This window comes from Streptomyces sp. NPDC058373 (genome assembly GCF_042723275.1).
GTDB lineage: Bacteria > Actinomycetota > Actinomycetes > Streptomycetales > Streptomycetaceae > Streptomyces.
Genome location: NZ_JBHXJE010000036.1, coordinates 1 through 57189 on the forward strand (window position 1 = coordinate 1; position 57189 = coordinate 57189).

Here is a 57189-nt window from a genome sequence, read left to right on the forward strand (position 1 = left end):
CCGGCCGGGCTGGGGTGTCGGCCTGAGCCCCCGCCGAAACTCCAGCCCGGCCGGCGTTTGAGGCCACCTTTCAGCCCGGCCGGCGTTTGAGGCCATCGGTGACCGGCGCTTGAGGCCGATCCCGAGGCGGGCGTCAGGCCGCGAGGGTTCCCGGGACCACGACCCTCGGCCCGAACCGGGCGCGAGCCCGGTCCGCGGCGGCCTCCAGGCGGCGGAGTTTGTCGTCGGTGGGGTCGAAGGTCAGCTGGTGGGCGGCGTGCTCGGCCGCGGTGAGCCCTTCGGCGCGCAGCGCGACGGCGCGGACCCGGGCCCGCTGGAGGCCGAGCGCGTCGTGCAGGGCGTAGGCGGCGCCGGTGAGGGCGGCGGTGTGCGCGGTCGGCTCCGCGAGGGTCCGGCTGCGGGTCGTCGTGGACCGGTCGGCGTACCGGACGGTCAGGGCGAGAACCCGCCCCACCTGGCCCGCGTCGCGCATCCGGAGGCCGAGCTCGGTGGTGAGGGAGAGCAGCGCGCGGCGCTGGGTGTCCCGGTCCAGCTCGTCGCGGCCGAAGACCCGTTCGGCGGCGAGCGACTGGGCGGCGGCGTTGCGGACGACCGGCGTCCGGTCGATGCCGCGCGCCTTCTCGTACAGCTCGCGCCCGGTGCGGGCGGTGGTGAGCCGCTGGAGGGTGCCGAGCGGGGCGGTGGCGAGGCGGCCGACGGTGTCCAGGCCGTACGCGCAGAGGGCGCGCGCGGTGCCGGGGCCCACGCCGGGCAGGGCGACGACCGGGCGCGGGTGGAGGAACTCCACCACGGCCTCCGGGGTGTCGGGGACCAGCAGGGTCGTGCCGGACTCCGCCTGCCGGGCGGCCATCCTGGCGAGCAGCGGGTTGGCGGCCACGCCGATGGTGCAGGCGGTGCCGGTGTGGGCGAGGGCGCGGACCCTGAGGACGGCGGCGAGGCGGGCCGCGTCCTGTCCGAAGTAGCGCAGCGCGCCGCCCACGTCGACCAGGAGGGTGTCGGGCGGGGCGGCCTGCACGACGGGGCTGATGTCCTCGGCGAGCCGGGCCAGCTCCGGCAGTGCCGCTTCGCGCTCCGCGCCGAGGCGGAACCGTATACAGAGGATCATCCGGCACTCCCCTGGCTCCGGTGCCACAGCCGCCCGTTCCCGGCGGTCTCGGCACGGGTGATCCCGGCGGGCGGCCGGGCGGGGTTCTCGGCGTCCGGGGTCGCCTGACCCTCGGGGGCGTCCACCCGTTCCCCGGCGGGCGCGGGCAGCGCCCCGGTGGTGGTGGCGCCGGGACCGGCCGGGCGGAGGTCGGCCCAGGCGTTCATCTCGTACCCGGTGCTCATCCGGATGCGGCGGCCCGGCGCGCCCGCCGGGGCGTGGTCCGCGCCCGGGGCGAGGTGGGCGGCGACCGCCTCCAGGCCCTGGTCGCGGCGGAGTTCGATGAGGTCGGCGAGGTTCCAGGCGGCGGTGCCGACCACGCTGAGGCTGCGCGCGCCCCGGCGCTGCACGGTGCCGCGGACCAGTAGCAGCCAGGAGTGGAAGACGGTGTGGGCGCACGCCTCGTGGCTGTCGTCGAAGAAGGCGAGGTCGACCAGGCCGGTGGAGTCGTCGAGGGTGGTGAAGACGACGCGGCGCCCGGAGCGGACCGGCGGGGTCTGGGTGGCGACCTTGGCCCCGGCGACCAGCACGGTGCTGCCGTGCGAGGCGCCGCGCAGCGCCCGGGCGGAGGTGACCCGCAGCTCTTCGAGGAAGTCCCGGTGGTCGTCCATGAGGTTGCGGGAGGCGTCCATGCCGAGGACGCCCAGCTCGGCGCTGAGCCGTTCGGTCTCGTCCAGGTCGGGCAGGCCGGCGGAGGGGACGCGGCGGGCGCCGGGGGCGGAGTCGGCGCCGAGCAGGGTGGGCTGGGCGGCGGCGCCCCGCGGGCGGCCCCGGTGGAGTTCGGTGAGGTGGAGCAGGAGGTCGCGGCGGTTGGCGCCGAACGCGTCGAGCGCGCCGACCTGGGCGAGCCGTTCGGCGACGGGGCGGCCGGGCCGGGCGCGCTGCCAGAAGTCGAGGAGCGAGGCGTACGGGGCGTGCTCCTCGATCCGGGCGGCCTCGGCCTCGCTGATGCCGTGGACGTCGCTGAGGGCGAGGCGTACGCCCCACCGCCCGGGCCGCTCCCCGTCACCGGACACCAGTTCGATCCGATGGGTGGCGCCGGACCGGTTCACGTCGAGCGGCAGCACCGGCACCCCGCGCCTGCGAGCGTCGGCGAGCAGCAGCCGCTTGGGGTACATGCCGGGGTCGTGGGTGAGCAGCCCGGCGTAGAAGGCGGCGGGGTGGTGGGCCTTGAGCCAGGCCGACTGGTAGGTGGGGACGGCGAAGGCGACGGCGTGCGCCTTGCAGAAGCCGTAGCTGCCGAAGGCCTCGACGATCTCCCAGGTACGGGCGATCACCTCGGCGGTGTAGCCGCGGGCGGCGGCGTGCTGGGCGAACCAGACCCGCAGCCGGCCCTGGGCCTCGGGGTCGGAGAGGGCGCGCCGCACCTGGTCGGCGCGGTCGCGACCGCAGCCGGTGAGGACGGAGACGATCTCGATGATCTGCTCGTGGAAGACGACGACGCCGTAGGTCTCGCGGAGGGCGCCCTCCAGGTCGGGGTGGGGGTGGCGGACGGGGGCGCGGCCGTGCCGGGCCTCGATGAAGGGGCGGACCATGTCGGCGGCGACCGGCCCGGGGCGGAACAGCGAGATGTCCACGACCAGGTCGTGGAAGCTGTCCGGCTGGAGCCGTCCGACCAGGTCGCGCTGGCCGGGCGACTCGATCTGGAAGCAGCCGAGGGTCTCGGCGGAGCGGATCAGTTCGTAGGTCCCGGGGTCGGCGCGGCCCGGGTCGGCCTCACGGTCGAGGTCGAGCGGCTCGCCGGTGGCGCGTTCGACCTCGGCGGTGGCGTGGGCCATCGCGGACTGCATGCGGACGCCGAGGACGTCGAGTTTGAGCAGGCCGAGGTCCTCCACGTCCTCCTTGTCGAACTGGGACATCGGCAGTTGCTCGCCGCTGGTGGGGACGACGGGGGTGCGGGCGGTGAGGGAGGCGTCGGAGAGGAGGACGCCGCACGGGTGCATGGCGACGCCGCGCGGCAGCGCGTCCAGCTCCTCGACCAGTTGCCAGAGCCGGTCGCGGCCGCCGAACTCCTCGTTGATCTGCTTCAGTTCGGGCAGTTCGGCGAGGGCCGCGCGGGCGTCGCGGGCCCGGATGTGCGGGAACGCCTTGGCGATCCGGTCGATGTCGGCGGGGTCCATGGACAGGGCGGCGCCCACGTCGCGGACGGCGTGCCGGACCCGGTAGGTCTCGGGCATGGCGACGGTGGCGACGCGCTCGGCGCCGAAACGCCCGAGGATCGCCCGGTACACCTCCAGGCGGCGGGCGGACTCCACGTCGATGTCGATGTCGGGCAGGACGGCCCGGCGCTTGGAGAGGAACCGCTCCATGAGCAGCCCGTGCTCGACGGGGTCGGCGTGGGCGATGCCCAGCAGGTGGTTGACGAGGGACCCGGCGCCGGAGCCCCGGGCGGCGACCCGGACGCCGAGGTCGCGGACGTCGTCCACGACCTGGGCGACGGTGAGGAAGTACGTGGCGAAGCCGTGGTGGGCGATGATGTCCAGCTCGTGATGGAGGCGGTCCCAGTACGCGGCCTTCCGCTCGTGGCCGAGGCGGACCATGCCCGCCGCGGCCCGGGAGGCGAGCACCCGCTGCGCGGTGCGGCGCCCGGCGCCGACCAGGGCGGCCTCGGGGAAGCGGACCGCGCCGATACCGAGGTCGTCCTCGGGGTCGACGAGGCAGGCGTCGGCGGTGCGGCGGGTCTCGGCGAGGAGCCGGGCGGCGCCCTCGGGGCCGAGCCCGGCGGCCTCGGCGATCCGCTCGGCGGTACGGGCCATGGCGTCGGCGTCCTTCAGCCACCGCTCACCGCTGTCCAGGCCCCGGCGCGGGTCGACCGGGACCAGCCTGCGGGCGGCGTCCAGGACGTCGGCGGCCGGGCCCGAGCCGGGGTCGGCGTAGCGGACGGCGTTGGTGAGGACGGCGGGGACGCCCTGGTCGGCGGCGAAGCCGGCGGTGCGGGCGGCGAGGCGGAGCGAGCCGGGGCCGGTGCCGCTCAGCCCGTGGTGGACGGCTTCCAGGCGCAGCGCGTCGCCGTACACCTCGCGCCAGGGGGCGAGGAGCCGCGCGGCCCGGTCGGGGCGGCCCGCGGCGAGGGCGCGGCCGACGTCGGAGGCGGGGCCGAGCAGGACGGTGACGCCCTCACCGTGGTTCTCCCGCCAGGGCAGCAGGGGCTGGTCGGCGCCGGCGGCATGGGCGGCGGTGACCAGGCGGCAGAGGGTGGCCCAGCCGGTGGCGCCGTCCCGGGCGAGGTAGGTGACGCGGGCGGCGGACTCGTCGATGAAGGCGCCGCCGCGCACCGGGACCCGGCCCTGCGGGCGGGGGCGCTCGCCGACGGCGAGTTCGACGCCGAAGAGGGGTCGCACCCCGGCCGTGGCGCACGCCTTGGCGAAGCGGACGGCTCCGGCGAGGGTGTCCCGGTCGGTGAGGGCGACGGCGTCCATGCCGCGCTCGGAGGCGCGCTCGGCGAGCCGCTCGGGGTGCGAGGCGCCGTACCGCAGGGAGTAGCCCGAGACGGTGTGCAGATGTGTGAACCCCACCGCGCACACCTCCGGAATCTCGGCTTCCACTCACCCCCCGCTCTCCACCATAGACCAGGTTTCGAACACTCGTACGATAACCGTACGCGGCCTGCCCCGCCCCGCACGCGGCCCCTCGTGACCTGCGCTTCTTCTCACACCCGGACAGGGGCCCGCCCGGTCAGCCATTCGGACCGGTCCCGACTGCGGGTCCGGACGGGCGGCGACAGCGTGGGGGAATGTCGCACTCCGCCGGACCCGCCACGCCCCGTGGCCTCGGTGCCGAGCTGCGGGACGCGGTCACCCCGCGGACCACGCTGCTCGTCATCGGCGCCCTCGCCCTCCAGCTCCTGTTCATCGCCAGCTACGTGGGCGCGCTGCACGACCCGAAGCCGAGCCACGTCCCCTTCGGGGTGGCCGTGCCGGGCTCCGCCGGGCAGAGCGAGGAGCTGGTCTCCCGGCTGGGCGGGCTCCCCGGGGAGCCGCTGGACGCGCGGACGGTCGCCGACGAGGCGGAGGCCCGCCACCAGATCATGGAGCGGGAGATCGACGGGGCCCTGGTGGTGGACCCGCGGGGCACCACCGACCGGCTGCTGGTCGCCTCGGGCGGCGGCACCGTACTGGCCGAGGCGCTGGAGCGGATCGTCTCCGAGGCCGACGCCACCGAGGACCGCCAGGTCCGGACGGTGGACGTCGCCCCCGCCTCCGGCGACGACTTCAACGGCCTCTCCTCCTTCTACCTGGTCGTCGGCTGGTGCGTGGGCGGCTACCTGACCGCCTCGCTGCTGGCGATCAGCGCGGGCACCCGCCCGGCCAACGGGCGGCGCGCCGTGATCCGGCTCGCCACCATGGCGCTGTACGCGATCGCGGGCGGCCTCGGCGGCGCGGTGGTGGTCGGGCCGGTCCTCGGCGCCCTGCCCGGCAGCCTGTGGGGCCTGTGGGGGCTGGGCGCCCTGGTGGTCTTCTCGGTCGGCTCGCTGACGCTGGCCCTGGAGGCGGCGACCGGCGTCGTCGGCATCGGCCTGGCCGTGCTGATTGTGGTGGTCGGCGGCAACCCGAGCGCGGGCGGCGCCTTCCCGCTGCCGATGCTGCCGCCGTTCTGGGAGGCGATCGGCCCGGCCCTCCAGCCCGGGGCCGGGACCTGGGCGGCGCGTTCGATCGCGTATTTCGACGGGCGGGCGCTCACCGGTTCGCTGCTGGTGCTGGCGGCCTGGGCGGCGGGCGGCATCCTGGTGACCGTGGCGGCCTCCCTGTACCGCGGGGACCGGGAGCGCTCGCGGGGCCTGCCGGAGTGAGCCGGAGCCGGGGAGCACGCCCCGGCGGGCGGCGCCCCCACCCGCGGGGGACGGCCGCCCGGACGCGCGAAACCCCGGCCGGGCTGGGACTCCGGCCGGGGTTCGGTTCAGCGGGGCGTCAGCCGATCTCGACGCCGTACGCGGAGAGCGCTTCCGGCACCGGCTGGAAGAAGGTCTCGCCGCCCGAGGAGCAGTCGCCGCTGCCGCCGGAGGTGAGGCCCAGCGCCGTGGAACCGGCGAAGAGCGAGCCGCCGCTGTCGCCGGGCTCGGCGCAGACGGTGGTCTGGATCAGGCCCTCGACGATGTCGCCGCCGCCGTAGTTCACGGTGGCGTCGAGCGCCGTCACCTCTCCGGTGGAGACCTGCGTGGTGGAGCCGGAGCGGGTCACCGACTGGCCGACGGTGGCGTCGCCGGCGCCGGTGATGGCCTGGGTGCTGCCGTCGTACAGGTTCACCTCGCTGGGGTGCGCGGTGGAGCCGGTGTACTTGACCAGGCCGTAGTCGTCGCCGGGGAAGTTCGACTCGACCGTGGTGCCGATCTCGGCGCCGCCGGAGGTCTCGGACCAGCTGGAGATGCCCTCGGTGCAGTGTCCGGCGGTGAGGAAGTACGGCTCGCCGCCCTTCACCACGTTGAAGCCGAGCGAGCAGCGGCCGCCGTTGCCGTGGATGGCGTCGCCACCCGCGATGAACCGCTTGAACTCTCCGTTGGTGCGCTTGAGTTCGGCCTTGGAGCCGAGTCCGTCGACCACCTTGGTGAGCTGCGCGAGCTTCTTGCCCTCGACGGTGCGGTCGGCGGTGACGACGACCTTGTTGCTGGTCGGGTCGATCGCCCACGAGGTGCCCGCGATGCTGGCACGGTCCTTGAGGGTGGCGCGGGCGTCGTTCAGCGCGGTGAGCGAGTGCTGGACGATTCTGGCCTTGGCACCGGACGCCTCGACCTCGGTGGCGGCGGCCTTGTCGAGGACGTTCACCACCAGGTTCTTCGCCTTGGCGTCGTAGTACGTCCCGGCGGCCGCCTTGCCGAGGTCGTCGGCGAGGGTGGTGGCGAGCTTGTCCGCGGAGGCGACCGAGAGGGTGCGCGGCTCGGCGGTCTGCGGTTCGCTGGCGTTGGCCGTCTGGAAGCTCAGCCCGGCGGCGACGAGTGCGGCGATGCCCGCACCGGTCACGGCGACCCGCCGCTTGGGTATGCGTCGGTGGTTCACGTAACGTCCTCCTGTGGGGGGTTCGGCCGCCGGACCGCGTGTGGGGGTCGGTCGGGCAGCCGGAAGGAACGGGCTCGGAGGAAAAGGGCCGGCGGTGACCGGCCCCGTCGCTTCCGGGCCCTGCGTGGCAGCAACTATTGCGAGGCCGTGAGTCAGCACACAAGGTCGACTTCCGGCCTCCCGTACGGCCCGTGTACGCCGCACCGCACCCCCGCCCGCACCCCGTCACCCCAGCTCGCACATGCGAGGTCCCACCCTCCGCAGTCGTCTCGCCGCCCGGGGTGAGGACTAGTCCAGTCTGGTTTCCGCCCCACCGGAATCAGGCGTTCCCAGTCTGCCCGCATCCTGCTCACGCCCCGGCCGCACCCCGGTCACGGAACCTCCCCAACTCCCCTCGCCCATACGGCGCCTGAGACGGACGGCACGGGTCCGCCGTTCCCTCCGCCCGGCCCCCGCGGCTCCGCACACACGAGGGACCGGCCGGGAGATCCCGGCCGGTCCTCACTTGTCGGCCTCCTCGTCCGCCCTTTCCGGGCGGCCCCTCAGCCGTGCGAACGGTTTCAGCCCCGCGACGCGCCACCCTCACCCGGGGGCTCCCCGGGCTCACCGAACTCCCCTGCGGCGCCCTCCGTACCGGTACCGGTGCCGGCGTCGGCATCCGGGTCGGCGAGGACGTCCGGCATGTCAGCAGCGCCAGGCTCCGTCGCCGACACCGCCCGCTCCCCCACCAGCCCTGGCACGCCCTTCTCCCCCAGCCCTTCCAGCAGTTGCCGCACCACTCCCCCGGGCATCCCCGGCGGGAACTCCCCGGACAGTTCCTGGGCCTGGGCGGCGACGGCCTCCGGGTCGGTCTCCTCCCCGGCGGCCACGGAGGAGGCCGCGGCGGCCCCCTGCCCGTCCGGCGCCGGGGAGCCGCCGGCGACCTGGGCGCCCGGGAGCGGCGCGGCCCGCTCCAGGAACCGCAGCAGCTCGACCGGGAACGGCAGGACGAGGGTGGAGTTCTTCTCGGCGGCGACCGCGACCACGGTCTGGAGCAGCCGCAGCTGGAGCGCGGCCGGCTGCTCGGACATCACCTTGGCGGCGCCCGCGAGCTTCTTCGACGCCTGGAGCTCGGCGTCGGCGTTGATGACCCGGGCCCGGCGCTCACGGTCGGCCTCGGCCTGCCGGGCCATGGACCGCTTCATCGTCTCTGGCAGGGAGACGTCCTTGATCTCGACCCGGTCGATGGTGACACCCCACTCGACGGCGGGGTTGTCGATCATCAGCTCCAGGCCCTGGTTGAGCTTCTCCCGGTTGGAGAGGAGGTCGTCCAGCTCGCTCTTGCCGATGATGGAGCGGAGCGAGGTCTGCGCCATCTGCGAGACGGCGAAGCGGTAGTCCTCTACGCGGACCAGCGCGTCGGCGGGGCTGACGACCTTGAAGTAGACGACGGCGTCGACGCGGACGGTGACGTTGTCGCGGGTGATGCCCTCCTGTGCCGGGATGGGCAGCGTGATGATCTGGAGGCTCACCTTGTGCAGCCGGTCGACGATCGGCACCACCAGGGTGAAGCCCGGCCTGCGCACTTCCGGCAGCAGCCGCCCGAGGCGGAAGACCACACCCCGTTCGTACTGCTTCACCACCCGGGCCGCGGCCATCACGTACAGCGCTCCGGCGGACGCCGTGGCCGCGCCCGCGGTCACCAGCTCCTCGATCATGACGGCCCCCAGGGTCCCGTAGGAAAGTGATGCGCGTCACTTCCGACGGTAACGCGTTCGACGGCCCGGCGGGGAGGGCCGGTCGTGAACGGGGGCCGCCCCCGGGGAACCGTTCGCGACCGGTTCGCCCGGGGGCCGTCCCGTACGGGGCGCGCGTCCGCGCTCCGTACGGGACCCGAGGTGCGGGGGACCCTGGCGGGTCCGCGGGGTGGGGCGGGCCTAGAAGACGCTGACGCCGTAGGCGTTCAGGGCCTCGACGACCGGCTGGAAGAAGGTCGTGCCGCCCGAGGAGCAGTTGCCGCTGCCGCCGGAGGTCAGACCGAGCGCGGTCGACCCGGAGTAGAGGGCGCCGCCGGAGTCGCCGGGCTCGGCGCAGACGTTGGTCTGGATCATGCCGTAGACGACCTGGCCGCTGCCGTAGTTCACGGTGGCGTTGAGGCCGGTGACCGTGCCGCTGTGGATGCCGGTGGTGGAGCCGCGGCGGGTCACCGACTGGCCGACCGTCGGGTTGGCGGCCCGGGTGATGTCGACGCTGCCCACGGTGCCGGAGACCGGCACGGAGGAGTTGGTGTAGCGGATGATGCCGTAGTCGTTGTTCGGGAAGCTCGATCCGGAGACCGTGCCGAAGGCCGTGGTGCCCGACGAGTTGGTGTACCAGGTGCTGGTGCCGCTGGTGCAGTGCCCGGCGGTCAGCGCGTAGTAGGTGCTGCCGCTGCGCACGTTGAAGCCGAGGGAGCAGCGGGAGCCGCTGCTGTAGATGGCGTCGCCGCCGGAGAGCAGCGGGCTGAAGGTGCCCTCGGTGCGGTTGATCTCCAGGGCGCCGGCCTCACCGCCCGCCGCCTTCTGGATCTTGGCGATCTCGGCCTTGGAGACGGTGGAGTCGGCGGTGACGACGACCTTGCCGGCCGCCTTGTCGACGTACCAGGCGGTGCCGGCGACGTCGGTGTCGAGCACCGCCTCGGCGGCACTGGTGAGCTGCGCCGAGCTGTAGGCGGAGCTCTCGCCTGCGTGGGCCGTCGGAGTCGCGAACGCGCCGACGGCGGCGAGGCCGGCGGCGAGCGCGATCAGACGGGTGCGTCTCGCGACGCCGCTGCGGGGGGTGGTGCGCTTGATCCTCACTGGTGTTTCCTCCCGAAAGGAACCGAGGGCCGCGTGGGGTCGGGGCCCGGTGAGGCGCAGTCGGGGGAGCGTCCGCATTCCGGATGCGACGTGCCCCTGACAAGCGCTGGACGGGAGTATTCGGGGACCGCTCACGGCGCACAAGGGCGGCTTTCGGCCTGCTGCCTGATGCCGCGCGCATGGCCCCGGGAGTCGGATCTCCCGGGGCTGCGCTGTGGTGTGGGACGCCTCAGGCCGCCGCGAGGTTCCGCTCCCCCGCCCGGACGGGGGCCGCCAGGGCGTTGCCCGGCGGCGGGAAGGGGCAGAGGAAGTACGGCGAGAAGGCGCACGGCGGCAGCTCGGCCCGGTTGAGGTCGACGGCGACCGAGCCGTCCGCGGCCGGCGCCGCGGTGCGCAGGAAGCGGAACCGGTGCCCGCCCTCGGCCGCGGCGTCCGGTCCGGCGCCGGTGGCGTCCGCGAAGACGGCCCACAGCCCGCCGCCCGCCTCCACCGTGACCTGCAGGGTCACCGCCTCGCCACCCAGGGTGAGGGCGAGTTCACCGCCGAGGCCGAGGCCCCGGTGGTGCCCGTCGGCGTTCTCCACCCGCGCTGTCCCGGTGTCCGGGTACGGGGTGAACGTCCCGGTGCTCCGGGCCGCCGGATCGTCGGGCCAGAGTGCGATGCGCGGCGCCGTCCGGCGTCGGGATCGTGGGCGCGGACCGCCCAGAGGCCCTCGCGCCGGAGCACCGCGAAGCGTCGCCCGCCCTGCCCGGCGCGGGCCTTTCCGGGCGCTCCCTGGTCGGCGTCGAGGCGGGCGGTGCCGTCCAGCGGGCGGCCGTCGACGGCGAGCCCGTCGGCGGGGGCGGCGGTCACCAGGGCCCGGTCCTCGTCGGCCGTCCACCGCCCCGGGATGGCCGGAAGTCGTCCTTCCGGAAAATCGTCCAGCCAGTGGACACCGGTGGCGGAGAGCGGGCCGTGGGGAGCGGTGAGCCAGGCCGTGCGGCGGCGGTGCCACTCCTCGGCGGCGGTCCGGCTCCCGGCCGCCGCCCGCTCCCCGGTCGTCTCAGCCACGGCCGGCCTCCGTCCGCGGACGCGGCGCGGGCAGGCCGAGGTGGTCGCGGAGGGTGGTGCCGGTGTACTCGGTACGGAAGGCACCGCGCTCCTGGAGGATCGGCACGACCTGGTCGACGAACGGGTCGAGCCCGTCCGGCGTCAGGTGCGGGACGAGGATGAAGCCGTCGGCGGCCCGCCGGTCGACGAAGGAGGTCATCTGCTCGGCGACGGCCGCTGGCGTGCCGATGAAGGACTGCCTGCCGGTGGCCTCGATGACCGTCTCGCGGCTGCTGAGCCCCTTCTCGGCGGAGAGCGCCCGCCACTTCTCGGCGAGCTCGCGCGGGTCGCCGTGCTTCACCCGGCCCTGTACGAAGGCCGAGTCGACGTCGGGGTCGGCCTCGGGCAGCGGGCCGTCCGGGTCGTGCCCGGAGAGGTCGACGCCCCAGACCTGCTCCAGGGCGTACAGGGCGTTCTGCGGGGAGATCTGGCGGCGCCGGATCTCCACCGCGTTCTCCTGCGCCTCGGCGTCGGTGTCGCCGAGGACGAAGGTGGCACCGGGCATGATCTTGAGGTCGTCAGGCTGCCGCCCGTGGGCGGGGAGCCGGTCCTTCACGTCGGCGTAGAAGGCGCGGCCCGCCTCCAGCGTGCCGTGCCGGGTGAAGACGACGTCGGCCGCCGAGGCGGCGAAGTCCCGGCCCTGCGGCGAGTCGCCGGCCTGGATGACGACGGGGTGGCCCTGCGGGGAGCGGGGCAGTCCGAACCGCCCCTCGATCCGGAAGTGCCGGCCCTCGTGGGTGACCGGCTGCCCGGCGCCGTCCGGGGCGGCGGCGTCCCACAGTTCGCGGGCGGTGGCGACGAACTCGGCGGCGCGGGTGTAGCGGTCGGCCCGGTCGAGGAAGCCGCCGCGCCGGAAGTTCTCGCCGGTGAACGCGTCGAAGGAGGTGACGACGTTCCAGGCGGCCCGGCCCGCGCTGAGGTGGTCCAGGGTGGCGAGGCGGCGGGCCAGTTCGTAGGGCTCGTTGAAGGTGGCGTTGACGGTGGCGGCGAGGCCGAGCCGTTCGGTGGTGGCGGCCAGCGCGGTGAGGACGGTCAGCGACTCGGGGCGGCCGACCACGTCGAGATCGTGGATGCGTCCCTGGTGCTCGCGGAGCCGCAGCCCCTCGGCGAGGAAGAAGAAGTCGAAGAGGCCGCGTTCGGCGGTCCTGGCCAGGTGGGTGAAGGAGGAGAAGGCGATCTGCCGTCCGCCGGGTCCGGTGGGCGGCGGTGAGGTCTGGACGTCGTCGGCCCAGACGGTGGTGTTGTTGACGCCCGGGAAGTGGGCGGCGAGGTGCATCGGTCGGCTGGTCATGCGGGCTCCCCCGGAGTGGTCGCGGATCGGCCGGCGGCGTACCGGCTCGCGGGCCGGGCCAGGCCCAGGTGGTCGCGGAGGGTGGCGCCGGGATAGAAGGTGCGGAACCGGCCCCGGTGCTGGAGCAGGGCGACGGTGCCGTTGATGAGGCGCTCCAGGTCGCGGTCCGGGTCGGCCGGGGTGAAGTGGAAGCCGTCGACGGCCCCCGTGCCGTGCCAGGCGGTGACGAGTTCGGCGAGGTCGACGGGGCCGCCCCGGTAGACCGCGGGGGACCCGGCGCCGCCCGCCCGGGGTCCGCCGCCGCCGTGCGAGGGGACGGCCGCGTGCTCCCCGCCGCCGAGGTCGACGGTGAGCGCGGCCAGGACCCGCAGGGCGCCCGGGTCGCGGCCCGCGTCGGCGGCGCGGGAGAGCAGCTCCTCGCGGGCGGCCGCCGCGGCGGCCGGGCCCTGGGCGTGGACGAGGGCGACGCCGGCGTGGCGGGCGGCGGTGTCGCGGGCGTGCGGGCTCGCGGTGTCGACCACGACGACGGGCCGGCCCTGCGGCGGCCTGGGCACGATCGAGGGCCCCCGGACGCTGAAGGTGCGGCCGGTGAAGTCGGCGTAGTGGAGCTTGTCGCGGTCGACGAAGCGGCCGGTGTCGAGGTCGCGGATCTCCGCGTCGTCCTCCCAGCTGTCCCAGAGCAGCCCGGCCGCCTCGGCGACCTCACCCGCCTCGTGCCACAGGTCGGCGGCGGGGGCGGCGGGGCGGCGCCCGAAGAGGCGGGCCTCGGCCTCGGTGGTGGAGACGGCGGGCAGCCATCCCGCGCGGCCGCCGCTGACCCAGTCGAGGGTGGCGACGGCGGCCTGGAGGTGGAACGGCTCGGTGTGGGTGGTGGTGACGGCCGGGACCAGCCCGACGCGGGCGGTGGCGGGCGCGGTGACGGTGAGCGCCTGGAGGGCGTCGGGGCCACGCTCGCCGAAGGCGTCGGTGAGGGTGACGAAGTCCAGGGAGCCGTCCTCGGCGAGGCGGGCCCGGCGGGTCCAGTCGGCGGCGGTGTACGGCCGCGGGGCGCCGGGCGCGCTGAGCGCGGCGGCCAGGTGCAGGGTGGTCGGCTTGTGGGGTTCCGGCATGGGTGGCGGTGCCTTCCGTACGACGGGGCGGTCCGGCGGCCGGGGACGGGCGGTCGGCCGGCCCGCCCCCGGGTACGCGTCAGGGCTTGGGCAGGCCGGGCGGGTTGATCTCGGACTTCTCGACGGCTTCTTCGCCGAGGTTCCACCGCTTGAGCACCTCGGCGTACGTGCCGTCGGCGATGACCTTGTCGAGCGCGGCGGCGTAGGCGTCGACCAGGGGCGCGGAGGCTTCTGCGGGGCCGGGCGGCGAGGGCGGTACGGGACACGGGGGTGCTCCTGGGGCTCAGCTGACGGGGCGTCGGGGCGAGCGGGGAGGCGGGGGCCCGGGCGGGCGGGCACGGCTCAGAGCACCTTGGAGAGGAAAGCGCGGGTGCGGTCCTGCCGCGGGCGGTCCAGCACCTCGGCGGGCGGGCCCTGTTCGACGACGACCCCCTCGTCCATGAAGACGACGGTGTCGGCGACCTCGCGGGCGAAGCCGATCTCATGGGTGACGACGATCATGGTGGTGCCCTGCCGGGCGAGGTCCTTGATGACGTCGAGGACCTCACCGACCAGTTCCGGGTCGAGGGCGGAGGTCGGCTCGTCGAAGAGGAGCAGCTTGGGTTCGAGGGCGAGCGCGCGGGCGATGGCGACGCGCTGCTGCTGCCCGCCGGAGAGGTGGCCGGGGTAGGCGTCGGCCTTCTCGGTGAGGCCGACCCGCTCCAGCAGGGTGTGGGCGGCGGCGACGGCTTCGGCGCGGGGCCGCTTCAGCGCGGAGATCGGCGCCTCCACGATGTTCTCCAGGACCGTCAGATGCGGGAAGAGGTGGAAGTTCTGGAAGACGAAGCCGATCTGCCTGCGCTGCCGCAGCACCTCCCGCTCGCGCAGTTGGTACAGCTTGTCGCCGGAGCGGCGGTAGCCGACGAGCTTGCCGTCGACGGTGATCCGGCCGCTGTCGACCTTCTCCAGGTGATTGACGGTCCGCAGCAGCGTCGACTTGCCGGAGCCGGACGGGCCGAGGACGACGGTGACCTCACCGGTGCGTACCTCCAGGTCGATGCCGCGCAGCACCTCCTGGCCGCCGAAGCTCTTGCGGACGGAACGGATCTCGACCATCGCGCTCATGGCGTGGCCCCTTTCGCGAAGCGCTTCTCGACGTAGTGCTGGACGACGGAGAGCACGGTGGTGAGCGGGACGTACCAGAGGGTGGCGACCATGAGCAGCGGCACGACGCGGCCGTTGCGGCCGTAGACGACCTGGACCTGGTGGAAGAGTTCGCCGATCGCCATGACGGAGACGATCGAGGTGCCCTTGAAGAGCGAGATGATCTCGTTGGCGGCGTTGGGCAGGATCGACCGCATGGCGGTGAAGAACTCGGCGAACACCTCCCACTCCCAGCCGGGGTTGGTGGTGAGGCCGTGGGCGAACTGGAGCAGCAGCACCGCGGTGGCGGCCACCGCCAGCCGGCGCCAGGGATGGCGGACGGGGACGACGGTCAGGCGGTCGGCCTCGTCGGCGGCGGGTTCGGCGGCGGCGGGCGCCGCCGGCGGGACGGCCGGGCCGCCGCGCGGTGGGTCACTGGTCAGGGACATGACTTCCTCAGGAAGGGACGGTACGGGGCGGAGACAGGGGGCTCGCGGCGGCGGGAGAACTCCGCCGCGAGGGCCCCGGCCGACAGTCGGCGTCGGCCGTCCCCGGCCCGCCGCTCTCCGTACGCGCCGTGCCGCCGCGTCCGCCGCCGCGCTCCCCCGCCCCGCGCAGCAGCGTGAGCAGGGCGCGGGCGGTGGCGTCGTTCTGGCGGAAGGAGGAGCTGTTGGTACGGGGCCGGGTGAAGGCCCCGGCGCCCCGGGCGCCGGTGTGCGGGCCGAGCGCGAAGCGGCGCGGGTGGGGTGTTCCGCCGGGGCCGAGCAGACGGCCGTCGGCGGGGTCGACGGAGAGCAGGCCGTCGGCGCCGGTGGCGGCCCCGTCGCGGAGCAGGGCGCGCGGCAGCGGGTCGGTGGAGCGGACGGCGACGGCGTCGGGCAGGCGGGCCTCGACCAGCACCCGGGCCTCCACGTGGTGTCCGGGTACGGCGGGTGAGGCGGCGCGGAAGAGCCCGGTCTCCTCGTCGGCGGTGAACTCGGTGCCGGGGCCGAGGAAGTGGACGATTCCCGCCTCGGAGAGGGCGGCGAGCTGGCGCAGCCGGGGGCCCGGTGGCCCGGAGGCGAGGTGGCTGAAGAAGCCGTGCCAGCGCTGACCGCTGTCGCCGAGCCGCAGCAACTGCCCGTAGACGGAGAGCAGTCCGAGGAAGACGGCCAGGTCGGGGCTGTGCGCGGGGTCGTGGCGGCGGTCGAGGTCGGCGGCGATGTGGCGGCGCAGCGCCGCCTGGAGCGCGGCGGGGCCGGGGTGGACGGTGCCGGCCAGCGGGCGGTCGAGGGCGGTGAGGTCGAGGCGGTCGGCGGGGTCGGGGACGGCGGTGGCGACCAGGGTCCGCAGTTCCTCGCTGAGCGGTGCGGCGGCGGCGTACTTCTCGGCGAAGTCGGCCCAGGCGACGCGGGTCGCGCCGGGCCGGGTGGTGAAGAGGCGGTGGTAGTGGGCCCAGCCGAGTTCCTTGTCGATCAGCGGCCACAGGTCGCGGGCGAAGTCGACGCCGCCGGCTCCTGCCGTCGCGCGCAGGGTGTCGACCACCTCGGCGGTGAGGAAGCGGGGCAGCGGCGGCGGCTCGCCCTCCCAGCCGTAACCGATCTTGGAGCGGTAGGGGACGCCCCGGCGGGAGCCCGCGTACAGGACGGGTTCGTCGCCGGAGGGGTGGTAGACGAGCCGGCCGTCGCCCCCGGCGGTCCAGCGTCCGCCGCGTCCCTCGGTGACCAGCACCATGAGGTCGATGAAGGCGAGCCCGAGCCCCCTGACGAGGACCGGCTCGCCGGGCGCGAGGGCGTCCAGGTCGCTGTCGGCGGTGTAGGCGGGCAGCAGGTGGGCCAGGCCGTGGCGGGCGGCGAAGGCGGTCAGTTCCCGCTGCCCGGCGTCGGGGCCGGTGTCGAGGTGGCCGAGGGTGAGCAGGACGGCGTCGGCGGTGAGCGGGGTGTCCGAGCCTTCCAGCCAGACCCGTTGGGCGCCGTCCGGGCCGCCTTCGACGCGGACGGCGGCGCGCCGGTGCTCGTGGACGGTGACCCGCGGTGGCAGGGCGGCGCGGGCCCGGGCGTGGACCCAGCCGAGGTAGGCGCTCTGCAGCCGCCGGGAGGCGAAGCCGGCCGGGGCCAGGCCGCGTATCTCTCGGTCGAGTTCCGGGTCGGGGGTGACGGCGGGCGGCGGCAGGGTGCCCTCGCGGTACCCGGCCGCCCAGGCGGCGAGGTCGGGGCCCGGGGTGACGGGTCCGGCCATCTCCACGGTGTCGTCGGTGAAGAGGGTGACGTCCTCGGCGTGCGAGTTCATCCAGAGCAGCGGCGACTGGTCGCGGCGCCATATCCGTCCCCCGCCGGGCGGGTGCGGGTCGACCAGGTGCACGTCGAGGGGGTGCTCGCCGTACACCTCGGCGAGGTTGGCGGCGATCCGCTCCAGTACGCCGGTGCCGCGCGGCCCGGCGCCGACGACGACGAGGGCGGGGGTCACCGGTCGCGCTCCGAGCGGCCGTAGTGGCGCTCCACGTAGTGCTGGCCGACGGTCAGGACGGTGGTGACCAGGGCGTACCAGACGGTGGCGACCAGCAGCAGCGGGATGACCTGGTAGGTGCGGTGGTAGACCAGCTGCACGGAGTAGAGCAGGTCCTGGACGGCGATGACGCTGACGATGGAGGTGCCCTTGAGGGTGCCGATCAGCATGTTCCCTGCGGGCGGCACGATGGCGCGCATAGCCTGCGGCAGGACGATCCGCCGCAGCCGCCGCCACCGGCCGAGGCCGAGCGACTGGGCCGCCTCGGTCTGGCCCCGGTCGACGGAGAGCAGGCCGCCGCGGACCACCTCGGCGGCGTAGGCGGCCTCGTGGAGGGTGAGGCCGAGGAGGGCGACGGTGAGCGGGCCGAGCAGGTTGACCGTCTTGACGGTGAGGAACTCGGGGCCGAAGGGGATGCCGAGGCCGAGCTGCGGGTAGAGCGCGCCGATGTTGAACCAGAACAGCAGCTGGACCAGGACCGGCGTGGAGCGGAAGAACCAGATGTAGCCCCAGCTGACGCTCTTGAGCACCGGGTTGGCCGACATCCTGGCGACGGCGAGCAGGGCGCCGAGGACGAAGCCGAGGACCATCACCAGCGCGGTCAGCCAGAGGGTGAGGCCGAGGCCGCGCAGGATCGCCGGGGTGGTGAAGTAGTCGGCGACGACGCCCCATTGGAAGGCCTCGTTACGGATCACCGAGTTGAGGGCCATCGCCAGCAGCAGCAGGACCGCGGCGGCGGCTGCCCACTGGCCGGTGCGGCGTACGGGGACCACGCGGAGCGGGGCGGGCTCCGGCTCCTTGGTGAGGACCGGGCCGGCGGGGGCGCCCTCGGCGGGGGGAGGCGCCGGAGAGGGGGCCGGGGCGGCGGAGGGTGTCGGGGGCATGGCGGACTCCGTGACTCCAGGGTCGGAGCACGGTTCGCGTCGCTCGGCACTGCACCCGGGCCGCGCCCCTCAGCGCGGTCCGCCGTCGAGATTACGGCGGCGCGGACGCCCGCTGTCAAGGCTGTCCGCATCATGGGCACTCCGTCTCAGGACAGTTGACGCCGTGCGGGATGCCTGGTCCACTGAGCCCATGCATCCGACCCGGCGACTGGTGACGCGCTCCCACATCGACTTCGGTCGCGTGTGGTCCTCCTCCTGTTGAGCCGCCCCGGCCACTGAGCCGTTCCGCGCCGCGTCTGCCCTGTTCAAGGGCGTTTCTCGTGGGCCTTCCCGTCTTTCGCACCGCCGCCGTCCCCCGGCGCGGCCGCCTTCGCGGCCCCCTGGGGCCGGTGCGCGCACCCTTCCCGCACCCCGTCCCCGCACGGGTTCGCGCCACCGCTCACACTCCGCACCCGCCCGTCCGCCCCGGGCGCCCCCTCCCCTCGCACCGTTCCCAACTCCGCTTTTTTCAGGGGCGGTTGATTACGCCTTACTGGACGTCCCGCATGCCGGGACACCCATACCATCCACCGAGACACGCCAGGAGACACCCCGCCATGAGCAGCCCCCTGCCGCCCGGTTCCGCGCGGCGGACCGCCCGCCGCCAGACGGGGCTGTTCGCCCTGGTGACCGCCGGCGCCCTCACCCTCACCGCCTGCGGCGGGCAGGGCCCGGCCGACGCGGGCGGCGAGGACCTGTCCGGCACCAAGGCCGGGGCCGCCGCCTCCCTGCCCACCGAGGACGTGGTCTCCGGGGTGCGGAAGGACCCCGCCGCGGTGAAACTGCTCCCGGCCGCCCTGCGCGACGGCGGCGAGATATCCCTGGCCGGCAGCGTGGGCTCACCCCCGTCCTCCACCTACCTGGACGACGGCAGGACCGTCGTGGGGCTGGACCGCGACGTGGCCGACGCCGCCGCGAAGGTCCTCGGCCTCGACGTCAAGCGCGAGGTGGCCAGCTTCGAGGCGATCCTCCCGGCGCTGGGCAGCGGCAAGTACGAGGTGGGCACCGGCAACTTCGGCGTCACCGACGACCGCCGCGCCACCTTGGACTTCGTCACCTACATCAACGACGGGCAGGGCTTCGCCGTCCGCGAGGACAGCACCCTGAAGAAGGTCACCGACCTCACCCAGCTCTGCGGCCTGAACGTCGCCACCGGCGCCGGCACCACCTTCGAGGTCACCCTGGAGGAGAATCGCTCCCGCTGCGCCGAGAAGGGCGAGAAGCCGTACGAGGTCCGCACCTACGCCGAGCAGGGCGCCCTGTGGGCCTCGCTCCAGCAGGGCCGCAGCGACATCGTGATGAGCACCATCAACGGCCTGCGGTACGCCGTGGACCAGCAGCCCGGGCTGCGGTTCCTCAACGAGTTCCAGCGCCTGGACGTGGGCCTCGCCTTCAAGAAGGGCACCCCGCTCGCCCCGGCGTTCCGGGCGGCGGTCGACCGTCTCATCGAGGACGGGACGTACGCCCGCATCCTGAAGAAGTGGGGCGTGACGGGCTCGGCCCTGAAGGAGTCCCGCATCTCACCGCCGGAGCTGAAGAACTGACGCCGGGGCGGCTTCCGCGAGGCGAGCCGCCCGGTGGCCTCACACCACCGGGCGGCCGTCTTTGCACCGGACCGTCAGGCGCCGCAGTCGCAGCAGCAGCCGTCGCAGCAGCAGCCGTCCCCGCAGCAACTGCACCCCTCACTGCAGCAGTCGCAGCAGTCGCACCACCTGTCGCACCCCTTGCACAGGCCGTCCCGGCGGCGACGGCTCCACGGCCCGTCGTAGGTCCCGCAGCACATCTGGCAGGTGCAGGCGAGGCCGACGAAGACCAGGCAGCCGGGTATCAGTCCGCGCGGACTCCTGGGCGGCGGGGGCGGGAGGTCGCCGGGGCCGCCGGGCTGCGGCGGCGCCCCCGGGGCGTACGGATTGCCCGGCGCCGGGCCGGACCCTTCCGGGCCGTGCCGGTGCCGCTCCTCGCCGAACGCCCGCTCCACCGAGCGGCCCAGTTCGTGGACGAGGAGGACGTGGGCGAGCCGCCCGTCGGCGAACTCGGCCTCGTCCAGGGCGAGGCGGATGCCGTGCAGCGCGTCGGCGGCGAGCCGGCGGGCCTCCGCGCGCGGGGTGCCGGTCGCTGTGAGCGGGTTCCACGCTCCGCTCGCGGCGTCCTTCTCCTGGTCCTCGACGGCGTCCAGCAGATGGGCGAGGCGACCGAAGAGGCGGCCGGCCTCGGCGAGCGGCGCCGCGTTGGCGGGGACGCCCGCGAGGCGCGCGGTGTGCGCGAAGGCCGCCGCGGTCGCCGTCTCGGTCGGCTCGGTCACGGCCAGCAGCGGCGTTCCGGGGCCGGCGAGCGCCTCCACTTCGGGCTGACGCTCCACCGCGCCGACGAGGAGCGCGGTGTCGAACCCGACCCCGGCACCGGCCCGGGCGCCCTCTTTGTCCCATACGCCCGCGACGCGGCGGGCCGCCGCGGCGACCGGACGGCGTGCCAGCAGGCCGTCCCGGTCTGTGACATGGTCACGGGTTTTCGCCGAGGCGAGGATGAGCGAGACGGCGGCCGCGAGCCGCGCACCGTCACCCTGAGCCACCGAGGCGCGCCGCATGCCGCGCAGCGCGCAGGGTCCCGCGCGGCGCCTTCCGGCACGCTCGGCCCCGGCCTGAGCCTCCGTCAGCACGGAGATGACGAGCCCGTCGTAGTTGGTGACCACCCGGGCGAACTGGCCGGCCTGTCCCCGCAGCGCGAGGCAGAGACCGCACAGGTGAGCCATCCACTGAGCGGTCAGCCGCTCCCCCAGCCGGTGCGTGCACGGCCGGACCATTCCGAACATCCGCTGCCTTCCCCCCTTGACGTCGGCGCACGGCGGCACGGGCCGCTCGGCGTCACCCGGACGCCGCCGTCCGTCACCCGGACGGCGCGACGGGCGCCGATCATCGTCTTTTCACTCGCTGTCAGCACAGTGATACCGCACGGTCCTTGGGGAATGCGGTCATAGCGTGCACCAGTACCGTCACGAAAGCCCCGCGCGCCGCCTATCCCCTTGGCGCGTTGTCAGCATGATGGACGACGATAGGGGAGCGGAAAACAGGGAAACCGCTGCGAGAGGAGGCGTCCATGGGATCGGTGCGCAAGGCGAGTGCCTGGCTTGGCCTCGTCGACGACAACGACGAGCGCTACTACGACGGCTATGCCGACGAGGCTGCCGAGGGCCCGGAGCCCGGCGACGCCTGGGTGACGGACCCCCGGGTCCAGGTCGCCTCGGAGTCCGCCCACGAACAGGGCCGCCGGATCGGCACGGTCACGCCGGAGAGCTTCCGGGACGCCCGGCGGATCGGCGAGCTGTTCCGGGACGGGGTGCCCGTCATCATCAACCTGACCGCCATGGACCCCGGCGACGCCAAGCGCGTCGTGGACTTCGCGGCCGGGCTCATCTTCGGACTGCGGGGCTCCATCGAGCGGATCGCCACCCGGGTCTTCCTGCTCTCGCCGCCGGACACCCAGATCGTCGACGGCGGCGCCGCCCACCGCACGGACAACGGCTTCTTCAACCAGAGCTGACCGGTCCGCTCACCGGCGCGGAGTCCCGGGGCTGCCGCCCGTCGGCGACGGTTCCCCGCTCACCGCCGGGCACGGCCCGGTCGGCGTCCTTCCCGGAACGCGGGCGGGGCGGTGCCGGGCGGCGAGGCCCGTCCGCGGGCGCCTCGGTCTTGCGGAGCCCCGGCGTCAGATGCTCGGAGCCCCCGGCCGGCCCGGGGCCCGGGTCGCCGGGTTCCGCCTGTACGGGATCCATCGACCGGGGCAGCCGCAGCGCGGCCAGCGCGCCGAGCAGCAGCAGGACGGCGCTGACGACCAGCGTGACGTGCAGACCGTGCACGAAGGAGTCCTTGGCGGCGGCCCGCAGGGCGGCCCCCGCCGACCCGCCCAGCTCCCGTGCCACGTCGTACGCCTCGCCGAGCGAGTGGCGGGCGTCGGCCGCGGCCGCCTCGGGGACGCCCTCCACGTGCCGCAGCCCCGGGCCGTAGGCGGCGTTCATGACGCTGCCGAGCAGGGCTATGCCGATGCCCGCGCCGAGCTGGTAGGAGGTCTCGCCGATCGCGGCGGCCCCGCCGGCCTCGTCCTTGGGCGCATCGCTGAGCATCGACTCGTACGAGCTGAAGAGCGTCGTCTGCAGGCCGAGGCCGAGCAGGACGAAGCCGCCGATCAGCAGCGGCGGGTTGTCGTGGTCGCCCATGCCGGTGAGGACGAGCACGGCGACGGCGGTGAGCGTGAACCCCGAGCCGACCATGGCGCGCGGCCCGAACCGGCCGAGCAGCCGTGAGCCGGCGAGCCCGGCCGCCATCGCCGCGAAGGTCAGCGGCAGCAGACGCAGGCCGGTCTCCAGCGGGGAGAGGCCGAGGACGAGCTGGAGGTACTGCGCGGCGATCAACTCCAGGCCGACCAGGGCGAGCATGGCCAGGACGATGCACCCCACCGAGGTCCCGAAGGCGGGCCGGGCGAACAGCGCGAGGTCGACCAGCGGATGCGGGCGGCCCCGCTGCCGCCGTACGAAGACGGTCAGCAGGGTGGCGCCCACGACCAGCGGGACGAAGGTGGCGAGGGCGGAGACCTCGCCGCTGCCGGCCTGCTTGACGCCGAGGACGACGCCGAAGAGCCCCGCCGCCGCCAGCAGGGCGCCGACCGCGTCCCAGGGCCCCTGCCCGTCGCCGGTCGACTCCGGCAGCAGCCAGCGGCCGACGGGCAGCGAGACGAGCATCAGCGGGATGTTGATGAGGAAGACCGCGCCCCACCAGAAGTGCTCCAGCAGGAAACCGCCGAGCAGCGGACCGCCGGCCGCGCCGATGCCGGCGACCGCGCTCCACACGCCGATGGCCAGCGCCCGCTCGCGCCGGTCGGGGAAGACCTGGCGCAGGATCGACAGGGTGGCGGGCATGATCATGGCGCCGCCCACGCCGAGCAGCGCCCGGGCGGCGATGAGGAGCTGGGCCGTCTCGGCGGCGGCCGCGAGCGCCGAGGCGACACCGAAGAGGGCGTAGCCCAGCAGCAGGATGCGGCGGCGGCCCACGCGGTCGCCGAGGGTGCCGAAGAGGATGAGCAGCGAGGCGCAGATCAGCGGGTAGCTGTCGACGATCCAGAGCAACTGGACCTGCCCGGGGCGCAGGTCCTCGCTGACGGCGGGGATGGCCACGTGGAGCACGGTGGCGTCGACGGCGACCAGCAGCAGGCTGGCGCAGAGCACGACGAGGATCATCCAGCGGCGGGCCGGGGCCTCGGAGCCCTCGGGCGGGGCAGCGTGGGGCGTCCCGGTCATGCGCGTACCTCCCAGTGAGCCTCGTGCGTCTCACTTCGGCGGGGTACGGACTCCCGGCCCGGGCCACGACGACGAACGAGTGAGCCGACAGCGTACGTGAGTACCCCCGGCTGGAGGGTGGCGTGGCTCCCACCGTTGCGACCTCGGAATGTGGTGTGCGCCACGTGCGGTGCGCGCTCGCTCACAGGCCCCTCCCCAGCGGCTCGGTCTCCGCACGGATAATCACCCGGTGACCGCTTCTGATCAAATCCGCCCGTTCTCCCCGGCCATGGGGGCCGACCCAGGCCCTCCGGGCCTCCGCCGCGCCGGACTCGCCCTCGCGGTGTACGCGGCGGTGCGGCTGACGGGGCTGGCCGTCCTCGCCTTCTGGAGCGCCGCGGCGGGCAACGACGCCCACCGGCTGCTCTCCCGCCGCTGGGACTCGCTCTGGTACGCGCGCGTCGCCGAGCAGGGCTACGGCTGGAAGGTGGTGCTCCCCGACGGGGCCGTCCACTCCGACCTGGCCTTCTTCCCGCTGCTGCCGTGGCTGGAGCGGCTGGGGGCCTGGCTGACGCCGCTGGCGGCGCCGGACGTGGGGCTGGTGGTGAGCGCGGTCGCCTCGCTCGCGGCGGCCTGGGGGATCTTCGCGGTCGCCGAGCGGCTGTACGGGACGGCGGCCGGGGTGGCGGCGGTGACGCTGTGGGCGGTGCTGCCGGTCGGGATCGTGCAGTCGATGGCGTACAGCGAGTCGCTCTTCACCGCACTGGCCGCGTGGGCGCTGTACGCGCTGCTGCGGGAGCGGTGGGTCGCGGCGGGGCTGCTCGCCTCGCTGGCGGGGCTGACCCGGCCGGTGGGGATGGCGGTGACCGCGGCGGTCGTGGTGGGTGTGGTCCTGGCCGCGCGCCGCCGGGGGCGGCTCGCCCCGGCGATGGCGGCGGGCGCGCTGCTGTCACCGCTCGGCGCGGGCGCGTACGTGGTGTGGGTGGGAGCGCGGACCGGCGACCCGGTCTTCGGCTACCTGTCCGTGCAGGAGGGGTGGGGCAACGGTTTCGACGGCGGGGTGGCCTTCGCCCGTTTCATCGGCTCCCTGCTGACCGGCCCGGGGCTCTGGGGCGGGTTGGGGCTGGTGGTGGGGCTGGCACTGCTGGCCTGGCTCTGCGTGCGGTGCGTACGACAGGGGCAGCCCGCGGTACTGCTGGTCTACGCGGGGATCGTGGTGGTGCTGGCGGTCTGCGCCTCCGGGTACTTCGGCTCGAAGCCGCGGCTGCTGCTGCCGGCCTTCCCCCTGCTGCTGCCGCTCGCCGTGACTCTGGCCCGGTGGAGCGCGGCCCGCCGGGGGATGGTGCTGGCGGGTGTCGGTCTTCTGTCGGCCGGGTACGCGGGCTTCTGGCTGAACGGTTCAGGACCGCCCTGACCTGCGAGACCGCCCCGCCGCCCCTGGCCAGGTGGCGCCCGGGAAGGTGTCCGGATTCCGGTCGGCGAAAGAATGGAAAAGTGGAAGAATTACCGGGCCGGACAATACGGCCGGGCCGCCCTAACACTTTCCGCCGCCGCCCCTGTAATGCCGGGATAAAGGACGCGCTGAGAGCTATGCCACATCACATGGTCATCACAAAGCCGAAGATGCGAGCGAGCCGAGCACTCACTCCCTGTAACGTCGATTGAGTGGGTACCGAACCGAACCTCACCCGTCTGGACCGGCTGTTCGCCCGGCTGGACCGTGAGCAGCAGCGGCCGGAGCAGCTCCATGTGCCGCGCATGAGCCGGCACAGGATCGTGCTGTTCGGCGCGACGCTGGCGTTCTACGCCACCATCGTCGTGGCCGTGATCACCACGAGCTGGCTGGTCCGGCTGGACTGGCAGCTCATGTTCTTCCGCCCCTACCAGCAGTGGCCCGAGATCCACCCGTTCCTCGACTACTACGTGGTGCTGGGGCAGCGCGGCCCGACGGCGGTGATGGTCGCGGCCTGGCTGGGCTGGCGCTCCTGGCGGCAGCACACGCTGCGGCCACTGCTGGCGCTGGGCGCCTCGCTGCTGCTGCTGAACGTCACGGTGGGCGCCGCGAAGATCGGCATGGGCCGCCTCGGCCCGCACTACGCCACCGTGATCGGGGCCAACGAGATGTGGCAGGGCGGGGACATATTCCCCTCCGGCCACACCGCCAACGCCGTGGTGACCTGGGGCATCCTCGCCTACCTGGCCGCCACGCCGCGGGCCAGGCGGCACCTGTCAGCGCTGTCGGCGGTGGTCTCCCTCGGTGTCGGCCTGACCACGGTCTACCTCGGTACGCACTGGCTGAGCGACGTCCTGCTGGGCTGGGCGGCGGGGCTGCTGATCCTGCTGGCCCTGCCCTGGTTCGAGCCCGCGATCAACTGGGCGGAGGCCCGCATCCTGAGCGCCCGCGACCTGCTCTGGGCGCGCTGGGGCGACCGGCTGCCGATCCCCCGCCCCGGCGCGGCGGTCCCGGTCGCGACCACGTCCGCGCAAGCGCCCCCGGCCGCCGGCGCCTCTTCCCCTGCTCCGGCCGAGCGGCTGGCGGTGGCGGAGCCGTCGGTGCAGCAGGTGCGGCCCGGACCCGGCCGGACGCACGGGGCGCAGCGCCCGCACGCGGGCCGCGCCGAGCGGCCGCCGCAGCCCTCCCCGGCCGGACGCCGCCCGCCGCACACCGGCGACCGCGGCCAGCGCGGCGGGCCGTCACCCCGCCCGGTAGCGGGCGGCTGAGCCGGACACCGGACGCAGGAACGGGCCCGGACCCTCGCACGGAATGCGGGGGGCCGGGCCCGTTCTCGTACCGCCTACGCGGGTCTCAGCCCTTCCAGCCGCGGGTGACGCGGCCGTCGGTGACCTCGAAGTTGATCCGGCCGGAGAGGAACTCCATGGTGATCATGGCGCCGGGCGGCAGAGTCCGTACGGTCGTCCAGCCGCGTTCCCCTGCCTGGCGTTCGGCGTCCTCGGCGGTCAGGCCGACGTAGGAGGCGGGGTCGTCCTGCGGGTCGGGGGGCGGGGTGGGAAGGGAAGCCATGGCGCCACCGTAGCCCCTTCAGTCCGCCACGGGTCACGCTTCTGTCACAGGACCGCGACACGCGTTTGCCGGGGACTCGTTCACACGTACGGCCGTTTCCCGCCCAGGTTTTTTTCCTCACCGGTTTACGGAGGGTTATCCGCCCGCCGCTTGGAATTCCCCATTCCGATGCCGGGGCCCTCACTCTTTCCGGCTCTTCGACCCGCCCGCGACAGCGCGATGAACGGGCCGGAATTCCCGTTCATCGGTTATTCGGATTCCCGGGTGGAGTCCGCGTTCTCCCCTCTGGCCCGCTCGCCGCGCTCCAGCGCCCGGCCGAGCGGGCCGTGGACGGCCCGCAGGCTCTTCTCGCCCCCGGGGCCCTCGACCACCTCGAAAGGCCATCAGTGACAGGGGCACGCGAGCAGCGAGCACCCCCTCCAGCCCGGCCGGCGCCTGAGGCCACCCCACCCCCGCAGGCGCGGCTCAGCCTCGGCGGGGTGCGGGAAGGGGTGGGGTGAGGCGGAGGGCGAGGTCGTGAGTGGGGGTGTAGTGGGGTTCGGCGCGTAGGGGGCCGGGGAGGGTGACGGCGGGGTGGGGGCGGGGGGCGGTGGTGACGCCGCCGGGACCCAGGAGGCGGGAGAGGCGGGCCTCGGGGCCGGTTTCTCCGGCGGGGTGGAGCCAGACCGACCAGGTGCGGGGGCGGGTGTCGGGGGTGAGGGCGGTGTGCGGGAGGGTCAGGGTGAAGGGGGTGCCCTCGGCCAGGGGGTGTGCCGGTGCGGGGGTGGCGGCCAGGGGGACGCGGCAGCGCGGGGCGCTGGAGTCGGCGGCGCGTATCTCGCCGTAGGCGTGCGCGGTCACCACGGCGCCGTAGAGGCGGCCGGTGACCGTGAACCGCCTGTCATCGGCGCGGAGCGCGACGGCCTCGGCGTGCGGGGCGCGCAGCCAACTGCGGAGGCTGAGCCGCCCGCCGCGGGTGGCGTAGGGCAGCCGGGCGACGACCCGTCCCGCCGCCGCGTCGGCCGCCCGGGCGGCGGTGAGCGGGCCCAGGTGGCGGGTGCCGGGCGCCAGCCGGCGGTCGGCGGTGCCCGGCAGCCGCAGCCAGGCGTCCCAGTGGCCCTCGGGCAGCGGCACGGTCCGGGGCAGGGCGGCGCGCAGGCGCCCGCCGCCGACCGGGGTGAGCGGCAGCGGCACGGCGGCCGTCCCCCGGTCGCGCGGACGCAGCAGCAGAGCGGCCCCGCCGGTGTCCCGGCCCCCGGGGCCGGCCAGGTCGAAGGTGAGCCCGCCCGCGGTGTCGGCCACGCAGTCGGCGCGCGGCGGCCCGGCGGCCGGGCGGGGCCCGGTGCCGTCGGACGGGGGGCGGGGCAGGAGCGCGGTCAACCGGAGCCGCCCGGGGTGGCGGCACGGGCGGCGGAGCGCAGGGAGCGTCCGGTGTCGCGCACGGTGAAGGCGGCGCTGAGCGCGGCGCCCCGGGCGCGGTGGCCTGAGCCGCGCAGTCGGGCGGCGCCCCCGGCCCGGCCGCGCCGGGCGACGAGGGAGGTGAAGAGGTCGGAGCAGCGTTCGGCGACGGCGGCCGGGTCGAAGCGGGCGGCGTTGGCCAGGGCGGCCTTGCCCATGGACCGCCGCAGGCTCTCGTCGCCGACGAGTTGGAGCAGGCCTTCGGCGAGGGCGTCGGGGTCGCCGGGAGGGACGAGGCGCCCGTCGACGCCGTCGGTGATGATCTCGCGGGGCCCGTTCGGGCAATCGGTGGCGACCACCGGCACCCCGCAGCGCATCGCCTCGACCAGCGTCATGCCGAACGCCTCCCAGCTGGAGCTGACGGCCGCGACGGAGCCGCTGGTCCAGGCGTCCTCCATGGGGTGGACGGCACCGCGCAGGCGGACGTGACCGGCGAGGCCCAGCCGGTCGACCAGCTCCGCGAGGGCGGCGCGCCGCTCCCCGCCGCCGCAGATGTCCAGGCTCCAGTCTGGGTGGAGTTCGTGGACCCGGGCGAAGGCCCGGATGAGCAGGTCGTACCGCTTGACCGGAACGAGGCGGCCGGCCGCGACGATGCGCCGGGCGGCGGGGTCGGCGGGCGGGCCGACCGGGGCGGGGACGGCGTTGGGCAGCACCGCCACCTGGACACCGGGCAGCCGGAGTCGGCCGCGATGGGCCCGCGCGTCGGCCTCGGTGGCCGTGGTGAGCGCGTCCAGGCGGGGGTAGACGGCCCGCAGCCGGCGCCGCAGAGCGGGGGTGTGGGCGTCGAGGCCGAGGTGTTCCTGCCCGACGCGGACGGCGCCGCGGTGCCCTTGGCGGGCGAGGTGATGGGTCAGCCCGGGCCGGGTGGTGACGACCACGTCGGCGCCGACGGTGGCGAGATGTGCGCGGATGCGGCGGTCGGTGAGCACGCTGTAGGCCTTGTACTGGCCGTCCTCGCGCGGGAAGTGCTGGGCGGCGACGGCGTGTTCGGGGTGATCGCCCTCGTAGCCGGGGGTGCCCGCGCGGGTGTCGACGAGGTGGCGCAGCGTCACTCCGGGGTGGTGACCGAGGAACGGCTTCTCGCGGTGGCGGAAGACCGAGACGATCTCGACCTCGTGGTGGGCGGCGAGACCGGCGGCGAGGTTGTGGGTGGCGCGGATGGTGCCGCCGATGCCGTAGGCGTTGTGGATGAGGAAAGAGATGCGCATGGGCGGTGCCGTCCCGTCCTTCCCCGCACACGGCGTCGTGTCGGCCTGTCCAGGGAGGAGGACCGGGCGGGTGCGGAATGGGTTGGCCTCATCATCATCTTGTGCCACAAGGGATGCGGTATTGACGCCAGATGTCGGGAACCATTCGCCCGGAGGACCCATCAGACTTCGGGGGACGGCAGCCTGTGGGCCGCCCCGAGCGGTGGGCCGGCGGGAGGGCGAGCAGCGCGAGGGCGGCGACGGCGGCGGCGAGCAGGCGCGGCACCGCGCCACGCTAGGCCGCCCGGCGGACGGCGCGCGGCGAGCCACGCCGTGCGCCCGCGCGCCGCGCCACCACCCCGGCGCGAACGGGTGTTCCGTGGAAGCGTTTTCCGTACGAACCGGCGCGTGACTTGCACCCCGGGTCACCCGTTGTCCTCGTTGAGCCGGTGACCCGCCGGACTCGCTCACGCACCGAATTCCGAGGAGCCACCCGTGCCGCGCATGCTCGACGTCAGCGATGACGTACGCGCCGAGATCGGCGACGCAGAAGCCGAACGGCTGCTCGCCGGAGAGAACACCCCGGGCCACTACGACTGCACGTCGTGCCGCACCCCGGGCGACTCGGAACAGGAACGCACCAGCACCGTCCTGTTCGTCGGCGACGAAACAGCCGTCCTGGCCTTCGCCCACGCCACCTGCCTGCCCTCGCAGATCGTCAAGGTCACCGAGGAGCAGTTGCAGGGGGCGGTCCGCTCCATCAACGCCGACGGCTCGGGCGCCGACCCCGCCCCGGAGCAGGCCGTCCTCGGCGTGACCAGCGGGCTGGTCCTGATCGACGGTGAGCTGCACCCCGCGCTGGTGGTGGAGCCGACCGGCCCGATCGTCCGCCCCGGTTCGGGCGGGACCGAGGACGCCTTCCTGGATCTCCTCGCCGAGCAGCGCTTCGTGCCCTGCCCGACGGTGGAGGAGGTCCCGCCGGTGCTGCACGGCTGGTCGGTGCTGCTCGCCGTGGGCCAGCTCCACGCGGTCCTCCAGCCGGGGGCGGAGAACGGCGCCCCGGTCGCCTGGTGGCAGGCCCACCAGCCGCTCCAGGTCGCGGACAGCTGGCGCGCGGCGGCCAACAAGACCCAGACCGTCCTGGTCTACGCGGCGCCCGCGGGCTCCATCGGCCAGCAGCCCCGGGAGGATCTGCTGCGGGACGCGCTGGACCGCGCGGCGGCGCAGGGCCGCCTGGTCGCCGCGGCGATGCCGCTCGCCGGTACCTGATTGGCCCCGGGCCCGGGGCCCCCGGGTCCCGGTCCGGCGGGGCGGCCAGCCTTCCGCCCACGGTGAAGCGCGGGCCGCGCCCGCATCTCCTGGGCCGCGGGGTCGTTTGGACGTGTGTGCACGCTTACGATCCCTCCCGCTCCCGGCCGTTGCCGCCGTCGTCCATCCCGTCCATGCGCCCCGCGCAGGATCTGACCGACGGCCGCTCGTCCACGCCGATCTACGACGCGCTGTACTCGGAGTACCGCCGGTCCTTCCGTGCGCTGCCCGGGGACCGCAGCGGCGAGGAGGATCTCCGCTTCAACGCGTTCGGAACGTCGCCGCACGGCTTTCGCCGCCCGCACCAGGACGCGTATCCGCGCCCGGAGGAGAGGGCCGCCGGGAGCTGGTCGCCGTCGGCCCGCAGGCACGCCGCTCCGGCGCTGCCGCCGGCTCCACCGCGCTGGGAGCGCCAGTAGGGCCGTTCCCCCGTCCGTCCGGGCGGCAGAGCACGTGAGAGGGGCCCGCCACCACGGCGGGCCCCTCTCACGGCTGCCGGTCCCATGGGACCGGGGTACGGCTACTTCTTGCGGCCGCGCTTCTCGCGGACCCGGACCGAGATCTTGATCGGGGTGCCCTCGAAGCCGAACTCCTCGCGCAGGCGGCGCTCGACGAAGCGGCGGTAGCCGTGCTCGATGAAGCCGGAGGCGAAGAGGACGAAGCGGGGCGGCTTGGTGCCCGCCTGGGTGCCGAAGAGGATGCGGGGCTGCTTGCCGCCGCGCACCGGGTGCGGGTGGGAGGAGACCAGCTCGCCGAGGAAGGCGTTGAGCCGCCCGGTGGGCACCCGCGTCTCCCAGCCGGCCAGGGCGGTCTCGATGGCGGGGACCAGGCGCTCCATGTGGCGGCCGGTGGTGGCGGAGACGTTGACCCGGGGGGCCCAGGAGATCTGCGCCAGCTCCGTCTCGATCTCCCGCTCCAGGTAGTAGCGGCGCTCCTCGTCGAGGGTGTCCCACTTGTTGTAGGCGACGACGATGGCGCGGCCCGCCTCGACGGCCATGGTGACGATCCGCTGGTCCTGGACGCTGATCGTCTCGCCGGCGTCGATCAGGATGACGGCGACCTCGGCCTTCTCCACGGCGGCGGCCGTGCGCAGCGAGGCGTAGTAGTCCGCGCCCTGCTGGAGGTGGACCCGCTTGCGGATACCGGCGGTGTCCACGAACTTCCAGGTGATGCCGCCGAGTTCGATCAGCTCGTCGACCGGATCGCGGGTGGTGCCCGCCAGCTCGTTGACGACGACGCGGTCCTCGCGGGCGACCTTGTTGAGCAGCGAGGACTTGCCGACGTTGGGCCGGCCGATCAGCGCGATGCGGCGGGGGCCGCCGGGGGCGGCGCCGCCGAAGGTCTGCGGGGGCGCGTCGGGCAGCGCCTCGATCACGGCGTCCAGCATGTCGCCGGTGCCGCGGCCGTGCAGCGCCGAGACGGGGTGCGGCTCGCCGAGACCCAGTGACCAGAGCATGGCGGCGTCGGCCTCGGCGGAGGGGCCGTCGACCTTGTTGGCGCAGAGCACGACGGGCTTGCCGGCCTTGCGCAGCAGCCGCACCACGGCGGAGTCGGTGTCGGTGGCGCCGACGGTGGCGTCGACCACGAAGACGACCGCGTCGGCCGCCTCGATGGCGTACTCGGCCTGAACGGCGACGGAGGCGTCGATGCCGAGGACGTCCTGCTCCCAGCCGCCGGTGTCGACCAGCTTGAAGCGGCGCCCGGCCCATTCGGCCTCGTAGGTGACGCGGTCGCGGGTGACGCCCGGCTTGTCCTCGACGACGGCCTCGCGGCGGCCGATGATCCGGTTGACCAGGGTCGACTTGCCGACGTTGGGCCGTCCGACGACCGCGAGCACCGGGAGGGGGCCGTGGCCGGCCTCCTCGATGGCGCCCTCGACGTCCTCGATGTCGAAGCCCTCTTCCGCGGCCAGCTCCATGAACTGCGCGTACTCGGCTTCGCCAAGCTCTCCGTGCTCGTCGTCGGAGATGTGGTGGTCGTTCATGAAGTCCGTTCCTCTGTACTGCGCCGGCCGCGTCGTCGCGCCGACCGCGTCGTCGATGGACCGCCTCGGGCGGACCACTGCTTCAAGTCTTACCTGGGATGTCCGGTACATCCTGCGCTGTGCGGGATGTGCCGGTCACCCCTGGCGTCCGGTCAGACGCCTGGCGTTCTCCAGGTGGGCCCGGAGCGCGCCCTGGATGCGCACCGTGGCCTCGTCGAGCGCCTTGCGGGTGCGGCGCCCGCTGCCGTCGCCCGCCTCGAACGGGTCACCGAAGACCACGTCGACCCGGGCGCGCAGCGGCGGCAGGGCCTTGACCAGGCGTCCGGCCCGGTCGGCTCCGCCGAGGACGGCCACCGGGACCACCTGGGCGCCGCTGCGGACCGCGAAGTACGCGAGTCCCGCGCGGAGCGAGGCGAAGTCGCCCTCGCCCCGGGAGCCCTCGGGAAAGATCCCGAGGACGCCACCCTCCTTGAGGACACCGAGGGCGTCGGTGACGGCGGCGCGGTCGGTGGTGTCCCGGTCGACCTTGAGCTGGCCGATCCCCCGCAGGAACGGGTCGAGCGGGCCGACGAAGGCTTCCTTCTTGATCAGGAAGTGCACCGGCCGCGGTGCCGTCCCCATCAGCATGGGGCCGTCGATCATGTGGCTGTGGTTGACCGCGAGGATCACCGGCCCCGCCGACGGCACCCGCCAGGCGCCGAGCACGCGCGGCCGCCACAGCCCGTACATCAGGCCGATGCCGATGCCCCGGCCGACGGCAGCGCCGCGCTCCGAGGGGAGGGTGTCCGCCGTCACCGGACCGCTCGCTTCTCCTCGACGAGGGTGACGACGCACTCGATGACCTGCTGGAGGGTGAGGTCGCTGGTGTCGACCTCGACCGCGTCGTCCGCCTTGGCGAGCGGCGAGGTCTTGCGGCCGGAGTCGGCCGCGTCGCGCCGGATCAGCGCCTCGCGGGTGGCCGCCAGGTCGGTGGCCTCCTTGCCCTTCAGCTCGCCGCTGCGGCGGGCCGCGCGGGCCTCGGGCGAGGCGGTCAGGAAGACCTTGAGGTCGGCGTCGGGGAGCACGGTGGTGCCGATGTCGCGCCCCTCGACCAGGATGCCGCCCTCGGCTCCGGCGGCGATGGTCCGCTGGAGTTCGGTGATCAGGGTGCGCACCCGGGGCACCGCGGAGACGGCGGAGACCTTGGAGGTGACCTCCTGGGTGCGGATCGGGCCGGAGACGTCGATGCCGTCGACGGTGATGGTCGGCGCCAGCGGGTCGGTGCCGGAGACGATCTCCGGCTTGGCGGCCGCGTCCGCGATCGCCTCGGCGTCCGCGGTGTCGATGCCGTTCTCCACCATCCACCAGGTCATCGCCCGGTACTGGGCCCCGGTGTCGAGGTAGCTGAGCCCCAGCGCGGCCGCGACGGCCTTGGAGGTGCTCGACTTGCCCGTACCGGAGGGACCGTCGATGGCGACGATGACTGCCGGAACGGTCCGGGGGGCGGTTTCCACGCTGTCTCCTGATACGGATGGCTGCACGATGCTCCCAGGTTACTGGGTCCGGGGCCCCCTTCCGTCCGGCGGGGCGGCGGCGGCCCGGTCACCCGGACGGGGGTACGGCGGCGGGCGTAGGCGTTCAGGCGCGCAGCGACCAGCCGCGTTCGCTGAGGCCGACCCGCAGCGCGCCGACGGCGGCCGGTTCCACGAGGAGCTGGACCAGTCCGGCCTGCTGCCCGGTGGCGTGCTCGATGCGGACGTCCTCGATGTTGACGCCGACGCGTCCGGCGTCGGCGAAGATCCGGGCCAGCTCGCCGGGCTGGTCGGAGATGAGGACGGCGACGGTCTCGTAGGTGCGGGGGGCGGCGCCGTGCTTGCCGGGGACCCGGATCTGCCCGGCGTTGCCCCGGCGCAGCAGCCGCTCGACGCCTTCGGCGCCCTCGCGCCGCCGCTCGGGGTCGCCGGACTCCAGGGCGCGCAGCGCGGCGACGGTGGCGTCCAGGTCGGCGGCGAGCGCGCCGAGCAGGTCGGCGACCGGTCCGGGGTTGGCGGAGAGGATGTCGATCCACATCCGCGGGTCGGAGGCGGCGATGCGGGTGACGTCGCGGATGCCCTGCCCGCACAGGCGTACGGCGCTGTCGTCGGCGTGCTCCAGCCGCGCCGCGACCAGCCCGGAGACCAGGTGCGGCATGTGCGAGACGAGGGCGACGGCGCGGTCGTGGGCGTCGGCGTCCATGACGACGGGGACGGCCCGGCAGAGCGAGACCAGTTCGAGGGCGAGGTTGAGGACCTCGGTGTCGGTCTCCGGGGTGGGGGTGAGGACCCAGGGCCGCCCCTCGAAGAGGTCGGCGGTGGCGGCGAGCGGGCCGGACTGCTCGCGGCCCGACATGGGGTGACTGCCCAGGTAGCCGGAGAGGTCCAGGCCGAGGGCGGCGAGGTCGCGGCGGGGGCCGCCCTTGACGCTGGCCACGTCGAGGTAGGCGCGGGCCCGGCCGCGGCGCATGGCGTCGGCGAGGGTGGCGGCGACGTGCGCGGGGGGTACGGCGACCACGGCGAGGTCGACCGGCCCGGGCGGCTCCTGGGCGCTCCCGGCGCCGAGCCCGGCCGCGGTCCTGGCCTGCCCCGGGTCCGCGTCCGCGAGATACACGGTGATGCCCCGCTCGGCGAGGGTCAGCGCGATGGAGGTGCCGATCAGGCCGGTACCGATGACGAGGGCGGTTCTCACGGGGCGTCCTTGCGGGAGGGTTCGCGTGCGGGGCGGCGCCACGGGCCGGCCGGGGCCGTCCGGGGTCGCCGCTCAGCGTAGCCGCGCGCGGGGGTGCGGCGGCCCGCGTACCCTCCCGGGCATGCGTACCGAGGGAGGCGGGGTGCCGGTGGGCGGCGGCGGGAGCACACCGTGGGAGGCGGCCGGCGGCGAGCTGGTCCTGGTGCGGGAGCACACGGTCGTGTCGTGGGTGATGGGGTCGCGCGCCTTCGGCCTGGCCACCGAGGAGTCGGACACCGACCGCCGGGGTGTCTACGTGGCCCCCACGCCGTGGTTCTGGGGCTTCTCCCGGCCGCCCACGCATCTGGACGGCCCCGAGGAGGAGCGGTTCTCCTGGGAGCTGGAGCGGTTCTGCGCCCTCGCGCTGCGCGCCAACCCGAACATCCTGGAGTGCCTCCACTCCCCCTCGGTGGAGTACGCGGACCCGCGCGGCGAGGAGCTGCTGTCGCTGCGGGACGCCTTCCTCTCCCAGGAGGTCCTGCGGACCTTCTCCCGGTACGCGGCCGGTCAGCGCAGGAAGCTGGAGGCGGACGTCCGCACCCACGGCGCACCGCGCTGGAAGCACGCCATGCACCTGCTCCGCCTCCAGCGCAGCTGCCGCGACCTGCTGCGCACCGGCCGCCTAGGCCCTGTCCGGCGGATCTTCGTGGAAGAGCCTGCGGCGTCTGGTGCGTACTCTCGGCGTGCGTTCGGATCTCCCTCGTACTGGACGTACTCGGGTGATTCGGGCGTACGGCGAGAGTGCGTGCCAGGCGTCGCAGGCCCACGAAGATCCGCCGGACAGGGCCTGGTGGTCGGGGTCGGCGAGGCCCGCGAGGAGCTGCTGGCGGTGCGGCGCGGCGAGTGGTCCTGGGAGCGGGTCACCTCGGCCATGGCGGACCTGGACGCGGCCTGCGAGGAGGCGGCCCTCACCACTCCGCTGCCCGCCGCCCCCGACCGGGCCCGGGGGGAGGACTTCCTGTACCGGGTACGCCGGGACTCGGCGGCGGCTCTCGGGTGACCCGGTCCCGCTCAGGCGGCCGGGCGGGCGCGGACGACCAGGTCGTGCAGGGCGGCCCGGCCCGAGGGGGCGTCGGGCAGGGCGGAGGCGGCCTCGGCCTCGTCGAGCACGGCGTGCAGCCGGGCCGTCTCCCCTTCGGCCGTGATCCGGAGCGCGGGGTCCCCGGGCCCGTGCTCCGCCTCCGCCTTGGCCGCGATCAGCCCGCGGAGCCGTGCCGGGGCCTCCGGCAGGGCGCAGAGGGTGGGCAGGTGGGCCTGGACCTCGCCGGCGCGCATCAGGTGGATGCCGGTGAGCAGCGCCCGGTAGGTGTACAGCAGCGGCTTCAGCTCGCCGGTGCGCTCGTACAGCCGCCACTGGGTGCGGGCGAAGCCCCGGTAGTGGTGGGCATGGTGGCGGGTGAGAACGCCAGGGGCGAGAGCGGTGAGTTCGGCGTGGACCGGGCCGGTGTGCACGACGAGCGGCGAGGTCAGCTGCTCCAGGACGTAGCCGTTGCGCTTCAGCAGCAGCCGGGCGAACTTGCGCAGGTCGTGGGTGACGAGGTCGCGCTCGACGCCGCCGCTGTCGTCGGCGGTGGTGCGGGTCTCCTCCGGCTCCTCCAGGCCCAGCAGGGCGGCCGCCGGGAGCAGGTGGGCACCGCGCAGGTCGATGTCGGAGTCGCGGGACGGGAAGCCGTAGAGGTGAGCGCCGGAGACCGTGGCGAAGACCAGGGGGTCCGGCTGGTCGGCGAGCAGGGGGGCGAGGTCGGTGAGCGGCAGGCCCGCCGTACGGAGGGCCTCGGGTGAGGCAGTCGTCACCGGGCACCGTCCCAGAGGGCGCCGAAGGCCAGCAGTGCCTCGCGGTGTTCCACGTGGTCGGTCCAGTCGGCCGGCCAGGCGGCGGCGCCGAGGCGGGCTCCTGCGAAGGCTCCGGCGAGGCAGGCGATCGAGTCGGAGTCGCCGGATGTGCAGGCGCCGCGGCGCAGCGCGGTCAGAGGTTCGTCGGGGAAGAGCAGGTAGCAGTGGAGGGCGGTGGCCAGGGCTTCCTCGGCGATCCACCCCTCGCCGGTGGTCAGGCACGGATCGGTCTCGGGCGACGGGGTGTCGAGGGCGGCGCGGAGCCGGTCGAGGGCGGCGAGACAGTCGTCCCAGCCGCGCGCGATGAAGTGGGCCGGGTCGGGGTCGTAGGCCCGCCGCCAGAGCTCGCCGAGCCACTGGTGGTGGTAGCGGGTGCGCTGGTCGAGGGCGTACGAGCGGAGCAGTCCGACCAGGGCGGCGGGGTCGGCGCCGTCGGCGAGGAGGCGGACGGTGTGGGCGGTGAGGTCGGAGGCGGCCAGCGCGGTGGGGTGGCCGTGGGTCAGCGCGGACTGGAACTGTGCGGCCCCCGCGCGGGTGTCGGCGGTGAGGCCGGGCACGAGGCCGACGGGGGCGACGCGCATGTTGGCCCCGCAGCCCTTGGAGCCGATCCGGCCGGCGTCGGCCCAGGCGAGGCCGGGGCGCTCCAGGGCGGCGCAGGCGGTGAGGCAGGTGCGGCCGGGGGCGCGGTCGTTGTCGGGCGAGCGGTACCAGGCGGTGAACTCCGCCCGCAGCGGTCCTTCGAGGCGGCCCGCGTCGAGCGGGCCGCCGTCGAGGGTGTCGCGCAGGGCACGGGCGACAGCGAGCGTCATCTGGGTGTCGTCGGTGATGTAGGCGGGACGGGGCAGCGCCATCTCACGCCAGGGCCCGCACTTGGCGAGGATCGAGGGGACGTCGTTGAACTCGGTGGGGAAGCCCAGGGCGTCGCCGAGGGCGAGTCCGAGCAGGGAGCCGGTGGCCGGTCGGTTCATGAGCGGGGCCCTTCGGGGTGCGTCAGAGGCGGGTGGAGCCGGGTGGCGGGCCCGGCGCGGTACAGGGCGGCGGGTTTGCCGCGCCCGCCGGTGAGCCGCGCCGGTCCTGGCGCGGGCTCGGTGAAGCCGGGGGTGCCGAGCACCTTGCGGCGGAAGTTGGCCGGGTCGAGGACGGTGCCCCAGACGGCTTCGTAGACCCGGCGCAGCTCGCCGAGGGTGAAGGCGGGCGGGCAGAAGGCGGTGGCGGCCGGGGTGGTCTCCAGCAGGGCGCCGACGTGGCGGTGGGCGTCGGCGAGGATGCGGTCGTGGTCGAAGGCGAGCGGCCCGGTCCCGGCGTACGGCAGGCGCAGGGCGCGGGCGGCGTCGGTACCCGCGCGAGGTTCGGGCAGGCCGGGGACGAGGGCGGTGTGGGCGAGGGAGACGACCCGCATGCGGGGGTCGCGGTCCGGGTCGCTGTAGGCGCCGAGTTCTTCGAGGCGGAAGCCGCCCGCCACGCCGGTCTCCTCGGCCAGTTCGCGCCGGGCGGCCTCGGCGGCGGACTCGCGGGGCCGCAGGAAGCCGCCGGGGAGTGCCAGGTGGCCCCGGAAGGGCTCCTCGCCGCGCTCGACGAGGACGACCTCCAGGACGCCGTCCTGGACGGTGAAGACGGCGAGGTCGACGGCGACGGCGAACGGCTCGTACCGGTACTTGTCGTAGGCCACGCCCTCGCCCTCCTTTTTGGTCAGGTGGACCATATAAAGGCATCCCCCCGCCGGAGGAAAGGCTTCCGGTTTTCCGGGGCCGGGGACGGCCGCCGTTCGCCGCCCCCCGCCCGGAAACGACCGATGACCGGTCCCCGCCAGGGGAACCGGTCATCGCGTACCAGGTCGGCCGCGGCCGACGAGGGGGCGAGCCTTACAGCTCGACCTCCTTCATCAGCATCCCGACCTCGGTGTTGCTCAGGCGGCGCAGCCAGCCCGACTTCTGGTCGCCGAGGGTGATCGGGCCGAAGGCGACCCGCACCAGCTTGTCGACCGGGAAGCCCGCCTCGGCGAGCATCCGGCGGACGATGTGCTTGCGGCCCTCGTGCAGGGTCACCTCGACCAGGTAGTTCTTCCCGGTCTGCTCGACGACCCGGAAGTGGTCGGCGCGGGCGTACCCGTCCTCCAGCTGGATGCCGTCCTTGAGCCGCTTGCCCAGGTCGCGCGGGATGGGCCCGACGATGTGCGCCAGGTACGTCTTCTTCACGCCGTACTTGGGGTGGGTCAGGCGGTGCGCCAGCTCGCCGTGGTTGGTGAGGAGGATGACGCCCTCGGTCTCGGTGTCGAGCCGCCCCACGTGGAAGAGCCGGGTCTCCCGGTTGGTGACGTAGTCGCCGAGGCACTGCCGGCGGTCCGGGTCCTCCATGGTGGAGACGACACCGGCGGGCTTGTTGAGCGAGAAGAACTGGTACGACTGCGTGGCGACGGTGAGGCCGTCGACCTTGATCTCGTCGTTCTCCGGGTCGACCCGCAGGCCCTGCTCCAGCACGATCTCGCCGTTGACCTCCACGCGGGCGGCCTCGATCAGCTCCTCGCAGGCGCGGCGCGAGCCGTAACCGGCGCGGGCCAGCACCTTCTGGAGGCGCTCGCCCTCGGCGCCGGGGGCCGCCTGGCGGGGCGGGGTCCTCTTCTCGTTGTACCGGTCGCGGTTGCGCTCCTCGGCCCGGGCGTCGTACTCGCGGGAGCGCGCCGGAGCGGTACGGGACCGCCCGCGCTGCTGCTGCCCCTGCTTCGGGCCGCCCTTGGCGCCGCCGCGCGCCGCGTCGCCGCGGCCCTTGCGGGCGCCGCCGCCCTCACCGCCGGAACCGCCGACGTCATAGCGGCGCTCCTCGGGGCGGGGGCGGCCCGGGCGCTTCTGCTGGTTGCCGTCGCGCCCGCTGCCCGCTCCCTTCTGGTTGCCTCGTCCGCTGTTCCTGCCGCTGCTTGTCATCAGAGTTCCGTCAGTCGTTCCGTCGTCGTCATGGAGCCTTCGCCCGGATCCGGAGCGTCCGGATCGAACGAGGGCATGGCTTCCTGCGTCTCGGCCTCGATGGCGTCCGCCTCGGGGAGGAAGGGCGCCAGCTCGGGGAGCTCGTCCAGACCGCGCAGGCCCATCCGCTCCAGGAAGTAGGTGGTCGTGGTGTACAGGATCGCACCTGTTTCGGGTTCCGCGCCCGCCTCCTCGACCAGACCCCGCTGGAGGAGTGTCCGCATGACCCCGTCGCAGTTCACGCCGCGGACCGCCGAGACCCGCGAACGGCTCACCGGCTGACGGTAGGCGACGACCGCCAGAGTCTCCAAGGCGGCCTGGGTGAGCCGGGCCTGCTGGCCGTCGAGCGCGTACGCCTCGACCGCCGCCGCGTAGGCGGGCCGGGTGTAGAAGCGCCAGCCGCCCGCCACCATCCGCAGCTCGAAGCCGCGCCCCTGGCGGGTGTACTCCTCGGCCAGCTCGGCGAGGGCCTCGGCGACGGCCCGCCGGTGGCGTCCTGTGACCTTGGCCAGGTGGTCGACGGTGGCCGGTTCGTCGACCACCATCAGCACCGCCTCCAGGGCGGGCTTCAGCTCCAGCTCGGCGGCGTCCGGCCGCGCCGGGTGCTCCTCGCTCACGCGTCCTCCTCCTCGGCCGGCACGGCGGCCGGTACGACCTCCCCCGGGCCGGGCCCCGCGTCGGCGTGCGGCTCGGGCGGGCGGTCGAACTCGTCGGTGACGCGGGGGGCCGCCTCACCGGTGCCGCTCCAGGAGACCAGCAGCTCCCCCAGCGGCTCGTCCTGGTCGAGCGTGACCGCCTTCTCCCGGTACAGCTCCAGGAGGGCCAGGAAGCGGGCCACCACGGTCAGCGTCCCCTCAGCGTCGGCGACCAGCTCGGCGAAGCTGGTCCGGCCCGCCGCGCGCAGCCGGCCCATCACCACTTCGGCCTGCTCCTGGACGGAGACCAGCGGCGCGTGGATGTGCTCGACGTAGACCTGCGGCTCGGGGCGCGGCCGCATCGCCTTCACGGCCAGCTCGGCGAAGCCCTCCGGGCCGACCCGGATGACCACCTCCGGCAGCAGCGCGGCGTGGTGCGGCTCCAGGCCGACGATGCGCGGGTAGCGGTGCGCCTCCTCGGCGAGCCGGCCCTCGAAGATCTCGGCGATCCGCTTGTACGCGCGGTACTGCAGGAGCCGGGCGAAGAGCAGGTCGCGGGCTTCGAGCAGGGCGAGGTCCTGCTCGTCCTCGACCTCGGCGGCGGGCAGCAGCCGGGCCGCCTTGAGGTCCAGCAGGGTGGCCGCGACCACCAGGAACTCGGTGGTCTGGTCGAGGTCCCAGTCGGCGCCCATCGCCCGGATGTGGGCCATGAAGTCGTCGGTGACCCGGGAGAGGGCGACCTCGGTGACGTCCAGCTTGTGCTTGGAGATGAGCTGGAGGAGGAGGTCGAAGGGGCCCTCGAAGTTGGCCAGCCGGACGGTGAACCGGCCGTCGGACGGCTCGGCCTCGGCGTCCGCGGCGGCGCCGCCCGGGGCCGGGCTGTCCTGACCGGGGATTTCGGGGATCTCCGCGCCCTGGGCCTCGTCGGCCGTCAGGCCCTCGGGCCGTCCACCGCCGCCGGGTGCGTCCCCGGGCCGTCCGCGCCCCGCCTGAGGCCCCGCCCCCCGCGGCCCGAGCGGGCGGCGGGAGCGGGGTGGCGGGGGCGCGGCGTCAGGGAGGGGCGGCATGGCGGTCCAGGAGGGCGGCGGGGCGAGGCGGGCGGGTTCCCGCACGCGCGGGCAGGCTACCCGCCGGGGCCGCCTGCCCGGTCCGGCCGCGCCGGGGCGTCCGGGGCACGCGGGGGGCGCGTACAGGGGCGGTGCGGGCGGGCCCGGGGAGCGGGGTCAGCGGCCGCGCAGCCGGCGGACGAGGATGCTGGCCTCGCCGCGCGCCTCCAGGTCGGCGAGGACCACGGCGACGGCCTCGCGGACGATCCGGCCGCGGTCGACGGCGAGTCCGTGTTCGCCGCGCAGCACCAGCCGGGCGTGCTCCAGGTCCATCAGCTCCTCGGCGGAGACGTAGACGGTGATCTTCTCGTCGTGCCGCTCGCGGCCGCTGGGCCTGCGGGCGGCGTTCCGTCCGCCGCGCCGCCGCTGGGGCGCGGGCCGCTCGGCCGCCGGGCCGTCCTGGGGCGGGGTGCGGCGGCCGGGGACCGGGGCGTCGTCCTCGGGGCTGCGGGCCCGGTGCTCGCGCTCCCGGGGTGTTCCGGCCGGGGGCGCGGAGGCGCTGTGCTCGGCCGGCTCGTCGTCGCGGCCGGGGGCGCCGGTCTCCTCGCCCGCCGGGTCGCTCTCCCCCGCCGGGGAGGGCACCCGGGGCTCGCCCTGGCGGCGGGGAGTGGACGCCTGGAGTGCCGTGCCCCCCGTGGTGCGGAACAGTTCGTCGGCCCCCGGCAGACTCACTCGGCGTGACACCGGGCGAGCACCTCCCTGGCGAGCTGGCGGTAGGCGGCGGCACCGACCGAGTTCGAGGCGTAGGTCGTGATGGGCTCACCGGCGACCGTGGTCTCCGGGAAGCGGACGGTCCGGCCGATCACCGTGTGGTACACGTTGTCGTCGAACGCCTCCACCACGCGGGCGAGGACCTCGCGGCTGTGGACGGTGCGCGAGTCGTACATCGTGGCGAGGATGCCGTCGAGCTCCAGCTCCGGGTTGAGCCGCTCCTGGACCTTCTCGATGGTCTCGGTGAGCAGCGCCACACCGCGCAGCGCGAAGAACTCGCACTCCAGCGGCACGATCACCTTGTGCGCGGCGGTCAGCGCGTTCACCGTGAGCAGGCCGAGCGAGGGCTGGCAGTCGATGACGATGTAGTCGTAGTCGGCGAGCAGCGGCTTCAGCGCCCGCTGGAGCGTCGACTCGCGCGCGACCTCGGAGACCAGCTGGACCTCGGCGGCCGACAGGTCGATGTTGCTGGGAAGCAGGTCCATGTTGGGGACCGCGGTCTTCAGCAGCACCTCGTCGGCGGCCATGCCCCGCTCCATGAGCAGGTTGTAGACGGTGAGGTCCAGCTCCATCGGGTTGACCCCGAGGCCGACCGAGAGGGCGCCCTGCGGGTCGAAGTCGACCAGCAGGACCCGGCGGCCGTACTCGGCGAGCGCGGCACCGAGGTTGATGGTCGACGTGGTCTTGCCGACGCCGCCCTTCTGGTTGCACATCGCGATGATCTTCGCGGGACCGTGGTCGTTCAGCGGCCCGGGGATGGGGAAGTACGGCAGCGGGCGCCCGGTCGGGCCGATGCGCTCGCGGCGCTGGCGGGCGGCGTCCGGGGCGAGCGTGGCCGCGTACTCGGGATCGGGCTCGTATTCGGCGTCCGGGTCGTAGAAGTGGCCCTCGGGCAGTTCTGCGTCCGCGGCGAAGCGGGACGCGTCATCGCCGCTCCGGTCGCCGGCCATGGCGTTCACGTGATGGCCATCCATGCTCTGGTGTGCTGTCTGCGTCGTCTGGGGGGCCTGTCGGGCTGCGAAGGTGCGGACAGCTATGGAGCCGGCAGCCTCCGGCCCCGTGGGGTCCGAGCCCCTCGTAGGCATTCCTGGCCGGGCACCCCTGGGAGAAAATGTCGACTCATTCACAAGTCGTCTTACCTCCTTGGTGACCAGGAAACTTCTAGATAGGTCAGCGTGGCACCATGCCGACGGTTGGCGACTCTATGGCGTGTCACCGCTTCGCAGCAACACAATCCACCGGACCCGGCCGGATGTGTCGGCAACCGAACACCCCGCTGTCAAGGGCGCGGACGCGTCGCACAGGGGGCGACCGGGACATTTCCCCGGGCGTGCGAATCGGGTAAAGGGCTACGTTCACCGCGAGTTGACCCGGCATCCGGCACGCCCGGAACCCGCAGCACCACGCCCGCGGCCGGACCCTGTCCACAGGGTCCGGCCGCGGGCGTGAGATTGACGACGCGTATTGACGGGTGCGCGTCCCTGCGATCAGCCGAGGAGAGCCGAGAGCTCGGTGTGCTCCAGGCCGTGCGCCTCGGCCACCTCGCGGTAGACGACCTTGCCGTCATGGGTGTTGAGGCCCTTGGCGAGGGCGGCGTCGCGGCGCAGTGCCTCGACCCAGCCGCGGTCGGCGAGCTCCAGGATGTGCGGGAGCGTGGCGTTGGTCAGCGCGTGGGTGGAGGTGTTCGGGACGGCGCCGGGCATGTTGGCGACGCAGTAGAAGACCGAGTTGTGGACCTGGAAGGTCGGCTCGGCGTGGGTGGTCGGGTGGGAGTCCTCGAAGCAGCCGCCCTGGTCGATGGCGATGTCGACAAGGACACTTCCGGGCTTCATCCGGGAGACCAGCTCGTTGGTGACCAGCTTCGGGGCCTTGGCGCCGGGGATGAGGACGGCGCCGATGACGAGGTCGGCCTCCAGGCAGGCGCGCTCCAGCTCGAAGGAGTTGGAGACCACGGTCTGCACCTTGGTGCCGAAGACCTTGTCGGCCTCCTTGAGCTTGTTGATGTCCTTGTCCAGGAGCGTCACGTGGAAGCCCATGCCGACCGCGATCTGCGTGGCGTTCCAGCCGGAGACACCGCCGCCGATGACGACGGCCTTGCCCGCGGCGACCCCCGGGACGCCGCCCGGCAGGACACCGCGGCCGCCGGCGGCGCGCATCAGGTGGTAGGCGCCGACCTGGGGGGCGAGCCGGCCCGCGACCTCGGACATCGGGGCGAGCAGCGGCAGGCGGCGGTCGGCCGTCTCGACGGTCTCGTAGGCGATGGCCGTGGTGCCGGAGGCGAGGAGGGCGTCGGTGCAGGGACGCGAGGCCGCCAGGTGGAGGTAGGTGAAGAGGGTCTGGTCCTTGCGGAGCCGGTGGTACTCCTCCTCGATCGGCTCCTTGACCTTGAGCAGCAGGTCGGCGGCGGCCCAGACCTCGTCGGCGGTGGGCAGGATGGTGCCGCCCGCCGCCACGTACTCGGCGTCGGTGATCGACGAGCCGAGGCCGGCGCCCTGCTGGACGTGGACCTCGTGGCCGTGGCGGACCAGTTCGTGCACGCCGGCCGGAGTGATGGCCACCCGGAACTCGTTGTTCTTGACTTCGCTGGGGATGCCGACCTTCATCGTCGATCACGGTCCTTGGCTCTGATGGGGACAGGAGGGGGGATTCCCGGCCGCAGCAGGGCGTACCGGAAGACACCGCGAACGAACGCGGCCCGGCCAGTCTAATGAAGGACTTCTCCCTGTCCAGCCTTAGAAGCCACCTATCTTTTCGAGAAGCGCTACGGATTTCGCAGGTGAACGGCTCCGACTTCCTGGACTGCCCGCTCTCCGGGCCCCTCCGGCGCCTCCCCGGCCGCCGCCGGGCCGGAGGTGCCGTCGGACACATCAGGCTCCCGCGGACCGCCCGCCTCCGCGGGCAACCGGAGCTCGGTGGGCGGCTGGGCCTGCTCGGCGAGTGCGGCCACCGCCTCCTCGTCCGGATCGGCCGCGTCCGGCCGCTCCGCCGCGGACTCCGCCCCGCCGCCCTCCTCCGCCGCCAGCAGCTGTTCGGCCGCGGCGCGGTGCAGCCTGGCCGCCGCCGGGTCGCCGAGCCGCTCCAGGGTGTCGGCCAGCCGCAGCCGCAGCGCGGCCAGCAACCGGTCGTCGCCCGCCTCACGGGCCCACTGGACCGCCTCCTGGCAGGTGCGCAGCGACTCCTGCGGACGCCCCGCGTACTCCTGGACCCGGGCCTGCTCGCTCAACGCCCGTGCGCGGCCCGCCACATCCCCGCACCTGCGGTACGCGGCGACCGCCGCCCGCCACTGCCGCAGCGCCTCGCCGTACCGTCCGGCGTAGGTGTGGACGGTGCCGAGCCGGCCGTAGACACGGGCGGCGTCGGCGTGCTCGCCGCGCGCCAGCCGCTCGGTGAGGGCGCGGCCGTACCAGTCGGCGGCGCGCGGCCACTCCTCCAGGGACTGGTACGCCCCGGCCACGGATTCCATCGCCCGCCCGGCGGCCACCGCGTCGTGGGCGGTGCGGGCGGCGTCCAGCGCGGCCCGGTAGCGGCTCAGCGCCTGCCGGGTGCGGCCGGTGGAGGCGTCGAGGTCGGCGAGGTTCAGCAGCGCCGCCGCCTTCTCCCTCGGGAGCCTGCGGCGCTCGGCCACGTCCAGCACCAGCCCGTGCACCGGGTAGAGGTCGGGGGCGGCCTCGGCCGCGTCCCGGTGGGCGAGGAGCGCCCGGGCGAGGGCGGCGAGGAGGCGGCGCGCCAGGGTGTCCAACTCCCCGTCGGCGACGGCCAGCCGCGCCGAGGCGAGCAGCGCGGCACGCGAGCGCTCCAGCCAGGCGGCGGCCGCCTCGGCGGTGTCGAAGCGCAGGGCGCGCGGGAGCGCCGCGAGCGCCACCCGGGCGGGGCTGCCCTCGGGGTCGGTGACGGCGCGGCAGGAATGCAGCAGCCGGACGGTGCGCTCCAGCATCCGGGCCCGGGCCAGCTGGAGTTCGGCGGGCCGCTCGTGGTCGTCGGCGAGGTCGCGCAGGACCGGCTGGAGGCAGGTGGGCACGGTCCAGCGCGGCTCGGCACCCGGCTCCAGGCCCGGTTCGGGCCGCAGGAATCCGAGGGCGGCCAGCTCGCCCAGGATGGTGCGGACGGCCGGGAGCGAGGCTCCGGCCAGGGCGGAGGCGGTGTGCGCGTCGACCTGTCCGGCGGGGGCGAAGGCGAGCAGGCGCAGGGTGCGGGCGGCGTTGGCGGAGAGCGCGTCGTGGCTCAGCCGTGCCATCCGGGGCAGTTCGCCGGTGCCGCCGGGCCCGTCGGCGGGCGCCTGGCCGAGCCGGTGGGCCAGATCGGCCACGGAGGTCTTGGGGTGGGCCGCGAGATGCCCCCCGGCCAGGACCAGCGCGGCGGGCTGCGCGCCCAGCCGCTCGATCAGGCAGTCGGCGGCGCGCGGGTCGACGGTCAACCGGACCGCGCCCGCGTAATGCTCCAGCAGGGCGTGGGCGTCGGGGGCGTCGAGGCCGCCCAGCGCGCAGGGGCGGACGCCGGTGAGGCCGGTGAGCGGACCCCGCGAGACGGCGACGAAGAGGCTGTCGCCGGTGCCCTCGCCCTCGGGCAGGAGCGGGTCGACCTGCTCGGCACAGGCCGCGTCGTCGAGCAGGACGAGCAGGCGGCGGCCGGTGAGGGCCTGGCGCACGGCGTGGGTGAGGTCGTCGTCCCCGGCGCCGGGGACGGTACGGACGCCGAGTCCGTCGAGGAGCAGCCGGGCCGCCTCGCCCTCGGTCAGGGCGGTGCCGTCGACGGAGGTGAGGCGGGCGCGGAGGATGCCGTCGGGGTAGCGGTCGGCGAGGGTGGCGGCGAGGTGTTCGGCCAGCGCGCTGCGGCCGGAGCCGGGGGCGCCCGCGATGAGCAGGACCCGGGGGCGGGGGGCGCCGCGTCCGGCGATGGTGTCGAGCCCGGCCCGGCCGATCTCGGCGCGCAGCTCCTTCAGCTCTCTGCCGCGGCCGAAGAAGGCTGGGCGGGGCGCGCCGGGCGACGGGCTCTCACCCGGCGCCTCGGGGCCGCTGGTGCCGACGACCTGATCCGTCACGGGCCACACTCCCGTTCGCTGCGCACACGTGCCCTGCCGGGGACCTGACCGGGCGTCGACGAGCCTAGTTCACGCTCCGCAGTCGCCCGGGCGAGCGCGGCGGGATTGTCGCCCGATCGGATCAACGGATCGTCGGACCGGGCTCCTGCCTGGGCGAGGGCCCTGGGCCCTCACGGGGAAGCGGCACGGCGGCGCGTACGTCCCCGCGGTGCCGCGCCCGCCGGGCCCGCACCGGTCTCCTGCGCCGTGACGGCCGCGTACCCGGCGTCTCCGTGGATACGCGGCCGTCGTCACGAAGGCGCGGGTGACCGCGGAGCTCAGACCTCGAAGGGCCGGGCCGGCCACTCGGCCTCGGCGGGCCGGAGCGCGTCGAGGCCGCCCTCGGTGGCCCGGGCGGCGGTCAGCGCGTAGGCGGCGAGGATCAGGCAGCTGTTGTGCAGCTCCCCCGCGAGGGCCCCTTGGACCAGGTCGGGCACGGCGACGGTGGCCAGCTCCATGTCGGCCTCCTCGTCGGAGGCCGCGTACCGCTCGCCGCCGGCCGGGGAGAGCTGGCGGGCCAGGAAGATCCGCACCGCCTCGTCGCAGCCGCCGGGCGTCGGGTAGAAGTCGGTGAGCACCCGCCAGTCCTCGGCCTTCAGGTACGCCTCCTCGTACAGCTCGCGCTGGGCGGCGTGCAGCGGGTTCTCGCCGGGGACGTCGAGGAGCCCCGCCGGGATCTCCCAGAGCTTCTGCCGCACCGCGTGGCGGTACTGGCGCAGGACCACCACCCGGTCCTCGTCGTCGAGGGCGAGGATGGCGACCGATCCGGGGTGGACCTGGTAGTCGCGGCTGGCGGTGGAGCCGTCCGGCATCCGGACGGTGTCGGTGCGCATGGCGGTCTTGGCGCCCCGGAACGGGGTGACGCTCTCGGTGACCGGCCAGTGTGCGGGGGTGTCGATGAGGCGCCCGTCGCGAGGCGGCGCGGTGCTGTCGGTGGTGTGGGAGGTGCCCATGTGCCGTGTTCCGTTCGCGCGTCGTCCGGTCGGTCGGCGCGGTGGTGCGGCAACGCGCCGGGGCACGGACCGCGTCGGTCCGTGCCCCGGCAACGTTAGCGCTCCCCCGCGGCGCGCTTACGCCTGCTCCGCAGCGCCCACCTTTCGGGCGACGGCGGCCTTGACCAGCCCGGCGAAGAGCGGGTGGGGCCGGGTCGGCCGGGAGCGGAGCTCCGGGTGGGCCTGGGTGGCGACCAGGAAGGGGTGGACCTCGCGCGGGTACTCGACGTACTCGACGAGCTTGCCGTCCGGGGAGAGGCCGGAGAACTGCAGCTGGGCCTTCTTCTCCAGTTCCGCGCGGTAGGCGTTGTTCACCTCGTAGCGGTGGCGGTGGCGCTCCTCGACGTACTCCTTGCCGTCGTACGCCTCGCGGACCAGGGAGCCCTCGGCGAGCTTCGCCGGGTACATGCCGAGCCGCATGGTGCCGCCGAGGTCGCCCTCGCCGGCGACGATGTCGAGCTGCTCGGCCATGGTGGAGATGACCGGGTGGGCGGTGGCCGGGTCGAACTCGGTGGAGTTGGCGTCGGCGATGCCGGTCAGGTTGCGGGCCGCCTCGATGACGATGCACTGCAGGCCCAGGCAGAGGCCGAGCAGCGGGACGCCCTCCTTGCGGGCGAAGGCGATGGCGCCGACCTTGCCGTCGACGCCCCGCTCCCCGAAGCCGCCGGGGATGCAGATGGCGTCGGCGTCGCCGAGGTGCTCGCGGGCCCCGGCCTCGGTGCGGCAGTCGTCGGAGGTGACCCACTTGACCTTGACGCGGGCGCGGTTGGCGAAGCCGCCGGCGCGCAGCGCCTCGGTCACCGACAGGTAGGCGTCGGGCAGGTCGATGTACTTGCCGACCAGGGCGACGGTGACCTCGTGGTCGGGGTTGTGGACGCGGTCCAGCAGGTCGTCCCAGGTGGTCCAGTCGACGTCCCGGAAGGGCAGGTCGAGCTTGCGGACGACGTAGGCGTCCAGGCCCTCGGTGTGCAGCACCTTGGGGATGTCGTAGATCGACTTGGCGTCGACGCAGGCCACCACGGCGTTGTCGTCGACGTCGCACATGAGGGAGACCTTGCGCTTGATCGACGCCGGGACCTCGCGGTCGGCGCGCAGCACGATCGCGTCGGGCTGGATGCCGATGTTGCGCAGCGCGGCGACCGAGTGCTGGGTCGGCTTGGTCTTCAGCTCGCCGGAGGGGCCGATGTAGGGCAGCAGCGAGATGTGGACGACGAAGACGTTGTCCCGGCCGACCTCGTGGCGGACCTGGCGGACGGTCTCCAGGAAGGGCAGCGACTCGATGTCGCCGACGGTGCCGCCGACCTCGGTGATGACCACGTCGACGTCGTCGGTGGCCATCCGCCGGATGCGGTGCTTGATCTCGTTGGTGATGTGCGGGATGACCTGCACGGTGTCACCGAGGTACTCGCCGCGCCGCTCCTTGGCGATGACGGTGGAGTAGACCTGGCCGGTGGTGACGTTGGCCGAGCCGTCGAGGTCGACGTCGAGGAATCGCTCGTAGTGACCGATGTCGAGGTCGGTCTCGGCGCCGTCGTTGGTGACGAAGACCTCACCGTGCTGGAACGGGTTCATCGTTCCGGGGTCGACGTTCAGGTAGGGGTCGAGCTTCTGCATCGTGACCCGCAGACCCCGCGCCTTGAGCAGCGCACCCAGGCTGGAGGCGGTCAGGCCCTTGCCAAGCGAGGAGGCGACACCCCCGGTGACGAAGATGTGCTTGGTCGTCGAGGATGTCGAGGATCGAGTTGGCATGGCCAAGAGGGGGCTCCCGTGGTCGCGTGTCGAAATGCTGAGGCGTCGGGTCCGAGGGGTGTACCTGGGTGCCGTCGCTGCGGTTGCGGGGGCCTCGGATCGCTCGGAGATGCCCACCGTCTCCACGGGCTACCAGCGTAACAGCGACCGGGGGAGACTTCTTCCGGCCACCGTTCGTCACCTCCGGCGACCCTGGGTGAGGCGTTCCGGAGGGTTCAGTTCCGAGTGCGCGCGGGTGGCCGCGGACCGTTCGGGGTGAGTTCCGACCGGTCCTGCGGATGGGGGCGCGCACACCGGGGAAGGCGGGTTACCGTCGTCGGAACGACTCATTCCTCGATCGCCCGTACGGTGTTCCCGTGTTGCCCCGTCCGGCGGGCGGATCTTGGGTGTGCGTCGTATCCTGCTCGGACATTCGCCGCCGAGCAGAGTCGGGCGCGTGGCGCCCCACAAGGGTGGTGGCGGGCCGACAGGGTGGGACGGCACACGGTACGACCAGGTCCGTCGCCCGCTGAGGACAGCTCGGCACCATTCCTTTGACCGCAGAGCAAGCGTCCCCGCCGAGGGGGCGACATGGCCGTTCGACTGGAGATGCACGTGGCCGGGCGCATCGAGGACTACGCACTCATCGGAGACATGCAGACCGCCGCCCTGGTCTGCCGGGACGGCACAGTCGACTGGCTGTGCCTGCCCCGCTTCGACTCCCCGGCGATCTTCGCCGGACTGCTCGGCACCGAGGAGCACGGCTTCTGGAGACTGGGGCCGACCCACTCCGACGACGAGGAGCCCCCCACCGCCACCCGGCGCCGCTATCGCGGAGACTCGCTGGTCCTGGAGTCGGAGTGGGAAACGTCGCGCGGTTCCGTCCGCGTGACCGATTTCATGCCCCCGCGCGACGGCGCCCCGCAGCTCGTCCGCATCGTGGAGGGCCTCAGCGGCCGCGTCCAGATGCGCTCGGCACTGCGCATGCGCTTCTCGTACGGCCGGGTCGTGCCGTGGGTGCACCGGATCGGCGAGCGGCTGGTGGCGGTCGCCGGGCCCGACTCGGTCTGGTTCGACTCCACCACCGAGACGCACGGCGAGGATCTGACGACCTACTCGGACTTCACCGTCTCCCCCGGTGAGCGGGTTGCCTTCACCGTCTCCTGGGAGCCGTCCCACCACAGCCCTCCGGCCGTCCCGGAGCCCGAGGTGGCGCTGGCCAACACCGAGGAGTTCTGGAGCGACTGGGTCGCCCAGTGCACGTACCACGGCCCCTACCGGGAGGCCGTGGTCCGCTCCCTGATCACGCTGAAGGCGCTGACCTACGCCCCGACCGGCGGCATCGTCGCCGCGCCGACCACCTCCCTCCCCGAGGAGATCGGTGGCGTCCGCAACTGGGACTACCGCTTCACCTGGCTGCGCGACGCGGCGATCACCCTCTCCTCGCTGCTGCGCACCGGCTACCGCGACGAGGCCCGCGCCTGGCGCGAGTGGCTGCTGCGCGCGGTCGCGGGCGACCCGGAGAACCTCCAGATCATGTACGGCATCGCCGGCGAGCGGGAGCTCGGCGAATCCGAACTCGACTGGCTCCCCGGCTACGAGAACTCGACCCCGGTCCGGGTCGGCAACGGCGCCGCCGACCAGCTCCAGCTCGACGTCTACGGCGAGGTCACCGAGGCGCTGCACCTGGCGCACATGACGGGGCTGGCCCGCAACGACTACGCCTCGCTGCTCCAGCTCAAGCTGATCCGCTACCTGGAGACGCACTGGACGGAACCGGACGAGGGCATCTGGGAGGTGCGCGGCCCGCGCCGCCACTTCGTCCACTCCAAGGTGATGGCCTGGGTCGCCGTCGACCGCACCATCCGTCTCATCGAGGCGGGCGACGCCGACGGCCCGGTGGAGCGCTGGCGCGAGCTGCGCGACGACATCCACCGGGACGTCTGCGAGAAGGGGTACGACCCCGAGCGCAACACCTTCACCCAGTCGTACGGCTCCCAGGAGCTGGACGCCTCGCTGCTGCTGATCCCGCAGGTCGGCTTCCTGCCGCCGGACGACAAGCGGGTCATCGGCACCGTCGAGGCCATCCAGCGGGAGCTCTCGACACCCGACGGCTTCGTGCTGCGCTACCCGACCAGCGCGGGCGAGGACCCGAGCCTGGACGGCCTGGCCGGTGAGGAGGGCGCCTTCCTGGCCTGCTCCTTCTGGCTCGCCGACGACCTGGCGATGATCGGCCGGGTGGACGAGGCCCGCAAGCTCTTCGAGAAGCTCCTCGCCCTCCGCAACGACCTCGGCCTCCTCGCCGAGGAGTGGGACCCGATCAGCCAGCGCCAGGTCGGCAACTTCCCGCAGGCCTTCTCCCACGTCCCCCTCATCGACACCGCCCTGCGCCTCACGGCGTCGGGAGCGTACGGGGGCTGACCCCCGCCCGCCTCACCCCGCCGCCCCGGCCGCACCGCTCATGGTGCGACCGGGGCGGTGGCGTGTGCGGCCGGGAGCGGGCCCGGGGTCCACGCGGTGCAGCAGGGCGGGGCCCCCGTGGTGCCGGGCGACCCAGGCCCGGTCGAGCCCGCTGATCTCGTCGTCCACCCAGGCGAACGGCCTGCCGGCCGCCGACTCGGCCAGCGCCCGCGTCTTCCGGTGCAGGCGGTCGCCGGCGTCGTCCAGCGGCGCTTCGGGCAGCTCGGCCACCGGCCACCGGGGCAGACCGAGCAGCGGGGCGATCACCTCGTCGGCGTCCTGCCGCCACGCGGTGGCCCGGCCCGGGGCGCACGGCAGCTCCAGCAGCCGGGGGCCGTGCGCCCGGTCGAGCTTGGCCGGCTGCGGCTTGGAGGCGTGCTGCCAGGCGGCCCACTCCCCCAGGTCGGCGGGGAGGCGCGCCCCTCCGTAGGGAAGCAGGGTGCCGTCGACGTCCAGGAAGAGCAGGGGGAGCTCTGCGCGGGCGGTCATGGCGGGAGGCTACGGGCGCCACGCCGGCCGCGGCCGGGGTTTCCGGGGAACCCGCCGGGGCCGGGACTTGGCGCGGGGTGGGTGGGCCGCGGCTTTCCGTCGTACTGCTTCGGCGCCCCGCTCGGGCGCCCCCCCGGTCGGCACGGCCCGCACTTGCCCTCGCCGTCGCCGTACGGGGCGGCGCGGCGCGGCTGCCGGGGTACCCCTCCGGGTGAATCCGGAGTGTGGTCCGCGCCGGTCATGTGCCCCGCGTACACCCGGCGCCCGTCGGCCGGAGGCCTCGGCTTCCGGCACGTCCGAGGCGGACCGTGGCAGCCGCCGGAACGCCGCCCCGTATGACGCACCTCACACTCCTGCGGCTCTGCGTCCGCCCAGCCGTCCCGAACAGCCTCAGCGGAGCCGGAGTTGCGGCCGGTTCGCCCCGCTCTCGCCCCGGGGGGCCGGCTCCCGCACCGCCCCGGCGGGCAGTAGCGTCCGCATCCATGGAGAAGCAGGGCGGAATCACCGTGCGCGGAGCGCTCGAACTGCCGGGGCTGCGCGGAGGCCTCCCCGAGGTGGTGACCGGCGAGGACCAGCTCGACCGGACGGTGCGCTGGGTGCACGCCGGGGAGGCACCCAACCTTCCCGCACTCCTCAAGGGCGGGGAGCTGCTGCTCACCACCGGCCTCGGAATCGGCACCCGCCCCGCCGACCAGCGGGCCTTCGTGCGCAGGCTCGCCGAGCGGGGCATCGCCGCCCTCGTGGTCGAGCTGGGCCCGCGCTTCCCGCGCCTGCCCGCCGCCCTGGTCGACACCGCTCGCGCGGCCGGGCTGCCGCTGGTGCAGCTCCACCGCGAGGTGCCCTTCGTGACCGTGACGGAGCAGGTCCACACGGAGATCGTCAACGGTCACTACGCCCTTCTCCAGCAGGCCGAGGAGATCCACCGGCGCTGCACCCGCGCCCTGCTCGACGGCGGCGGCGTACCGCAGGTGCTGCGCACCCTCGCCGAGTTCGCCGCCGAGCCGGTCTTCCTGGAGACCGCCGACGGCCGCCTCCTCTACGCGGCGGCGCCACCCGGCGCCGCCCGGCCCGACCCGCTCCAGGTCTGGGAGGGCCTGCGGGCCGGCCGCACCGCCGACCGGGACCGCACGCCGTCGGGGGCGGTCGTGGTGGACGTGCCGGGCGGTTCGACGGCGCCGGGCTCGGCGGGGTCGGTCCGGGCCCGGCTCGTGCTGTTGCCGGTGACGGGTGTGCTGCTGCCGGTGCACCGGATCGCCGCGGAGCGGGCCTGCGGCATCCTCGCGGTCGTCCTCATGCAGGCCCGCCAGGAGGAGGAGCTGGCCGCCCGCGGGCGCGGCGACTTCCTCCACGACCTGGCCGAGGGCCGGATCGCGCCCGAGGAGGCACCCGCCCAGGCCCGCGTCCTGGGCTTCCGGCCGGGTGACGGCCCGATGCTGCCCGTCGTGATGCGGCTCGCCGACCCGCCGGAGGGGCTCACGCCGGGCGGCGGCTGGGCGGTCCTGGTCCGCGCCGTCGCCGAGGAGCTGGCCGCCCTGGGGGTGCCCGCGCTGCTCGGCGTCCGTCCCGTGGAAGGGCGGGTCCCGGTCCTGGCGGGCCTGCGCTCCGAGGGCGAGCGCACCGCCGTCGCCGGGCGCGTGGCCGCCGCCCTGCGGGCCGGGCTGGAGCGCACCGGCCTCGCCGCCTCCCCGGCCGAGGGCGCCGCGGGGCGGCCCGGGCCCGTCGTGGTGGTGGGCGGGGCGGGCGGCTGGGCCGCCGCGGCAGCCGGGCTGCGGCACGCGGCGCAGACGGCGACGGCCGCGCAGGGGCTGCCCGACCAGCCCTGGTACGACGCCCGGCGGCTCGACATCGACCTGCTGCTGTGGCGGCTGCGCGACCACCCTGACCTCGCGGCGTTCGTGGGCCGCGCGATCGGCCCGCTCCGCGACCACGACCGCCGGGCGAAGCCGCCCCTGCTGCCGACCCTCACCGCCTACCTGGCCCACGCGGGCCGCAAGGCGGAGACCGCCCGCGAGCTCCACCTGAACCGCCAGACCCTGTACAACCGCCTCGCCCGCATCGCCGAACTCCTCGGCACCGACCTCGACGACCCCCACACCGTCCTCGCCCTGAGCCTGGCCTTGCGCGCCCGCAGGCACGTGCCGTGAGGACTGGGCTGCGCCCATTCGGTCCGTCCACGAGGGTGCTCGATGTCCCCGTCGCCGTGGGCCCGGCCACGGCCGAACTGTCGGGCGGCCAAGCCGGGCGGTCGGACTGGTCCCTGGGGAGCGAAGAGGGCCAGGCGTCGCGCCATCGCCACGGCTCAATCGCCGCGGCCCGCTCAGGCCAGGGGCCACAACGATGTCATGGCCCGCGACCGCCGTACCGGCGACGGCGCGGCGGGACCCCGTCCAGGTGCGCCCGAGCACGTCAGCCAGCCGCTCCGAGCTTCTCAGACGCCGAGCGCCTGGCGCGGAGCGCGTCCGCGGAGAGGGAGAACCCTGGCTCGGCGAAAAGTCCGGCAAGCTCCCCGGTGCTGCTCGACTTCCCTGGGCCCGACATGCCGTACGGAAGAGACCATCAACCCGCCGGCCACCGGCGGTCCAGGCCCGGCCCCGGCTCAGGGACCGACACGCGGACCCGTCAGCTCGTCGTAGACGCTGAGCACCTGGGCGACCGTCTCGTCCCCGGTCGGCCAGGTCGCCGCCTGCCGCAGACCCCGCCGGGCCAGCGCCCGCCGCTCGGGTCCGTCGGCCAGCAGCCGGAGCGCGGTCGCGGCGAGCGCGACGGGATCGCCGTACGGCACCAGCGCCGCCCCGTCCCCGACCAGCTCGGGGATACCGCCCACCCGGCTGGCGACCAGGGGCACCCCGGCCGTCAGGGCCTGCTGCGCCAGGACCGACCGCGCCTCCCAGCGGCTCGGCAGCACCACCAGATCGGCCGCGGCGATCAGCTCGGCGGCGTCGCGCCGCCTGCCGAGGAGGCGTACGGGCAGCTCCTCGTCCCAGATGCGGGCCTGGAGGGCGCCGCGCTCCGGCCCCTCCCCCGCGATCACCAGCAGCGGCGGCGTGCCGACCCGGGCCCAGTCGCGTGCCGCGTCAAGGAGGGTGCCGTATCCCCGGTGCCGCTCCAACGAGCCCACCGCCACCAGCAGGGGCCGGCCCACCGCACCCAGCTCCGCCCGAGTCTTGTGGCGTCGGGCCTCCGCGTCGGCCGGGTCCGCCCGGAGCGCGGGGAACGCCACGGGCGCGTAACGGGCGTCGCGCGCCCCCCGTCGCCGAGCCCTCCGCACCAGGTCCGAAGAGGGGGCGAGCACCACCGCAGCGGCCCTGGCCACCCGTTTCTCCAGCAACCGCAGCAACGGGACGCGGGCCCCCTCGGCGTACGCCCGCGTGTGCCAGGTGACGACGAGCGGAGTCCGCAGCCCACTGAGGGCCAGAGCGGCGCGCATACCGGCGTGCAGCCCGTGCGCGTGCACCAGGTCCGCGTCGGCGCACGCCCCGCGCAACGAGGCCAGCGCCGCCGGATCGCTGCTACGGGCGACGGGAAGGTGCTGCGCCCCGGCGCCCCCGAAATCCTGGACCCGGTCGACCGCGGGCGGCGCACACACCGCGACCCGCACCCCACGCGCCGTCAGCCCCGCCGCCAGCGAACGCACATGCGCGCTGCTGCCCGCACTGCCCCCGCCGAGCACCTGGACGATACGCAGCGGCTGCTGCCCGAGGGCTGACGACTGGCTGCTCACGTGGCCGGTACTCCCGGTTCGGCGGATGGGGACGACGTGCGGACCTCAGGCCCCACACCCCGTCAAGAATGCCAGCCCGCACGGGCGTTCCGGCACCTGGACCCTGACCGGGGGCCGCCCGCGCAGCATGAGGACGCGGGCATGCCCTGGCGAGATCACCCGCATGGGGGAGCCTCCAGCGCATCCATCGAGGTCCCGACGGGGGAGGAAGCGCCGAAGGGCTCACGGAGCAGCGCCTGCCCGACAGCCCGCCGAGCCCCGCCGCGGACGCAGACCGCGCCGGGGCTGCTTCGGCCGCCCGGTCAGCAGGCCTCGCCGGTCTTGGCCGCGTAGAACGTCACCTTCGTCTCCAGCGGGTGCTTGCCGGGTCCAGGCTCCTGCGAGCACACCGTCCAGTTGCGGTCCACCACCTGGAGCCGCCCGAGGCCCGAAGCGTCTTGCTCGTCCAGCAGGGAGAACCCCGCCGCCTGAGCCGAATCCTAGAGCCGCCCCTCCCCGTGCGCCGCCGCGAGCAGCTCCTCCGCGTGCGCCCGCGCCGACTCCGAGTCCTCCTGGCCTGCCAGCAT

General features: G+C 74.6%; 45 protein-coding genes and 2 pseudogenes (1 of these 47 only partly in view). 10 read left to right on the forward strand and 37 right to left on the reverse strand.

The window, feature by feature from the left end:
* Window positions 1-133: 133 nt before the first annotated feature.
* Both ACFWMZ_RS20165 and ACFWMZ_RS20170 read right to left on the reverse strand, forming a co-directional pair.
* A complete protein-coding gene (locus tag ACFWMZ_RS20165) occupies window positions 134-1105 on the reverse strand; it encodes a hypothetical protein (protein ID WP_383203193.1) in 972 nt (323 codons plus the stop codon).
* Window positions 1102-4689, reverse strand: a complete 3588-nt coding sequence (locus tag ACFWMZ_RS20170) for a DNA polymerase III subunit alpha (RefSeq protein WP_383203196.1) — start codon at window positions 4687-4689, stop codon at window positions 1102-1104. The genes ACFWMZ_RS20165 and ACFWMZ_RS20170 overlap by 4 nt, the downstream gene beginning before the upstream one ends.
* Before the next feature lie 188 nt (window positions 4690-4877).
* Between ACFWMZ_RS20170 and ACFWMZ_RS20175 the strand changes: the two genes are divergently transcribed.
* Window positions 4878-5933, forward strand: a complete 1056-nt coding sequence (locus ACFWMZ_RS20175; RefSeq protein WP_383178856.1) for a DUF3533 domain-containing protein — start codon at window positions 4878-4880, stop codon at window positions 5931-5933.
* Window positions 5934-6051: 118 nt separating this feature from the next.
* On the opposite strand, the gene ACFWMZ_RS20180 is transcribed toward ACFWMZ_RS20175, so the two are convergent.
* The 11 genes and pseudogenes from ACFWMZ_RS20180 to ACFWMZ_RS20230 form a co-directional block, all read right to left on the reverse strand.
* Window positions 6052-7134, reverse strand: a complete 1083-nt coding sequence (locus ACFWMZ_RS20180; protein ID WP_383178853.1) for a S1 family peptidase — start codon at window positions 7132-7134, stop codon at window positions 6052-6054.
* A gap of 560 nt (window positions 7135-7694) precedes the next feature.
* Window positions 7695-8831: a slipin family protein gene (locus tag ACFWMZ_RS20185; protein WP_383203198.1), complete on the reverse strand. Its 1137-nt coding sequence runs from the start codon at window positions 8829-8831 to the stop codon at window positions 7695-7697.
* Between the two features lie 219 nt (window positions 8832-9050).
* Window positions 9051-9950: a S1 family peptidase gene (locus ACFWMZ_RS20190; RefSeq protein WP_383178847.1), complete on the reverse strand. Its 900-nt coding sequence runs from the start codon at window positions 9948-9950 to the stop codon at window positions 9051-9053.
* 229 nt (window positions 9951-10179) lie between these two features.
* Window positions 10180-11000, reverse strand: a pseudogene (locus ACFWMZ_RS20195) (DUF1684 domain-containing protein).
* Window positions 10993-12330, reverse strand: a complete 1338-nt coding sequence (locus ACFWMZ_RS20200) for an NtaA/DmoA family FMN-dependent monooxygenase (protein WP_383178841.1) — start codon at window positions 12328-12330, stop codon at window positions 10993-10995. The pseudogene ACFWMZ_RS20195 and the gene ACFWMZ_RS20200 overlap by 8 nt, the downstream one beginning before the upstream one ends.
* On the reverse strand, window positions 12327-13439 hold the full coding sequence (locus ACFWMZ_RS20205; RefSeq protein WP_383178838.1) for an LLM class flavin-dependent oxidoreductase: 1113 nt from the start codon (window positions 13437-13439) through the stop codon (window positions 12327-12329). Before ACFWMZ_RS20205 ends, ACFWMZ_RS20200 begins: the two co-directional genes overlap by 4 nt.
* Before the next feature lie 79 nt (window positions 13440-13518).
* Window positions 13519-13656, reverse strand: a pseudogene (locus ACFWMZ_RS20210) (ABC transporter substrate-binding protein); the annotation flags it as partial.
* A 125-nt stretch (window positions 13657-13781) separates the two neighbouring features.
* The gene (locus ACFWMZ_RS20215) at window positions 13782-14534 is read right to left on the reverse strand and encodes an amino acid ABC transporter ATP-binding protein (RefSeq protein ID WP_383203235.1); all 753 of its coding nucleotides are present in this window, start codon (window positions 14532-14534) and stop codon (window positions 13782-13784) included.
* A gap of 5 nt (window positions 14535-14539) precedes the next feature.
* Window positions 14540-15010 (reverse strand): hypothetical protein, encoded by a 471-nt coding sequence (locus ACFWMZ_RS20220; protein WP_383178835.1) that lies wholly within the window; start codon window positions 15008-15010, stop codon window positions 14540-14542.
* A 7-nt stretch (window positions 15011-15017) separates the two neighbouring features.
* Window positions 15018-17006, reverse strand: coding sequence for an FAD/NAD(P)-binding protein (locus ACFWMZ_RS20225; RefSeq protein ID WP_383178832.1), 1989 nt, complete (start codon window positions 17004-17006; stop codon window positions 15018-15020).
* Window positions 17003-17929: an amino acid ABC transporter permease gene (locus tag ACFWMZ_RS20230; RefSeq protein WP_383203201.1), complete on the reverse strand. Its 927-nt coding sequence runs from the start codon at window positions 17927-17929 to the stop codon at window positions 17003-17005. Before ACFWMZ_RS20230 ends, ACFWMZ_RS20225 begins: the two co-directional genes overlap by 4 nt.
* A 596-nt stretch (window positions 17930-18525) precedes the next feature.
* On the opposite strand from ACFWMZ_RS20230, the gene ACFWMZ_RS20235 reads away from it, so the two are divergent.
* Window positions 18526-19512 carry an ABC transporter substrate-binding protein gene (locus ACFWMZ_RS20235; protein WP_383178827.1) on the forward strand — a complete coding sequence of 329 codons (987 nt, stop codon included), beginning with the start codon at window positions 18526-18528 and terminating at the stop codon, window positions 19510-19512.
* A gap of 74 nt (window positions 19513-19586) precedes the next feature.
* Here the strand turns inward: ACFWMZ_RS20235 and ACFWMZ_RS20240 are convergent, their stop codons facing one another.
* A complete protein-coding gene (locus tag ACFWMZ_RS20240) occupies window positions 19587-20777 on the reverse strand; it encodes a DUF5685 family protein (RefSeq protein WP_383203203.1) in 1191 nt (396 codons plus the stop codon).
* Window positions 20778-21061: 284 nt separating this feature from the next.
* On the opposite strand from ACFWMZ_RS20240, the gene ACFWMZ_RS20245 reads away from it, so the two are divergent.
* The gene (locus ACFWMZ_RS20245) at window positions 21062-21505 is read left to right on the forward strand and encodes a cell division protein SepF (RefSeq protein ID WP_383178821.1); all 444 of its coding nucleotides are present in this window, start codon (window positions 21062-21064) and stop codon (window positions 21503-21505) included.
* Here the strand turns inward: ACFWMZ_RS20245 and ACFWMZ_RS20250 are convergent.
* Window positions 21492-23255 (reverse strand): MFS transporter, encoded by a 1764-nt coding sequence (locus ACFWMZ_RS20250; protein ID WP_383178818.1) that lies wholly within the window; start codon window positions 23253-23255, stop codon window positions 21492-21494. The two genes, ACFWMZ_RS20245 and ACFWMZ_RS20250, sit on opposite strands and share 14 nt — an antisense overlap.
* A gap of 334 nt (window positions 23256-23589) precedes the next feature.
* Between ACFWMZ_RS20250 and ACFWMZ_RS20255 the strand changes: the two genes are divergently transcribed.
* Window positions 23590-24648: a glycosyltransferase family 39 protein gene (locus ACFWMZ_RS20255; RefSeq protein WP_383178943.1), complete on the forward strand. Its 1059-nt coding sequence runs from the start codon at window positions 23590-23592 to the stop codon at window positions 24646-24648.
* 251 nt (window positions 24649-24899) lie between these two features.
* On the forward strand, window positions 24900-25955 hold the full coding sequence (locus ACFWMZ_RS20260; RefSeq protein WP_383203206.1) for a phosphatase PAP2 family protein: 1056 nt from the start codon (window positions 24900-24902) through the stop codon (window positions 25953-25955).
* Between the two features lie 85 nt (window positions 25956-26040).
* Here the strand turns inward: ACFWMZ_RS20260 and ACFWMZ_RS20265 are convergent, their stop codons facing one another.
* The 3 genes from ACFWMZ_RS20265 to ACFWMZ_RS20275 form a co-directional block, all read right to left on the reverse strand.
* Window positions 26041-26256 carry an I78 family peptidase inhibitor gene (locus ACFWMZ_RS20265; RefSeq protein ID WP_383184135.1) on the reverse strand — a complete coding sequence of 72 codons (216 nt, stop codon included), beginning with the start codon at window positions 26254-26256 and terminating at the stop codon, window positions 26041-26043.
* Between the two features lie 465 nt (window positions 26257-26721).
* Window positions 26722-27537 (reverse strand): hypothetical protein, encoded by an 816-nt coding sequence (locus ACFWMZ_RS20270; RefSeq protein ID WP_383203209.1) that lies wholly within the window; start codon window positions 27535-27537, stop codon window positions 26722-26724.
* A gap of 74 nt (window positions 27538-27611) precedes the next feature.
* Window positions 27612-28901, reverse strand: a complete 1290-nt coding sequence (locus ACFWMZ_RS20275) for a glycosyltransferase family 4 protein (protein ID WP_383184131.1) — start codon at window positions 28899-28901, stop codon at window positions 27612-27614.
* 474 nt (window positions 28902-29375) lie between these two features.
* On the opposite strand from ACFWMZ_RS20275, the gene ACFWMZ_RS20280 reads away from it, so the two are divergent.
* Together ACFWMZ_RS20280 and ACFWMZ_RS20285 are read left to right on the forward strand one after the other, a co-directional pair.
* Entirely contained in the window at window positions 29376-30149 is a 774-nt protein-coding gene (locus tag ACFWMZ_RS20280) for a hypothetical protein (RefSeq protein ID WP_383184129.1), read from the forward strand.
* Window positions 30150-30322: 173 nt separating this feature from the next.
* Window positions 30323-30607, forward strand: a complete 285-nt coding sequence (locus ACFWMZ_RS20285; RefSeq protein WP_383184128.1) for a hypothetical protein — start codon at window positions 30323-30325, stop codon at window positions 30605-30607.
* Between the two features lie 101 nt (window positions 30608-30708).
* Here ACFWMZ_RS20285 and der read toward each other — a convergent pair whose 3' ends face one another.
* From der to ACFWMZ_RS20305, 4 genes are all read right to left on the reverse strand, one after another.
* The gene (gene der, locus ACFWMZ_RS20290) at window positions 30709-32172 is read right to left on the reverse strand and encodes a ribosome biogenesis GTPase Der (RefSeq protein ID WP_383184126.1); all 1464 of its coding nucleotides are present in this window, start codon (window positions 32170-32172) and stop codon (window positions 30709-30711) included.
* A gap of 135 nt (window positions 32173-32307) precedes the next feature.
* Window positions 32308-32967: a lysophospholipid acyltransferase family protein gene (locus tag ACFWMZ_RS20295; RefSeq protein ID WP_383184124.1), complete on the reverse strand. Its 660-nt coding sequence runs from the start codon at window positions 32965-32967 to the stop codon at window positions 32308-32310.
* Window positions 32964-33665: a (d)CMP kinase gene (gene cmk, locus ACFWMZ_RS20300; protein WP_383184122.1), complete on the reverse strand. Its 702-nt coding sequence runs from the start codon at window positions 33663-33665 to the stop codon at window positions 32964-32966. Before cmk ends, ACFWMZ_RS20295 begins: the two co-directional genes overlap by 4 nt.
* A 124-nt stretch (window positions 33666-33789) precedes the next feature.
* On the reverse strand, window positions 33790-34875 hold the full coding sequence (locus tag ACFWMZ_RS20305; RefSeq protein ID WP_383184120.1) for a prephenate dehydrogenase: 1086 nt from the start codon (window positions 34873-34875) through the stop codon (window positions 33790-33792).
* 232 nt (window positions 34876-35107) lie between these two features.
* Here ACFWMZ_RS20305 and ACFWMZ_RS20310 point away from each other — a divergent pair, with 232 nt between their 5' ends.
* Window positions 35108-35914 carry a DNA polymerase beta superfamily protein gene (locus ACFWMZ_RS20310; RefSeq protein ID WP_383203238.1) on the forward strand — a complete coding sequence of 269 codons (807 nt, stop codon included), beginning with the start codon at window positions 35108-35110 and terminating at the stop codon, window positions 35912-35914.
* 11 nt (window positions 35915-35925) lie between these two features.
* On the opposite strand, the gene ACFWMZ_RS20315 is transcribed toward ACFWMZ_RS20310, so the two are convergent.
* From ACFWMZ_RS20315 to ACFWMZ_RS20370, 12 genes are all read right to left on the reverse strand, one after another.
* Window positions 35926-36708: a DNA polymerase beta superfamily protein gene (locus ACFWMZ_RS20315; RefSeq protein WP_383203212.1), complete on the reverse strand. Its 783-nt coding sequence runs from the start codon at window positions 36706-36708 to the stop codon at window positions 35926-35928.
* The gene (locus tag ACFWMZ_RS20320; RefSeq protein ID WP_383203215.1) at window positions 36705-37715 is read right to left on the reverse strand and encodes an ADP-ribosylglycohydrolase family protein; all 1011 of its coding nucleotides are present in this window, start codon (window positions 37713-37715) and stop codon (window positions 36705-36707) included. The genes ACFWMZ_RS20315 and ACFWMZ_RS20320 overlap by 4 nt, the downstream gene beginning before the upstream one ends.
* Window positions 37712-38416: an NUDIX domain-containing protein gene (locus ACFWMZ_RS20325; RefSeq protein ID WP_383203218.1), complete on the reverse strand. Its 705-nt coding sequence runs from the start codon at window positions 38414-38416 to the stop codon at window positions 37712-37714. The genes ACFWMZ_RS20320 and ACFWMZ_RS20325 overlap by 4 nt, the downstream gene beginning before the upstream one ends.
* 193 nt (window positions 38417-38609) lie before the next feature.
* Window positions 38610-39665: a pseudouridine synthase gene (locus tag ACFWMZ_RS20330; RefSeq protein ID WP_383183357.1), complete on the reverse strand. Its 1056-nt coding sequence runs from the start codon at window positions 39663-39665 to the stop codon at window positions 38610-38612.
* Window positions 39665-40321 carry an SMC-Scp complex subunit ScpB gene (scpB, locus tag ACFWMZ_RS20335; protein WP_383183359.1) on the reverse strand — a complete coding sequence of 219 codons (657 nt, stop codon included), beginning with the start codon at window positions 40319-40321 and terminating at the stop codon, window positions 39665-39667. The genes ACFWMZ_RS20330 and scpB overlap by 1 nt, the downstream gene beginning before the upstream one ends.
* On the reverse strand, window positions 40318-41451 hold the full coding sequence (locus ACFWMZ_RS20340; RefSeq protein WP_383203221.1) for a segregation and condensation protein A: 1134 nt from the start codon (window positions 41449-41451) through the stop codon (window positions 40318-40320). The genes scpB and ACFWMZ_RS20340 overlap by 4 nt, the downstream gene beginning before the upstream one ends.
* Window positions 41452-41562: 111 nt before the next feature.
* A complete protein-coding gene (locus ACFWMZ_RS20345) occupies window positions 41563-42129 on the reverse strand; it encodes a hypothetical protein (protein ID WP_383183362.1) in 567 nt (188 codons plus the stop codon).
* Window positions 42114-43241, reverse strand: a complete 1128-nt coding sequence (locus ACFWMZ_RS20350) for a ParA family protein (protein WP_383183364.1) — start codon at window positions 43239-43241, stop codon at window positions 42114-42116. The genes ACFWMZ_RS20345 and ACFWMZ_RS20350 overlap by 16 nt, the downstream gene beginning before the upstream one ends.
* Window positions 43242-43643: 402 nt before the next feature.
* Complete coding sequence (ald, locus tag ACFWMZ_RS20355) at window positions 43644-44759, reverse strand: alanine dehydrogenase (protein WP_383183366.1); 1116 nt, start codon at window positions 44757-44759, stop codon at window positions 43644-43646.
* Window positions 44760-44917: 158 nt separating this feature from the next.
* Window positions 44918-47194: a tetratricopeptide repeat protein gene (locus tag ACFWMZ_RS20360; RefSeq protein WP_383203224.1), complete on the reverse strand. Its 2277-nt coding sequence runs from the start codon at window positions 47192-47194 to the stop codon at window positions 44918-44920.
* Between the two features lie 317 nt (window positions 47195-47511).
* Window positions 47512-48186 (reverse strand): NUDIX domain-containing protein, encoded by a 675-nt coding sequence (locus ACFWMZ_RS20365; RefSeq protein ID WP_383203227.1) that lies wholly within the window; start codon window positions 48184-48186, stop codon window positions 47512-47514.
* 117 nt (window positions 48187-48303) lie between these two features.
* A complete protein-coding gene (locus ACFWMZ_RS20370) occupies window positions 48304-49974 on the reverse strand; it encodes a CTP synthase (RefSeq protein ID WP_383183372.1) in 1671 nt (556 codons plus the stop codon).
* Between the two features lie 570 nt (window positions 49975-50544).
* On the opposite strand from ACFWMZ_RS20370, the gene ACFWMZ_RS20375 reads away from it, so the two are divergent.
* The gene (locus ACFWMZ_RS20375) at window positions 50545-52374 is read left to right on the forward strand and encodes a glycoside hydrolase family 15 protein (RefSeq protein ID WP_383183374.1); all 1830 of its coding nucleotides are present in this window, start codon (window positions 50545-50547) and stop codon (window positions 52372-52374) included.
* Between the two features lie 12 nt (window positions 52375-52386).
* Here ACFWMZ_RS20375 and ACFWMZ_RS20380 read toward each other — a convergent pair whose 3' ends face one another.
* On the reverse strand, window positions 52387-52902 hold the full coding sequence (locus ACFWMZ_RS20380) for a hypothetical protein (RefSeq protein ID WP_383183376.1): 516 nt from the start codon (window positions 52900-52902) through the stop codon (window positions 52387-52389).
* A gap of 482 nt (window positions 52903-53384) precedes the next feature.
* Here ACFWMZ_RS20380 and ACFWMZ_RS20385 point away from each other — a divergent pair, with 482 nt between their 5' ends.
* The gene (locus tag ACFWMZ_RS20385; RefSeq protein ID WP_383203230.1) at window positions 53385-55046 is read left to right on the forward strand and encodes a PucR family transcriptional regulator; all 1662 of its coding nucleotides are present in this window, start codon (window positions 53385-53387) and stop codon (window positions 55044-55046) included.
* A 452-nt stretch (window positions 55047-55498) separates the two neighbouring features.
* Here the strand turns inward: ACFWMZ_RS20385 and ACFWMZ_RS20390 are convergent, their stop codons facing one another.
* Both ACFWMZ_RS20390 and recN read right to left on the reverse strand, forming a co-directional pair.
* Complete coding sequence (locus tag ACFWMZ_RS20390; RefSeq protein ID WP_383183380.1) at window positions 55499-56623, reverse strand: glycosyltransferase family 4 protein; 1125 nt, start codon at window positions 56621-56623, stop codon at window positions 55499-55501.
* Between the two features lie 479 nt (window positions 56624-57102).
* Window positions 57103-57189: the final stretch of a DNA repair protein RecN gene (gene recN, locus ACFWMZ_RS20395; RefSeq protein WP_383183382.1), read on the reverse strand. Its footprint extends 1671 nt past the window's final position; 87 of the gene's 1758 nt are visible here — the last part of the coding sequence; its start codon lies beyond the right edge, outside the window — the gene reads right to left on this strand; it ends in the stop codon at window positions 57103-57105.

Bases quoted from the DNA above. Each gene is read 5' to 3' on its own strand.
- ACFWMZ_RS20205 (WP_383178838.1), bottom strand. From the start codon at position 13,439: ATGCCGGAACCCCACAAGCCGACCACCCTGCACCTGGCCGCCGCGCTC.
- ACFWMZ_RS20185 (WP_383203198.1), bottom strand. From the start codon at position 8,831: ATGATCGAGGAGCTGGTGACCGCGGGCGCGGCCACGGCGTCCGCCGGA.
- ACFWMZ_RS20230 (WP_383203201.1), bottom strand. From the start codon at position 17,929: ATGCCCCCGACACCCTCCGCCGCCCCGGCCCCCTCTCCGGCGCCTCCC.
- ACFWMZ_RS20175 (WP_383178856.1), top strand. From the start codon at position 4,878: ATGTCGCACTCCGCCGGACCCGCCACGCCCCGTGGCCTCGGTGCCGAG.
- ACFWMZ_RS20200 (WP_383178841.1), bottom strand. From the start codon at position 12,330: ATGACCAGCCGACCGATGCACCTCGCCGCCCACTTCCCGGGCGTCAAC.
- ACFWMZ_RS20250 (WP_383178818.1), bottom strand. From the start codon at position 23,255: ATGACCGGGACGCCCCACGCTGCCCCGCCCGAGGGCTCCGAGGCCCCG.
- ACFWMZ_RS20370 (WP_383183372.1), bottom strand. From the start codon at position 49,974: ATGCCAACTCGATCCTCGACATCCTCGACGACCAAGCACATCTTCGTC.
- ACFWMZ_RS20235 (WP_383178827.1), top strand. From the start codon at position 18,526: ATGAGCAGCCCCCTGCCGCCCGGTTCCGCGCGGCGGACCGCCCGCCGC.
- ACFWMZ_RS20285 (WP_383184128.1), top strand. From the start codon at position 30,323: ATGCGCCCCGCGCAGGATCTGACCGACGGCCGCTCGTCCACGCCGATC.
- ACFWMZ_RS20220 (WP_383178835.1), bottom strand. From the start codon at position 15,010: ATGTCCCTGACCAGTGACCCACCGCGCGGCGGCCCGGCCGTCCCGCCG.
- ACFWMZ_RS20310 (WP_383203238.1), top strand. From the start codon at position 35,108: ATGGGGTCGCGCGCCTTCGGCCTGGCCACCGAGGAGTCGGACACCGAC.
- ACFWMZ_RS20385 (WP_383203230.1), top strand. From the start codon at position 53,385: ATGGAGAAGCAGGGCGGAATCACCGTGCGCGGAGCGCTCGAACTGCCG.
- ACFWMZ_RS20365 (WP_383203227.1), bottom strand. From the start codon at position 48,186: ATGGGCACCTCCCACACCACCGACAGCACCGCGCCGCCTCGCGACGGG.
- ACFWMZ_RS20240 (WP_383203203.1), bottom strand. From the start codon at position 20,777: ATGTTCGGAATGGTCCGGCCGTGCACGCACCGGCTGGGGGAGCGGCTG.
- ACFWMZ_RS20265 (WP_383184135.1), bottom strand. From the start codon at position 26,256: ATGGCTTCCCTTCCCACCCCGCCCCCCGACCCGCAGGACGACCCCGCC.
- ACFWMZ_RS20165 (WP_383203193.1), bottom strand. From the start codon at position 1,105: ATGATCCTCTGTATACGGTTCCGCCTCGGCGCGGAGCGCGAAGCGGCA.
- ald (WP_383183366.1), bottom strand. From the start codon at position 44,759: ATGAAGGTCGGCATCCCCAGCGAAGTCAAGAACAACGAGTTCCGGGTG.
- der (WP_383184126.1), bottom strand. From the start codon at position 32,172: ATGAACGACCACCACATCTCCGACGACGAGCACGGAGAGCTTGGCGAA.
- ACFWMZ_RS20350 (WP_383183364.1), bottom strand. From the start codon at position 43,241: ATGCCTACGAGGGGCTCGGACCCCACGGGGCCGGAGGCTGCCGGCTCC.
- ACFWMZ_RS20320 (WP_383203215.1), bottom strand. From the start codon at position 37,715: ATGAACCGACCGGCCACCGGCTCCCTGCTCGGACTCGCCCTCGGCGAC.
- ACFWMZ_RS20380 (WP_383183376.1), bottom strand. From the start codon at position 52,902: ATGACCGCCCGCGCAGAGCTCCCCCTGCTCTTCCTGGACGTCGACGGC.
- ACFWMZ_RS20330 (WP_383183357.1), bottom strand. From the start codon at position 39,665: ATGACAAGCAGCGGCAGGAACAGCGGACGAGGCAACCAGAAGGGAGCG.
- ACFWMZ_RS20215 (WP_383203235.1), bottom strand. From the start codon at position 14,534: ATGGTCGAGATCCGTTCCGTCCGCAAGAGCTTCGGCGGCCAGGAGGTG.
- ACFWMZ_RS20375 (WP_383183374.1), top strand. From the start codon at position 50,545: ATGGCCGTTCGACTGGAGATGCACGTGGCCGGGCGCATCGAGGACTAC.
- ACFWMZ_RS20245 (WP_383178821.1), top strand. From the start codon at position 21,062: ATGGGATCGGTGCGCAAGGCGAGTGCCTGGCTTGGCCTCGTCGACGAC.
- ACFWMZ_RS20275 (WP_383184131.1), bottom strand. From the start codon at position 28,901: ATGCGCATCTCTTTCCTCATCCACAACGCCTACGGCATCGGCGGCACC.